Origin of the sequence: Tepidimonas ignava, assembly GCF_004342625.1 — a bacterium.
Lineage (GTDB): Bacteria > Pseudomonadota > Gammaproteobacteria > Burkholderiales > Burkholderiaceae_C > Tepidimonas > Tepidimonas ignava.
In genome coordinates this window covers 122,501-166,959 of record NZ_SMAH01000006.1, presented here as the reverse complement: position 1 = coordinate 166,959, position 44,459 = coordinate 122,501, and the positions used below count along the sequence as shown (strand labels likewise).

Annotated in this window: 38 protein-coding genes, 3 tRNA genes, 2 rRNA genes and 1 pseudogene (1 of these 44 cut by a window edge); 15 read left to right on the top strand and 29 right to left on the bottom strand. The window is 67.8% G+C overall.

The features are described from left to right. From EDC36_RS06505 to trpE, 10 genes are all read right to left on the bottom strand, one after another. Positions 1–94 (bottom strand): GTP-binding protein (locus EDC36_RS06505; RefSeq protein ID WP_018003793.1); only part of this gene is annotated, 94 nt, incomplete at its 3' end. 70 nt (positions 95–164) lie between these two features. Beyond that, a tRNA-Thr gene (locus tag EDC36_RS06500) sits at positions 165–239 on the bottom strand. A 63-nt stretch (positions 240–302) separates the two neighbouring features. Continuing rightward, positions 303–376: transfer RNA gene (locus EDC36_RS06495), tRNA-Gly, on the bottom strand. Between the two features lie 71 nt (positions 377–447). Beyond that, positions 448–533, bottom strand: a tRNA-Tyr gene (locus EDC36_RS06490). Between the two features lie 15 nt (positions 534–548). After that, entirely contained in the window at positions 549–1,130 is a 582-nt protein-coding gene (locus tag EDC36_RS06485; protein ID WP_132962425.1) for a hypothetical protein, read from the bottom strand. Continuing rightward, positions 1,127–1,930 (bottom strand): indole-3-glycerol phosphate synthase TrpC, encoded by an 804-nt coding sequence (trpC, locus tag EDC36_RS06480; RefSeq protein ID WP_132962424.1) that lies wholly within the window; start codon positions 1,928–1,930, stop codon positions 1,127–1,129. The genes EDC36_RS06485 and trpC overlap by 4 nt, the downstream gene beginning before the upstream one ends. Beyond that, positions 1,927–2,982, bottom strand: coding sequence for an anthranilate phosphoribosyltransferase (gene trpD, locus EDC36_RS06475; protein WP_132962423.1), 1,056 nt, complete (start codon positions 2,980–2,982; stop codon positions 1,927–1,929). The genes trpC and trpD overlap by 4 nt, the downstream gene beginning before the upstream one ends. A 24-nt stretch (positions 2,983–3,006) precedes the next feature. Continuing rightward, positions 3,007–3,582: an anthranilate synthase component II gene (locus EDC36_RS06470; protein ID WP_132962422.1), complete on the bottom strand. Its 576-nt coding sequence runs from the start codon at positions 3,580–3,582 to the stop codon at positions 3,007–3,009. Then, positions 3,579–3,920 (bottom strand): chorismate mutase, encoded by a 342-nt coding sequence (locus EDC36_RS06465; protein WP_132962421.1) that lies wholly within the window; start codon positions 3,918–3,920, stop codon positions 3,579–3,581. The genes EDC36_RS06470 and EDC36_RS06465 overlap by 4 nt, the downstream gene beginning before the upstream one ends. Next, complete coding sequence (gene trpE / locus EDC36_RS06460; protein WP_132962420.1) at positions 3,917–5,437, bottom strand: anthranilate synthase component I; 1,521 nt, start codon at positions 5,435–5,437, stop codon at positions 3,917–3,919. Before trpE ends, EDC36_RS06465 begins: the two co-directional genes overlap by 4 nt. Positions 5,438–5,761: 324 nt before the next feature. Here trpE and uvrA point away from each other — a divergent pair, with 324 nt between their 5' ends. After that, on the top strand, positions 5,762–8,617 hold the full coding sequence (gene uvrA, locus EDC36_RS06455) for an excinuclease ABC subunit UvrA (RefSeq protein ID WP_132962419.1): 2,856 nt from the start codon (positions 5,762–5,764) through the stop codon (positions 8,615–8,617). Between the two features lie 4 nt (positions 8,618–8,621). Here uvrA and EDC36_RS06450 read toward each other — a convergent pair whose 3' ends face one another. After that, positions 8,622–9,113 carry an RcnB family protein gene (locus EDC36_RS06450; RefSeq protein ID WP_132962418.1) on the bottom strand — a complete coding sequence of 164 codons (492 nt, stop codon included), beginning with the start codon at positions 9,111–9,113 and terminating at the stop codon, positions 8,622–8,624. Between the two features lie 103 nt (positions 9,114–9,216). Here EDC36_RS06450 and gorA point away from each other — a divergent pair, with 103 nt between their 5' ends. Continuing rightward, positions 9,217–10,611, top strand: coding sequence for a glutathione-disulfide reductase (gene gorA, locus EDC36_RS06445; protein WP_132962417.1), 1,395 nt, complete (start codon positions 9,217–9,219; stop codon positions 10,609–10,611). A gap of 10 nt (positions 10,612–10,621) precedes the next feature. After that, positions 10,622–12,142 carry an AMP nucleosidase gene (locus tag EDC36_RS06440; protein WP_132962416.1) on the top strand — a complete coding sequence of 507 codons (1,521 nt, stop codon included), beginning with the start codon at positions 10,622–10,624 and terminating at the stop codon, positions 12,140–12,142. Between the two features lie 24 nt (positions 12,143–12,166). Here the strand turns inward: EDC36_RS06440 and asd are convergent, their stop codons facing one another. The 3 genes and pseudogenes from asd to EDC36_RS06425 form a co-directional block, all read right to left on the bottom strand. Further along, on the bottom strand, positions 12,167–13,039 hold the full coding sequence (gene asd, locus EDC36_RS06435) for an archaetidylserine decarboxylase (RefSeq protein WP_132962415.1): 873 nt from the start codon (positions 13,037–13,039) through the stop codon (positions 12,167–12,169). 113 nt (positions 13,040–13,152) lie between these two features. Further along, positions 13,153–13,530 (bottom strand): annotated as a pseudogene (locus EDC36_RS06430) (PIN domain-containing protein); the annotation flags it as partial. An 18-nt stretch (positions 13,531–13,548) separates the two neighbouring features. Further along, the gene (locus tag EDC36_RS06425; RefSeq protein ID WP_132962437.1) at positions 13,549–13,782 is read right to left on the bottom strand and encodes an AbrB/MazE/SpoVT family DNA-binding domain-containing protein; all 234 of its coding nucleotides are present in this window, start codon (positions 13,780–13,782) and stop codon (positions 13,549–13,551) included. Between the two features lie 89 nt (positions 13,783–13,871). On the opposite strand from EDC36_RS06425, the gene EDC36_RS06420 reads away from it, so the two are divergent. From EDC36_RS06420 to EDC36_RS06410, 3 genes are all read left to right on the top strand, one after another. Beyond that, on the top strand, positions 13,872–14,804 hold the full coding sequence (locus EDC36_RS06420; RefSeq protein WP_132962413.1) for an ATP-binding cassette domain-containing protein: 933 nt from the start codon (positions 13,872–13,874) through the stop codon (positions 14,802–14,804). Between the two features lie 99 nt (positions 14,805–14,903). Next, complete coding sequence (locus EDC36_RS06415; protein WP_132962412.1) at positions 14,904–15,440, top strand: acyloxyacyl hydrolase; 537 nt, start codon at positions 14,904–14,906, stop codon at positions 15,438–15,440. Between the two features lie 9 nt (positions 15,441–15,449). Then, the gene (locus EDC36_RS06410) at positions 15,450–16,271 is read left to right on the top strand and encodes an ABC transporter permease (protein ID WP_132962411.1); all 822 of its coding nucleotides are present in this window, start codon (positions 15,450–15,452) and stop codon (positions 16,269–16,271) included. 60 nt (positions 16,272–16,331) lie between these two features. On the opposite strand, the gene EDC36_RS06405 is transcribed toward EDC36_RS06410, so the two are convergent. Genes EDC36_RS06405 through EDC36_RS06390 form a run of 4 tightly spaced genes read right to left on the bottom strand, consistent with a single transcriptional unit; the run spans position 16,332 to position 20,730 of the window. Then, the gene (locus EDC36_RS06405; RefSeq protein ID WP_132962410.1) at positions 16,332–17,492 is read right to left on the bottom strand and encodes a pyridoxal-phosphate-dependent aminotransferase family protein; all 1,161 of its coding nucleotides are present in this window, start codon (positions 17,490–17,492) and stop codon (positions 16,332–16,334) included. A gap of 37 nt (positions 17,493–17,529) precedes the next feature. Then, positions 17,530–18,660 carry a YbdK family carboxylate-amine ligase gene (locus tag EDC36_RS06400; protein WP_132962409.1) on the bottom strand — a complete coding sequence of 377 codons (1,131 nt, stop codon included), beginning with the start codon at positions 18,658–18,660 and terminating at the stop codon, positions 17,530–17,532. A 3-nt stretch (positions 18,661–18,663) separates the two neighbouring features. After that, positions 18,664–19,845 carry a cation:proton antiporter domain-containing protein gene (locus EDC36_RS06395; RefSeq protein WP_132962408.1) on the bottom strand — a complete coding sequence of 394 codons (1,182 nt, stop codon included), beginning with the start codon at positions 19,843–19,845 and terminating at the stop codon, positions 18,664–18,666. 6 nt (positions 19,846–19,851) lie between these two features. Then, complete coding sequence (locus tag EDC36_RS06390; RefSeq protein WP_243646497.1) at positions 19,852–20,730, bottom strand: class I SAM-dependent methyltransferase; 879 nt, start codon at positions 20,728–20,730, stop codon at positions 19,852–19,854. A gap of 116 nt (positions 20,731–20,846) precedes the next feature. Here EDC36_RS06390 and EDC36_RS06385 point away from each other — a divergent pair, with 116 nt between their 5' ends. Continuing rightward, positions 20,847–21,431: a hypothetical protein gene (locus EDC36_RS06385; protein WP_132962406.1), complete on the top strand. Its 585-nt coding sequence runs from the start codon at positions 20,847–20,849 to the stop codon at positions 21,429–21,431. A 7-nt stretch (positions 21,432–21,438) separates the two neighbouring features. Here EDC36_RS06385 and EDC36_RS06380 read toward each other — a convergent pair whose 3' ends face one another. The 4 genes from EDC36_RS06380 to EDC36_RS06365 form a co-directional block, all read right to left on the bottom strand. After that, positions 21,439–22,188, bottom strand: a complete 750-nt coding sequence (locus EDC36_RS06380; protein WP_243646496.1) for an MgtC/SapB family protein — start codon at positions 22,186–22,188, stop codon at positions 21,439–21,441. Between the two features lie 92 nt (positions 22,189–22,280). After that, a complete protein-coding gene (gene htpG / locus EDC36_RS06375) occupies positions 22,281–24,215 on the bottom strand; it encodes a molecular chaperone HtpG (protein WP_132962404.1) in 1,935 nt (644 codons plus the stop codon). 129 nt (positions 24,216–24,344) lie between these two features. Beyond that, entirely contained in the window at positions 24,345–25,808 is a 1,464-nt protein-coding gene (locus tag EDC36_RS06370) for a putative bifunctional diguanylate cyclase/phosphodiesterase (protein WP_132962403.1), read from the bottom strand. A gap of 80 nt (positions 25,809–25,888) precedes the next feature. Beyond that, positions 25,889–26,617: a Crp/Fnr family transcriptional regulator gene (locus EDC36_RS06365; protein WP_132962402.1), complete on the bottom strand. Its 729-nt coding sequence runs from the start codon at positions 26,615–26,617 to the stop codon at positions 25,889–25,891. A 189-nt stretch (positions 26,618–26,806) separates the two neighbouring features. Between EDC36_RS06365 and EDC36_RS06360 the strand changes: the two genes are divergently transcribed. The 8 genes from EDC36_RS06360 (at position 26,807) to EDC36_RS06325 (ending at position 36,367) form a co-directional block, all read left to right on the top strand. Next, on the top strand, positions 26,807–28,753 hold the full coding sequence (locus tag EDC36_RS06360) for an AMP-dependent synthetase/ligase (protein ID WP_132962401.1): 1,947 nt from the start codon (positions 26,807–26,809) through the stop codon (positions 28,751–28,753). Positions 28,754–28,786: 33 nt separating this feature from the next. Further along, complete coding sequence (locus EDC36_RS06355) at positions 28,787–29,572, top strand: ABC transporter ATP-binding protein (RefSeq protein WP_132962400.1); 786 nt, start codon at positions 28,787–28,789, stop codon at positions 29,570–29,572. Positions 29,573–29,595: 23 nt separating this feature from the next. Continuing rightward, positions 29,596–30,525, top strand: coding sequence for a branched-chain amino acid ABC transporter permease (locus tag EDC36_RS06350; protein WP_132962399.1), 930 nt, complete (start codon positions 29,596–29,598; stop codon positions 30,523–30,525). 40 nt (positions 30,526–30,565) lie between these two features. Further along, complete coding sequence (locus tag EDC36_RS06345) at positions 30,566–31,642, top strand: branched-chain amino acid ABC transporter permease (protein WP_132962398.1); 1,077 nt, start codon at positions 30,566–30,568, stop codon at positions 31,640–31,642. 45 nt (positions 31,643–31,687) lie between these two features. Then, complete coding sequence (locus tag EDC36_RS06340) at positions 31,688–33,028, top strand: ABC transporter substrate-binding protein (protein ID WP_132962397.1); 1,341 nt, start codon at positions 31,688–31,690, stop codon at positions 33,026–33,028. Positions 33,029–33,173: 145 nt separating this feature from the next. Next, positions 33,174–33,983 (top strand): ABC transporter ATP-binding protein, encoded by an 810-nt coding sequence (locus EDC36_RS06335; RefSeq protein WP_132962396.1) that lies wholly within the window; start codon positions 33,174–33,176, stop codon positions 33,981–33,983. 50 nt (positions 33,984–34,033) lie between these two features. Continuing rightward, positions 34,034–35,302 carry a phenylacetate--CoA ligase family protein gene (locus EDC36_RS06330; RefSeq protein WP_132962395.1) on the top strand — a complete coding sequence of 423 codons (1,269 nt, stop codon included), beginning with the start codon at positions 34,034–34,036 and terminating at the stop codon, positions 35,300–35,302. A 78-nt stretch (positions 35,303–35,380) separates the two neighbouring features. After that, the gene (locus EDC36_RS06325; protein ID WP_132962394.1) at positions 35,381–36,367 is read left to right on the top strand and encodes a tripartite tricarboxylate transporter substrate-binding protein; all 987 of its coding nucleotides are present in this window, start codon (positions 35,381–35,383) and stop codon (positions 36,365–36,367) included. Between the two features lie 27 nt (positions 36,368–36,394). Here EDC36_RS06325 and EDC36_RS06320 read toward each other — a convergent pair whose 3' ends face one another. The 7 genes from EDC36_RS06320 to EDC36_RS06290 form a co-directional block, all read right to left on the bottom strand. After that, positions 36,395–36,757, bottom strand: a complete 363-nt coding sequence (locus EDC36_RS06320; RefSeq protein WP_390616782.1) for a DUF1840 domain-containing protein — start codon at positions 36,755–36,757, stop codon at positions 36,395–36,397. Positions 36,758–36,841: 84 nt separating this feature from the next. Then, positions 36,842–38,455, bottom strand: a complete 1,614-nt coding sequence (locus tag EDC36_RS06315) for an HDOD domain-containing protein (RefSeq protein ID WP_132962393.1) — start codon at positions 38,453–38,455, stop codon at positions 36,842–36,844. Beyond that, positions 38,442–39,296, bottom strand: a complete 855-nt coding sequence (locus EDC36_RS06310) for a MinD/ParA family protein (RefSeq protein ID WP_132962392.1) — start codon at positions 39,294–39,296, stop codon at positions 38,442–38,444. Before EDC36_RS06310 ends, EDC36_RS06315 begins: the two co-directional genes overlap by 14 nt. Beyond that, on the bottom strand, positions 39,293–40,027 hold the full coding sequence (locus EDC36_RS06305; protein ID WP_243646495.1) for a GGDEF domain-containing protein: 735 nt from the start codon (positions 40,025–40,027) through the stop codon (positions 39,293–39,295). Before EDC36_RS06305 ends, EDC36_RS06310 begins: the two co-directional genes overlap by 4 nt. A gap of 122 nt (positions 40,028–40,149) precedes the next feature. Further along, entirely contained in the window at positions 40,150–41,211 is a 1,062-nt protein-coding gene (locus EDC36_RS06300) for a homocysteine S-methyltransferase family protein (protein ID WP_132962390.1), read from the bottom strand. A gap of 103 nt (positions 41,212–41,314) precedes the next feature. Next, positions 41,315–41,430, bottom strand: a 5S ribosomal RNA gene (gene rrf, locus EDC36_RS06295). Between the two features lie 154 nt (positions 41,431–41,584). After that, positions 41,585–44,459 (bottom strand): 23S ribosomal RNA (locus tag EDC36_RS06290); it runs 12 nt beyond the window's last position.

The window sequence follows — 44,459 nt, the reverse complement described above, 5'->3', positions numbered from 1 at the left end:
TGGCCGCCGTCAGCGTCGTCTTGCCGTGGTCCACGTGACCAATCGTGCCCACGTTGACGTGCGGCTTGGTCCGCTCGAATTTTTCCTTTGCCATGCTTGCAGCTCCGAATGGATGTTTGCCGAACTCACTCACACGCCCCGACGTGGGGCCAGGACAACAAGGGTGGTGCCCATGGGCAGGATCGAACTGCCGACCTCTCCCTTACCAAGGGAGTGCTCTACCACTGAGCCACATGGGCCTGCGGCCGCCTTGCGGCGACCACAATAAACGGTCCGCACAACCAACCCCCGGCGCGCAGCACTGGAGCGGGAGACGGGAATCGAACCCGCGTCATCAGCTTGGAAGGCTGAGGTTCTACCATTGAACTACTCCCGCGACACACCGCGTCGGACGCGAGCGCGGGCCAGCACAAGCCTTCTTCTCTTGCCTGACACGACCGGTATCGCTGGTGGAGGGGGTTGGATTCGAACCAACGTAGGCGTAAGCCAACAGATTTACAGTCTGCCCCCTTTAGCCACTCGGGCACCCCTCCGGCGAGAGCTCTGCATTATGCCATGTTTTCGTGCTCTTTTACAGCCGGGGCCGTAAATTGTTGCAGCACCGCGTCGCACCACAGCGCGATGCGCCCGGGCGTGTCGGACGCGCCAGGCAGGGTGTTGATGGCGCGCTGGCTGAGGTGGCGCGCGTACGCCACCTCTGCCGCCAGCCAGCCGCGCGCCAGCAGGGCACGCAGCGCTTCGTGCGCCTGCGCGCCGCAGGCCACCACCCAGCGCAAGCCGGTCAGCTCGGTCGCCAGGCGTTGCAGGTTGGCCTCGGTCAACACCTCCTCGACCGTGGGCACCGAGCGGCCGGTCAGCGCCGGGTACTCGACCTGCGGCCAGGCGTTGGTGACAACGTAGCCGTGCCGCTGCGGCTGCGGAAACCGCCGGGGGTCGCGTGCGTGCAGTTGCTGCAGCGCGCGCGCCAGGTTGGCGCCCGTGCCGGCAGCGCAAGGGTAGCCGCGCTGGGCTTCGAAGCGGCCCGGGCAGATGAACACAAAGCCGGTGCAGGCGCCGGGACAAGGCTGGTGGTGCACGCTCGGCCCGGCCGGACCGCCGGCTGCACCCAGGCCTGGCAGCCAGGCGTTCATGGCGCGCCAAAGAGGGCTTGCAGCGCCCCGCCGGGGTCGGGCGCACGCATGAAGGCCTCGCCCACCAAAAAGGCGTGCACCCCGGCGTCGCGCATGCGCTGCACGTCGGCCGGGGCCAGGATGCCGCTTTCCGTCACCAGCAGGCGGTCGGTCGGCACCTGCGGGCGCAGCGCCAGCGTCGTGTCCAACGACACCTCGAAGGTGCGCAGGTTGCGGTTGTTGATGCCCACCAGCGGCGTGCGCAGGCGCAGCGCGCGCTCCAACTCGGCGCTGTCGTGCACCTCGACCAGCACGGCCATGCCCAACTCGTGCGCGATCGCCTCGAAGTCGGCCATTTGCGCGTCGTCCAGGCACGCCGCGATCAGCAAGATGGCGTCCGCCCCCCAGGCGCGCGCCTGCCACACCTGGTACGCCTCGACGATGAAATCCTTGCGCAGCGCGGGCAGCGCGGCGGCGGCACGCGCCTGCCCCAGGTACGTCGGATGCCCCTGGAAGTACGGCTCGTCGGTCAGCACCGACAGGCACGCCGCGCCGGCGCGCGCGTAGCTCGCCGCGATGGCGGCCGGGTCGAAATCGGCGCGCAGCACGCCTTTGGAGGGGCTGGCCTTTTTGATTTCGGCGATGACAGCCGCGCGCCCGGCGGCGATGGCCGCGCGCAACGCGCCGACGAAGTCGCGCGGCGGGTCGGTGCGCACGCTGGCTTCGGCGCGCGCACGCAGCGCCGCCAACGGCTCGGCGCGCCGCGCCGCGGCCACTTCATCACGCTTGGTGGCGCAAATGCGCTGCAACACGTCGCTCATGCGGCCTCCGCGCCCAGCCGGTGGGTGGCGGTGATGAACTGCTCCAGCTTGGCCTTGGCCGCGCCGCTGGCCAGCGCCTGGCGGGCGCGCGCGATGCCAGCCTCGATGCTGGGCGCCACGTCGGCGGCGTACAGCGCCACACCGGCGTTGAACACCACGATGTCGGCCGCCGGCCCCGGCTCGCCGTCCAGCACGGCCAGCAGCTTGGCGCGCGAATCCTCGGGCGTGGCCACCTGCAGCGTGCGCTGGCCGGCCATCGCCAGTCCGTAGTCCTCCGGGTGGATGTCGTACTCCAGGATTTGGCCGTCCTTGAGCTCGCCGACCATCGTCGCCGCCCCCAGACTGACTTCGTCCATCCCATCCTTGCCCCACACCACCAGGGCGTGGCGCGCGCCCAGCCGCTGCAGCACACGCACCTGGATGCCGACCAGATCGGGGTGGAACACGCCCATCAGGATGTTGGGCGCGCCCGCCGGGTTGGTCAGCGGCCCCAGGATGTTGAAGATGGTTTTGACGCCCATCTCGCGCCGGATGGGGGCGACGTTTTTCATCGCCGGGTGGTGGTTGGGCGCGAACATGAAGCCCAACCCCACTTCGCGGATGCACTGGGCAATGGCCGCCGGCGGCAGGTTGATGTTGACGCCCAGGGCCTCCAGCACGTCGGCGCTGCCGGATTTGCTGCTGACGCTGCGCCCGCCGTGCTTGCTGACCTTGGCCCCCGCCGCGGCCGCCACGAACATCGCGCAGGTGGAGATGTTGAACGTGTGCGCGCCGTCGCCGCCGGTGCCGACGATGTCCACCAGGTGGGTGGTGTCGTCCACCGGCACCCGCGTGGCGAACTCGCGCATGACCTGCGCCGCGGCTGTGATCTCGCCGATGGTTTCCTTTTTGACGCGCAGCCCCGTGATGATGGCCGCCGTCATCAACGGGGACATGTCGCCGCGCATGATCAGGCGCATCAGGTGCAGCATCTCGTCGTGGAAGATCTCCCGGTGTTCGATGACGCGCTGCAGCGCTTCTTGCGGGGTGATGGTGTGCAGGGTGTGGGGCATCGGTGGTGTCTCCGCGTCGGTGGCTCAACCATGCTCGGGGTGCAAAAAGTTGTTCAGCAAGGTGTGGCCGTGCTCGCTCAGGATGCTTTCGGGGTGGAACTGCACACCCTCGATAGGCAGCGTACGGTGACGCACGCCCATGATCTCGCCGTCGTCGCACCAGGCGGTTACTTCCAGCTCGGGCGGCAGGCCGGCGCGCTCGATGGCCAGCGAGTGGTAGCGGTTGACCGTGAACTGCCGCGGCAGGCCGCGAAACACCCCCTGCTGCGTGGTGGTGATGACGCTGGTTTTGCCGTGCATCAGCTCGCGCGCGCGCACGATGCGCGCCCCGAACGCCGCGCCGATGCTCTGGTGCCCCAGGCACACGCCCAAAATCGGCACGCGCCCCGCGAAATGCTGGATCGCCGGCACCGAAATCCCTGCCTCCGCCGGCGAGCATGGCCCCGGGGAGACGACCAACCGGTCCGGCGCCCGCGCTTCGATGTCGTGCAGCGTGACTTCGTCGTTACGCACCACCTCGACGTCGGCACCCAGCTCCCCCAGGTACTGCACCAGGTTGTAGGTGAACGAGTCGTAGTTATCGATCACGAGCACATTCATCGCCCAACCTCCTGCTGCGCGCTTTTTTGGTCAAAGTGGCGCAATTCGTAGCCGATGCAGAACTCGATCAACTGGCTGTAGATTGCCTCGATGGCATCGACATCACTGGCATCGGCGCCAAGCTGACGGGCACGCCGCTTGACATGGTCAAGCACCGCCGCAACCCGTTGGTCATCCCGGACCTGGTCGCGTTTTGATTTGATCTGGGCGGCGGCACGCATGCATTGCAGACGCTGCAGCAGCAACGGCACCAGCTGTGCATCCAGGGTGTCCACTTGGTGACGCACATCCGTCATGGTGTGCAGCGTCACCGCCTTGAAGCCCTGCGGCCTTGTCATTGCAAACCCTCCTCTACCAGCTCACTGGCGCGCAACAGCGCACGTGCCTTGTGTTCGGTTTCGCGCCACTCCAGCTCCGGCACCGAATCGGCCACCACGCCGGCCGCGGCCTGCACGTACAGCGTGCCGTTGTGCACGACACCGGTGCGGATGGCAATGGCCAGGTCCATGTCGCCGGCCCAGCTCAGGTAGCCCACCGCCCCGCCGTAGATGCCGCGCTTGGTGGGCTCCAGCCGATCGATCAGCTCCATCGCGTGCACCTTGGGCGCACCGGTTAGGGTGCCGGCGGGGAAGGTGGCGCGCAGCACGTCCATGCTGGTCAGGCCCGAGCGCAGCAGCCCTTCGACGTTGCTGACAATGTGCATGACGTGGCTGTAGCGCTCGATGGCAAACGCTTCGGTCACCTTGACACTGCCGACCTGGGCGATGCGACCAATGTCGTTGCGCGCCAGGTCGATCAGCATCACATGCTCGGCGCGCTCTTTGGGGTCAGCCAGCAGCTCGCGCTCAGCGGCGACGTCCTGCTCGGGCGTGCTGCCACGCGGGCGGGTGCCGGCCAGCGGCCGGATCGTCACCTTGACGCCTTCGGCGCAGCGCTCCTGCCGCACCAGAATCTCGGGCGACGCCCCGATGACGTGCAGATCGCTGCCCGCGGCGTCGGCGCCCGCCAGGTTGTAGTAGTACATGTAGGGGCTGGGGTTGAGCGAGCGCAGCGCCCGGTACAGCGCCAGCGGGCTGTGGGGGTAGGTTTTGTGCAGCCGCTGGCCGATGACGATTTGCATGAAATCGCCCTGCTGGATGAGGCGTTTGGCCTCGTCCACGGCGGCCATGAAGTCGGCCTGGGTGCGCTCGTGCTGCACCGGGTACGCTTGCCCCGGCTGCACGCTGGGCGCGCTGACCGAGTAGCGCAGCAGCTCCTTGAGTTCGCGCAGCCGCCGCTTGGCGGCGCTGTACGCCTCGGGCTGCGCGGGATCGGCGTAGACGATCAGGTACAGCTTGCCCGACAGGTTGTCGATGACGGCCAGCTCCTCGGTCTGCAGCAACAAAATATCCGGCAGTTGCAGATCGTCTGGCGGACAGCTGTGCTGCAGCTTGCGCTCAATGTGGCGCACCGTGTCGTAACCGAAGTACCCCGCCAGCCCGCCACAGAAGCGCGGCAAGCCGGGCGGCAGCGCCACGCGCAGGCGCTGCTGGTACGCGGCGATGGCGTCCAGCGGGTTGCCGGGGATGGTCTCAACGACCTGGCCGTCGCGCACCACCTCGGTGCGGGCGGCGTCGCCAAAGCCGTAGGCGCGCAACCAGGTGCGCGCGGGCAGGCCGATGAAGCTGTAGCGGCCGAAGCGCTCGCCCCCCACCACCGACTCCAGCAAGAACGAATTGCGCCCGCCCTGGGTGGCGTGGGCCAGCTTGAGGTACAGCGACAGCGGCGTCTCGAGGTCGGCAAACGCCTCGGCGATCAACGGGATGCGGTGGTAGCCCTGCGCGGCAAGGCTGCGAAACTCCAATTCGGTGATCACGGCTTGGGAACTCCTGGCGGGCCGCGGCCAGCAGGCGGCGGCAACGGACGACATGGGGGTGGGTCGGGCGAGCTTGGCCCCGCTGGAGGGTCCCTGCGCCCGCCCGCCTACGGGCGATGGGAATCAGGCGCGCGTCGTCGGCTTGCGCCAGGGCCAAGCCTCCCGGCGGCCGGTCTTGAGCGCGGCCGCCAGGCGTTCGTCGAAGGTGCGGTGGCGCACGGGTAGCATGCCTGCAGTGTAACAAAGGTGCAGGGGATTGGCACGGCCGGCCCGGGGCGTGGGTGCGGTCTATCATCGTAGGTTTTTCAGCGTCATCGCGCTCCCATGCAACACGCCCCCTCCGAACCGAGCAGCGGCCGCTGGCTGCGCGTGCGTGGCGCGCGCACGCACAACCTGCGCGCCGTCGATCTGGACATCCCCAAGGACGCGCTGGTGGTCATCACCGGGGTGAGCGGCTCGGGCAAATCCAGCCTGGCGTTCGACACGCTCTACGCCGAGGGGCAGCGGCGCTACGTCGAGAGCCTGTCGGCCTACGCCAGGCAGTTTTTGCAGCGGCTCGACAAGCCCGACGTGGACCTGATCGAGGGCTTGAGCCCCGCGATCGCCATCGAGCAAAAAGCCGCCAGCCACAACCCGCGCTCCACGGTGGGCACGGTGACCGAAATCCACGACCACCTGCGGCTGCTGTTTGCGCGCGTGGGCGTGCCGCACTGCCCGGACCATGACGTGCCGCTGCTGGCGCAGACGGTGCCGCAGATGGTGGATGCGCTGCTGGCGCGGCCGGCCGACGCGCGTTTGCTGCTGCTGGCGCCGCTGCGCCCGGACGGTGACCCACAAGCCACCGTGCAAGCGTTGCAAGGGCGTGGGTTTGTGCGCTTTCGGCTCGACGGCGCGGTGCTGGACGTGGACGAGGCGCTGGCGCGCGCCGCCCAGGCGCAGCGGCTGGAGGTGGTGGTGGACCGCCTGCGGGTGCGGGCCGACGCGCGCCAGCGCTTGCACGACAGCCTGGAGGTGGCGCTGCAACTGGGCGAGGGCCACGCCGTGGCGCTGTGGCCTGACGACGAGCGCGCCGAGCCGCTGCACGCGCGCGCCACCTGCCCGCACTGTGGCTACACGGCCCCGGAGCTGGAGCCGCGGTTGTTTTCGTTCAACGCGCCGCAAGGCGCCTGCCCGAGCTGCAACGGGCTGGGCCACGTGGAGGTGTTCGACCCCGCGCGCGTGGTGGCGTTTCCCGAGCTGAGCTTGGCCGGCGGCGCCATCCAGGGCTGGGATCGGCGCAACCCGCAAACCTACGCCATCGTGCAGTCGTTGGCGCGGCACTACGGCTTTGACCCCGAGACGCCGTGGCACGACCTGCCCGAGCGCGTGCGCCAGGTGCTGCTGCACGGCAGTGGCGACGAGGCCATTGCCTTTGAGTACCTGGGTGACCGCGGGCGCCGGGTGACGCAGCACCACCCGTTTGAAGGCATCGTGCCCAACCTGCAGCGGCGCTGGCAGCGCAGCGACGCGCCCGCCGTGCGCGAAGCGTTGGCCCGCCTGCGCACGCGCCAGCCCTGCCCGGACTGTGGCGGCGCGCGCTTGCGGCGTGAAGCCTGCGCCGTGTACGTGGGCGAGGGGCCGCAGCGGCGCAACCTGCCCGCGCTGGAAGGTATGACGCTGGCCGACGCCCTGGCCTGGTTCGAGGCGCTGCAACTGCGCGGCGCGCGCGCCGACATCGGCCAGCGGCTGTTGGCCGAAATCCGGGCGCGGCTGCGCTTTCTCAACGACGTGGGCCTGCCCTACCTGACGCTGCAGCGCAGCGCCGAAACGCTGTCCGGCGGCGAGGCGCAGCGCATCCGCCTGGCCAGCCAGATCGGCTCGGGCTTAAGCGGCGTGATGTACGTGTTGGATGAGCCCAGCATCGGGTTGCACCAGCGCGACAACGACCGCCTGATCGCCACGCTGCAACGGCTGCGCGACCTGGGCAACACCGTCATCGTCGTCGAGCACGACGAGGACACGATGCGCGCGGCGGACCATCTGATCGACCTCGGCCCCGGCGCCGGCGAGCACGGCGGGCGCGTGATGGCGCAGGGGCATTGGACCGAGGTGGCGCGCCAGCCCGACTCCCTCACCGGCCAGTACCTGAGCGGCGCGCGGCGCATCGCGGTGCCGGCGCAACGCCGCCGCTGGCAGCCCGGGGCCGCGCTGCGCCTGCGGGGCGCCCGCGGTCACAACCTGTGCGCCATCGATGTGGACATCCCCGTGGGCCTGTTGACGTGCGTCACGGGGGTCAGCGGCTCGGGCAAGTCCACCCTCGTCAACGACACGCTGCTGCGCGCGGTCGCCCAGCACCTGCACGCGGGCGCGGCCGAGCCGCTGCCGTTGGAGGCCATCGAGGGGCTGGAGCACATCGACAAGGTGATCGCGGTGGACCAAAGCCCGATCGGCCGCACCCCGCGCTCCAACCCCGCCACCTACACCGGCATCTTCGCGCTGATACGCGAGCTGCTGGCCGAAACCCCCGCCGCGCGCGAACGCGGCTGGGGGCCAGGTCGCTTCAGCTTCAACGTGCCCGGCGGCCGCTGCGAGGCCTGCCAGGGCGACGGCGTGGTGCGGGTGGAAATGCACTTTCTGCCTGACGTGTACGTGCCGTGCGAGGTCTGCGGCGGGGCCCGCTACCACCGCGAAACGCTGGAGGTGCGCTACAAAGGGCTCAACGTGGCCGAGCTGCTGGCACTGACCGTGCAGCAGGCGCACGGGTTGTTTGCCAACGTGCCCGCCCTGCAGCGGCGGCTGCAAACGCTGCTGGACGTGGGGCTGGGCTACATCCGCCTGGGTCAAAGCGCCACCACCTTGTCGGGCGGCGAAGCGCAGCGCCTCAAGCTGGCGCAAGAGCTGGCCCGGCGCGACACCGGCCGCACGCTGTACATCCTGGACGAGCCCACCACCGGGCTGCACTTCGCTGATGTGGAACTGCTGCTGCAGGTGCTGCTGCGGCTGCGCGACGCGGGCAACACCATCGTCGTCATCGAGCACAACCTGGACGTGATCAAGTGCGCCGATTGGGTCATCGACCTCGGCCCCGAGGGCGGGGACGGCGGCGGTCGCGTGGTGGCCTGCGGCACCCCCGAGGACCTGGCCCGGCACCCCGACAGCCACACCGGCCGCTACCTGGCGCGGGTGCTGGGCGCGGGCTGAGACTTCACAGCAACCCGGCCAAGTCCTCAATGGCGTCCACGACCATCGCGGTGCCGACCGCGATCAACAAAATGTCCGCCCCCACGCGCACCAAGCGATAACCGGGCGGAGGCTCACCCAGGCGGCGCTGCAATTCGCGCGGAATCGGGTACACCGTGACCCCGGGCGGCAGCGGCTGCCCCAATGTCCAGCTTTTGGTCAACCCCGGCGGACGGCACCCGTTGTGCTTTTTGGCCAGCCCCGGCGGGCAGCGTCCTCCTTGCAGCTCGGTTGCGTAAACCGATCGCACCGCGTCGCGCTGAGGCGTCCCAAAATAGCCGCCGATCTTGATCTCCACGGCCACCCCGGGGCGGCGCTCGGCCTCCCGCTCGTGACCCTTGCCCTGGCCTGCCCACTCGGGCTTGCCGGCCCACCCCGGCAGCGCCAGCGACAGGGTGGTCAGCGCCACCACCGAGGCGCCGACGATGCGTCGGCTTGCGTTGATCCTGTCCGCCATGGCTCGCGCTCCTTTGCTGGCATGATAGAGGCGCGCCGCAGGGCTGCCAAGGCCCGCGGTTGCAACCGGCGCAACCTTCGGTAACAGCGTGGGCACAAACGGCATGGACTTCGACTTGTTGGTGATCGGTGGGGGCAGCGGCGGCGTGCGTGCGGCACGCATGGCCGCGCAGCGCGGCGTGCGCGTGGGGTTGGTCGAAGCGCTGGGGCGCCAGGGCTTGGGTGGCACCTGCGTCAACGTCGGCTGCATCCCCAAAAAGCTCTACCATTACGCGGCCCACTACGCCGAAGCCGCCGACGAGGCGCGTGGCTACGGCTGGCACGGTGCCCACGCCACGCTGGACTGGGGCGAACTCAAGCGCCGGCGCGCGGCGGAAATCGACCGCCTCAACGGCGTGTACGAACAACTGTTGCGCAACGCCGGCGTGACGCTGCTGCACGGCTGGGCACGCCTGACGGATGCGCACACCGTGCAGGTGGCCACCCTGAACGCCGACGGCAGCCCCACCCACCAGACCTGGCGCGCCGAGCGCATCCTCATCGCCACCGGCGGCACACCGTACGTGCCGCACTTTCGCGGCCGCGAGCACGTCATCACCTCCAACGAGGTGTTCGACCTCGACCCCCTGCCGGCACGCCTGGTGGTGGTGGGCGGCGGCTACATCGCCTGCGAGTTCGCTTCCATTTTCCACGGTCTGGGCGTGCAGGTGACCCAGTTGTACCGCGGCGAGCAAATCCTGCGCGGCTTCGACGACGAAGTGCGGCACTTTTTGGCCGACCAACTGCGCGCCAAGGGGCTGGACCTGCGCCTGCAAACCGGCGTGGTGGCCGTGCAGCGCGAGGACGACGGCCTGCACGTGCTGCTGGAGGACGGCAACCGTGTGGTGGCCGATGCGGTGCTGTACGCCACCGGCCGTGTGCCCAACGTGGCCGGGCTGGGGCTGGAGGAGGTGGGCGTGGCGCAAGGGGCCCAGGGGGCCATCATCGTCAATGAACATTTCCAAACCAACGTGCCCAGCATCTACGCGGTGGGCGATGTGGTGGCGCGCGCCCAGTTGACCCCGGTGGCGCTGGCCGAGGCCATGGCCGTGGTGGACCACCTGTACGGCGCGGCAGGTGCTGCGCCGCGCCAGGCCCGCTACGACCTCATCCCCACCGCCGTGTTCACCCTGCCCAGCGTCGGCGCCGTGGGCCTGACCGAGGCGCAGGCGCGCCAGCAGCGGGGTCGGCTGCGCATCTACCGCAGTGCGTTCAGGCCGCTGCGTCACACCCTCAGCGGCAGCCCCGAGCGCGCGCTGGTCAAGCTGGTGGTGGACGACTCGAGCGACCAGGTGGTCGGCCTGCACATGGTCGGCCCGGAAGCGGGCGAGATCGTGCAGGGCTTTGCCGTGGCCATGCGCTGCGGCGCCACCAAAGCCCAGTTCGACGCCACCCTGGGCATTCACCCCACGCTGGCCGAAGAGTTCGTGACGCTGCGCGAACCCGTGGCGCGCACCTGAGACGTTGCCCATGACGCCGGTCGACACCCCACCTTTCGTGGCCCCGCAGCGCTTCGACGACGCGCAAGCGGCCGTGGCGCACGTGCAGCGCCTGTACGACGACGCCGTGGCCCACCTGCGCCGCGCGTTGCACGACTACCTGCACAGCCCCCTGGCGCCGGAAACGCCCCTGACGCGCGTGCGCGCCTGCTACCCCTGCGTGCGCTTGCAGGTCCACCGTGGCCTGGACCCGTTGCGGCCGCGGGTGCGGTCCAGCTACGGGTTTGTCACCCACGCCGGGCGCTACGAGACGACCCTGACCCGCCCCGACCTGTTCGCCGACTACTGGCGCGAGCAGTTCGAGCTGCTGCTGCGCCACCACGGTGAGCCTCTGGAGGTGGCCATCAGCCACGAGCCGATCCCGCTGCACTTCGCGCTGGGGGACGATAGCCACTTCGAAGGCGAGCTCGACCCGCTGCGCCGCGCGCGCCTGGGCGAGGTGTTCGACCTGCCCGACCTGACGGCGATGGACGACGCCATCGCCAACGGGCTGCACGTGCCGCGCGCCGACGCGCCCGCGCCGCTGGCGCTGTTTCGCGGTGCACGCATCGACTACTCGCTGGCGCGGCTGCGCCACTACAGCGGCACCGCCCCGGCGTGGTTTCAAAACTTCGTGCTGTTCACCAACTACGGTTTTTATGTCGACGAATTTGTGCGCGTGGGGCTGGCCGAAATGGCCGACCCGGCCAGCCCTTACGTGGCCTTCGTCGAGCCGGGCAACGTCGTCACCTGGCGGGCGGGCCTCACCGACGCCGAGCGCACGGCGCTGGCGGGCCCTACGGGCACCGCCCCGCCGCGCATGCCGCAAATGCCCGCGTACCACCTGGTGCGTGCGGACCGCAGCGGTATCACGTTGGTCAACATTGGCGTTGGCCCCAGCAACGCCAAAACGGCCACCGACCACATCGCCGTGCTGCGCCCGCACGCCTGGCTGATGCTGGGGCATTGCGCGGGGCTGCGCCACAGCCAGCAACTGGGTGACTACGTGCTGGCGCACGCCTACGTGCGCGAAGACCACGTGCTGGACGAGGAGCTGCCGCTGTGGGTGCCGATTCCCGCGCTGGCGGAGGTGCAGCAAGCGCTCGAGGGCGCGGTGGCCGACATCACGGGGCTGAGCGGCGCCGCGCTCAAGCGCGTGCTGCGCACCGGCACCGTGGCCAGCACCGACAACCGCAACTGGGAGCTGCTGCCCGGCCACGTGGCGCAACGGCGGCTGTCGCTGTCGCGCGCCATCGCGCTGGACATGGAATCGGCCACCATCGCGGCCAACGGCTTTCGCTTCCGGGTGCCTTACGGCACGCTGCTGTGCGTCAGCGACAAGCCGCTGCACGGGGCGATCAAACTGCCCGGCATGGCCGACCGCTTTTACCGCGAGCGCGTCGACCAACACCTGCGCATCGGCCTGCGCGCCATCGAGCGGCTGCGCCAAGCCGGCGTGGACCAACTGCACAGCCGCAAGCTGCGCAGCTTTGATGAAGTGGCGTTCCAATAGCGGCCGTTGGTGCGGCGCCGCGCGTCACAGCCAGTCGGCCATCGCCTGGCCCATGCGCACCGGCTGGCCCGGCGCCCAATCCGGCCGCAGCCTGACCACCCCTGGCGGCAGCAGCAGCACCACCGTCGAGCCGAGCAAAAAGCGCCCCATCTCGGCGCCACGCGCCAGCCGCACGTCACGCCCGGTGTAGTCCCAACTGCGCACCGTGCCTGGCCGCGGCGGGTTGACCACGCCGTGCCATGCGGTGGCCATGCTGCCCACGATGGTGGCCCCCACCAGCACCAGCGCCCACGGGAATGCCCGCCCGCTGGGGTGTTGCCCCTCGAACACGCACACCACGCGCTCGTTGCGCGCAAACAGCCCCGGCACCCCCCGCGCGGTGGCAGGATTGACCGAAAACAGCGTGCCCGGCACGTGCACCATGCGCTGCAGCACCCCGTCACACGGCATGTGGATGCGGTGGTAGTCGCGCGGGCTCAAGTACAGCGTGGCAAACACGCCATCGGCCATGACGGCGGCCAGCGCCGCATCGCCGCCCAGCAGCGCCTGCGCCGTGTAGCCATGCCCTTTGGCCTGCACGATGCGCCCGCCCTCGATCGGACCACACTGGCTGATCGCGCCGTCCACTGGGCACACCCAGGCCGCCTCGGCCAACGGCCGCGCCCCGGGCCTGAGGGCACGGGTGAAAAAATCGTTGAACGTGGCATACGCCAACGGGTTGGGCTCGGCCGCTTCGGCCATGTCGACCTGGTAGCGGTCGATGAAGCGGCGAATCGCCGCCTGCGTCACGGCCCCCAGGGGCCGGCGCGCCAAGGCGCCGGCCAGCTCGGTCAGCAGCCGCTTGGGCAGCAGGTATTGCAGCGCCACGGCGGCGCGGTCGGGTAAGGATGGCAGCATGCGGCAGGATGCTAGCACCACAACCAAGCCTAGCACCTGGCTGCAAGCCCAACCTGTCCACCACGACACCCGATGGGCCGCCGCCAAGCGGTCGGCACCAACAAGTCCCCGCTTCAGCTCGCAAAAGGATGGATGACGGACAGCCTGCGGTCGATCACCAGCCCATGCTGCAAGCCTTCCGTGTACAACAACGCCGCGCCAGCACCCAACGCTGCGGCGATGATCAGCGCGTCGTACAACGACAGCGCGTAGCGCTCACCCAACCGCAGCGCCTCGTCGTGGTCGGCCAACGTCACCGGCACCACCCGGCAGGCGGCGCGCACAGCGCCGAGCCACCAGCGGATCTCATGCAGCGGCATACCCAGCTTGCGTCGGGCCACGGCCGCGGCGTCGTTGAGCACCTGCACGGACACCACGCCACCGGCCGACACCCACCCCTCGGCCACCTCCGCCTTGCGGATGTCGGCCGACAGCAGGTACAGCACAACGTGGGTGTCAAAAAAAAGACGTCAGCCACGCTCGTGGGCTTGCTCGCGCTCAAAGTGGAAGTCGGCCGGCAAGCGCCCCCTCAACCGGCGCACCGCACGCAAGGCCTCGACCGGCGCGCTGGCAGGGCGCACAGCCCAGCGCTGGCGCTCCAGCGCCACGATTTCAATTTCATCGCCTTCCCGCAACTGCAGCTCACGCACGACCGCGGCAGGCAACCGTACCGCCAAACTGTTTCCCCAGCGTGCCACCTGCATCGCATCACCCACAAAGATATACATCCGGCTTTTAGCTTTTAGCATATCCATGGCAGACGCCGATGGCGCGCCCCAGGCACAATGCCACCATGGACGCCGCGCTGTTTCACGTGGAGGGGTTGGTCAAGCGTTACCAGGGTCGGCCGGTGGTGGACAACCTGTCGTTCACCATCGCGCCCGGTGAATGCGTGGGCTTGCTCGGCCCCAACGGGGCGGGCAAAACGACGACGCTGCGCATGGCGCTGGGGCAGGTCGAGCCGGACGCCGGCTCGGTGCGCATCTTTGGCTTGCCGATGCCCGAGCAGGCCCACGCCATCAAGGCCCGGCTGGGGGTGGTGGCGCAGTTCGACACGTTGGACCCCGACTTCACCTGCGCCGAAAACCTGCTGGTGTACGGTCGCTACTTTGGCCTGCGGGCCGCGGCGCTGCGGCCGCGCATCGCCCAGTTGCTGGACTTTGCCGCGCTGGCGCACAAGGCCGACGCACGGCCGGGCGAACTCTCCGGCGGTATGCGCCGCCGTCTGAGCCTGGCGCGCGCCCTGGTCAACGACCCGGCTTTGCTGCTGTTGGACGAACCCACCACGGGCCTGGACCCGCAGGCACGCCACCTGATGTGGGAGCGCCTGCAGCGGCTGCTGCAGCAAGGCAAGAGCATCCTGCTGACGACGCACTTCATGGACGAGGCCGAGCGGTTGTGCCACCGGCTGGTCATCGTCGACCACGGCCGCAAAATCGCCGAGGGGCGCCCGCGCGAACTGATCGCCCAGCACCTGGAGCCGGAGGTGGTGGAAATCTACGGCGAGCAGGGGGTGCCGCAGGTGCACGCGCTGCTGGGCGATGCTCAGCCCCTGGCCAGCCGCGTCGAAACCAGCGGCGAGACGGTGTTTTTGTACACCCACGACGCCCGCCCGCTGCTGGCCCACCTGGGGCAACGGCCGCGGCTGCGCATGCTGCATCGCCCGGCCAACCTGGAAGATCTGTTTCTCAAGCTCACCGGACGGCAAATCCGCGCCGAGGGCTAAACTCGGTGTGGGTTGCCGTAAGCCTCGCGCTAAGGTCATGCGGCACCCGTTGACAGCATCGCCAACAACAACGCAGGTCGGATACAGGGGAATGCCTTGATGAACCACCGAACCTTGATGCGCAACGTGATCGTGACTGCCTTGCTGGGCGTGGCCACCACGGCGGCGCTCGCACAGCCGCAACCCGCGCGGTGGTCGGCCGCCCTGCGCATGGGCAGCGGTGGCAGCACGGACCACGGCGCGCTGGAATGGCGCCGTCCGATGGACGTCGACATGGCCTGGGGCGCGTGGCGTGCGCGCTCCAGCCTGCAACTGGAACTGGGACGTTGGATGCCGGCCAACGGGCCGACGGCCCAGCACGTGGGCGCGGCCTGGCACGTTCGGCTGGCCCCGTCCGGGATGGGGTGGCGGCCCTACGTGGAGGGCGCCTTTGGCGTGGCGCTGTTCGACCGCACCCGTATCGGGGGGCGCAACATCGCGTCGGCGCTGCAGTTCACCGAGCAGGTGGGCGCGGGCGTGTCACTGGGCGAGCGCTTGCGACTGGGCTGGCGCTACACACACTACTCCAACGCCGGGCTGGCCATGCCCAACGACGGGGTGGACAAGCACAACCTGATCGTCGAGTGGTCGTACTGACCGGGCGCCATGACCGCGCACCACCGCTCACCTTGGACCCTCCCACAGCCGACGCGCCGCTGGGTGGCCGTGTGGTTGCGCAACCTGCTGGTGTGGCGCAAGTTGGCGGTGCCCAGCCTCGTGGGCAACATCGCCGAGCCGCTCATCTGGCTGGTGGCGTTTGGCTACGGCATGGGGGCGCTGGTGGGCAGCGTGGGGGTGACGCTGCCGGACGGCGCCACGCAACCGGTGCCGTACCTGGTGTTTTTGGCCAGCGGCAGCATTTGCATGAGCGCGATGAACGCGGCCACCTTCGAGGCGCTGTACTCGGCCTTTTCGCGCATGCATGTGCAAAAGACGTGGGACGGCATCCTCAACGCGCCGGTGACGCTGGACGACATCGTGCTGGCCGAGATGCTGTGGGCGGCGTTCAAGGCGCTGTTCACCGCCACCGCCATCCTGGGGATGATGCTGGCGCTGGGCATCAGCCACAGCCCCAAGTTGGCGCTGGCGTGGCTGGTGCTGGGCTTGACCGGCGTCACCTTCGCCAGCCTGGCCCTGATCTTCAACGCGCTGGCCAAGGGTTACGACTTTTTCACCTACTACTTCACGCTGTGGCTGACGCCGATGATGTTTGTGTCGGGGGTGTTTTTCCCGCGCGAGCAACTGCCCGGCTGGGTGCAGACCATCGGCGAGGTGCTGCCGCTGACGCATGCGGTGCACCTGGTGCGCCCGTTGTTCCTGGACCGCTGGCCTGACCAGGCTGCGTTGCACCTGGCGGCGCTGGCCGGCTACGCGCTGGTCGGGTTCTGGGTGGCGCTGGCGCTGACGCGGCGGCGTTTTGCGCGCTGACGCGCCGCTGGCGGCCGTGGGCTCGCGCAGCCGGGGGCGCTGCACGCGGCCGCGGCGGCTTCAGGCCACGGCGGGTTGCGCCGCCACGTGCGGCAAACCCAGCGCATCCAGCGCTTGCGCCAGGTGCCCCACGGTGCGCTCGATGTGCAACAACTTCTCGAGCCCAAACAGGCCGACGCGGAAGGTGCGAAAGTCGGCCGGCTCGCCGCACATCAGCGGCACGCCCGCCGCGGTTTGCAAGCCCACAGCCGCAAACTTTTTGCCGTTGGCGATGTCGGGATCGTCGGTGTAGCTGACCACCACACCCGGCGCCTGGTAGCCCGGCGCCGCCACGCTGCGCAGGCCCCGGGACTCGAACAAGGCGCGCACCCGCCGCCCCAGCTCGACCTGCGCCGCTTGCAGCGCGGCCCAGCCATGGGCGCGGGTTTCGTGCATCGTGTCGCGCAAGCGCACCAGCGCGTCGGTGGGCATCGTCGTGTGGTACACGTGCCCGCCCTGCTCGTACGTCTCCATGACCTGCAGCCATTTTTTCAGGTCGCAGGCAAAACTGGTGCTCGTCGTGCCATCGAGGACTTCGCGCGCGCGCTCGGACAGCATCACCATCGCACACGCGGGCGAACTGCTCCAACCCTTTTGCGGCGCCGAAATCAACACATCGACGCCGGTCGCACGCATGTCCACCCACATCGCGCCCGAGGCGATGCAGTCCAGCACAAACAGCCCCCCTACGGCGTGCACAGCGTCGGCCACGGCGCGCAGGTCGTCGTCGGGCAGCATCATGCCGGCGGCCGTCTCCACGTGCGGGGCGAACACCACCGCGGGGCGCACGGTCTGGATCGTGCGCACCACCTCGCCCAGCGGCGCCGGCACCCACGGCGCCTGCGGTGCCTCGGCCACGCGGCGCGCGGTCAGCACATGGGCTTCGGACGGGATGGCGCCCATGTCGAAAATCTGGGTCCAACGGTAGCTGAACCAGCCGTTGCGCAGCACCAACACGCGCTGGCCGGTGGCGAATTGCCGCGCCACCGCCTCCATGCCAAAGGTACCGCTGCCGGGCACCAGCGCCACCGCGTGCGCACCGTAGACTTCGCGCAGCGTGGCGCTGATGTCGGTCATGACGCGCTGAAAGCGCCGCGACATGTGGTTGAGCGCACGGTCGGTGTAAACGACCGAAAACTCGAGCAATCCGTCGGGGTCGACGTGGGGCAGCAAGCCAGGCATGGGGTGGGTCTCCTCGGCACCTTGTAAGTGGCGTGACTCAGCATAGCACGCCATGACGCCAGGCGTCGGCCGCGGCCCGCACCACCCCCTGGATGTTGCCGGTGCGCGCATGCACCGCGCGCAGGTGGCTGGCGTGGTTGCCCAGCGTTGCGGCAACCTGTTCGATGTCGGCCAACGCCGCCTCGCTGCCCAGCGCCTGGGCATGCGGCGCCAGCCGGCGTACCGTGGTCAAAATGTCCTCACGGATCGACAACGCCTCGCGCGTGCGGGGGTGCACCATCGTGCCGTCCAACCCAAACCGGCAGGCCTGAAAGCGGTTGTAGGTGTAGACGAGGTAGTCATCCTCCTCGGGCGCCGGGTCACCGCCTTCCAGCAGGTGGCGGCACAGGGCCTGCAGGTAGGCCGCCAGCGCCGCCGCGCGCTCCACCGTCAGCGGGGTGTCGCACACGCGCAGCTCAATCGTGCCGTACTCGGGCTTGGGGCGGATGTCCCAGTAAAAGTCCTTCATCGACTTGACCACGCCGGTCGCCTCCATCTTGCGGAAGTAACCCTGCTCGAAGTCGTCCCAGCGCAACACAAACGGCGCGCGCCCGCTCAGCGGAAAGGCAAACACGGCGTTGAGGCGCGCCGAGTCGAACAGCGTGTCCACGCCCTGGAAAAACGGCGACGATGCCGACAACGCGATGAAGTGCGGCACGTAGCGGTTGAGGGCGTGCAGCAAAAACAGCGCCTCGTCGGCCGAGCGGCAGCCGATGTGCACGTGCTGCCCAAACACCGTGAACTGCTTGGCCAGGTAGCCGTACAGGCCCGACAGTTGCTGAAAGCGCGGCTTGTCGAAAATGCGTTGCTCGAACCAGCGCTGAAACGGATGGGTGCCGCCGCCGGCCAGCTCGACGTTGAGGCGGTCGGCCGCCGCCACCAGCGTGTCGCGCACGGCGCGCAACTGCGCCAGCAGCTCCTCGTGGCGGGTGTGCACGCCGGTGGCGATTTCGATCATGCTTTGCGTCATCTCCGGCGTGACGCTGCCGGGGAAGGGGGCGCGCCGCAGCAACGCCAGCAAATCGTCCGCGCCCGGCGTCAGGTCCAGGTCGTACGGGTTGACGATTTGCAACTCCAACTCCACCCCCATCGTGAGGGGCTCCGAGTGCTTGAACGGCTCCAACGGCATCGGTCACTCCCGGCGGGTGGGGCTGCTGTGCGCCGTCTCACGCGCCCAGCGCAAGGCCCATTGCGTCAGCACCGGCCCCAGCAGTTCGGCCAGCAGCAGCGCCGCCGCCAGCTGCTGCAGCACGGCCGCGGCCGGCACCACGCCCAGCGCCACGCTGCGCTCCAGCAACAACAGGGTCAACACCGACATCGGCCACAACGCCACGCCCACCAAGGCCCCCTTGCGCACGGTGGTGCCGCTGGGCCAGGCCACGGCCATGTTGCACGCCACCGGCACCAGCAGGCGCACCCCCAGCACCAGCGCCGCGACCCACCACACCTCGGCCTGCGCCAACGCCGGCCACGCGGTGCGCGACCCCACGTAGACGAACACGAACACCCCCAGCACCCAGCCCAGCACGCCAAAGTCGCGCTGCACCGGCGGCATCACCGTCAGCCGTGCGCGCAACACCACCCCCAGGCTGAGCGCCGCCAGCAGCGGCGACAGCTTGAGCGCGTCGGCCACCACCGTCAGCCACAGCAGCGCCAGCGCGTACCCCGCCGTGCTGGCGGCCGCGCCCACGCCATGCACACCGCGCATCAGCGGCCCCAGCAACACCGCCAGCGCCACGCCCAGCCCCACCGAGGCCACCAGCGCGTAACCACTGGCCAACAACGCCTGCAGCCCGTCGCCGGCGCTGACGAACCAATAGGCGGTGACGGCCTTGACCAGCACGACGGCCAGCGCCGACTGAATGGCCGCTTGGTGCAGCGCGCGCTCGGTCACCTGCCCACCGGCGCGCACGTCGCTGACCACGCGCAGCAAACTGGCTGGCGCCGCGGCCACCGCCACCGCCGCCAGCAACCAGCGTTGCGCGGGCGGCCAGCCCAACCACGCGCCCAACGCCGCTACCGCCCCCCACATGGCCAGCCCCTGCACCACGGCCGCCGCCGCCACCCACGGGTTGGCACGCAGCCAGGCCAGGCGAATACGCCCCCCCAGCTCGAACAGCACCAACGCCAGCGCCAACTGCGCCAGCAACGCCAGCACCGTGCCATCCACCCACGCCGGGGACGGCGCCACCACGCTGGCCAGCAAGCCCACGGCGACGTACACGCTCACCCGCGGCAGCCCCCAGGCTTGCGCACGCTCGCCCAGCCACCACGCCAGCCACAGCAAAGCGGGCCATGTCAACAACACCTGCACCGCGCGTCATCCTCCATCGTCAGGGGTGGTCATGGTTGGTGGGATGGCAAAGCGCCCGCCGAGTTCCGCCAACCCCAAGTCGTCCAAGATGCGTTGCAGCCGCAACGCCGCGCTGCGCTTGCCACGCCCCGTGCGGCGCGCCAGGATCAGCTCGTTTTTGAGTGAGTGCTCCCAACCCACCAACTCCGTCACCGTGACGTCGTAGCCCGCCGCCTCCAGCCGCAGGCAACGCAGCACGTTGGTGACTTGGCTGCCGAACTCGCGCGTGTGCAGCGGATGTCGCCACAGCTCGGCCAGCGGCGTGCGCGCCAGCTGCAGCGCCTTGCTGCGCCGCAGCGTCGCGGCCACCTCGGCCTGGCAGCACGGCACCACGACGATGGCGCGAGCACGCCGCTGCAGCGCAAAGTCCAGCGCGTCGTCGGTGGCGGTGTCGCAGGCGTGCAACGCGGTCACCACGTCCACCTGCGCCGGCAACGCCTGCATGGCTTGGCGCACCGTGGCCGCCACGAAGTGCATGCGCGCAAACCCCAGCTGCGTCGCCAGCGCTTGCGCACGCTGCACCAGCTCGGCACGCGCCTCCACCCCCCACACGGCGCCCACGCCACGCGCGGCCAGCAGCCGGTCGTACAGCATGAAGCCAAGGTAAGACTTGCCCGCACCGTGGTCCACCACCGTGACGTCGCCGCGCGCGGCCAGCGCCTCCTCCAGCAGCGGCTCAATGAAATGCAGCAGGTGGTTGACCTGTTTGAGCTTGCGCCGGGTGTCCTGGTTGAGGCGTCCGTCGCGCGTCAGGATGTGCAGCGCCTTGAGCAGCTCGATCGATTGGCCTGGCCGCAGCTCGGCCAACACGTCCGGCGGCAGGGCCGGGGGTGGGGCTTGTTTCATGCCGGCATCGTAGCCCATCGCGTCGCCGACGCTGCAACCGCCCCCTTGCGGGCCGGGCGCGACCGGTGCATCATCGTGCGCAAGCCCCCCCTGGGGGCCTCCGATGGAGCCCAAGCATGAGCACCCGCGTCGTTTACGTGGACCCGACCGAGACGCGCATGCGTCGCTACCCCACCAAGGTGATCAACATCCTGGGCGGGCCGGGTTGTGACAAGTCGCTGTACTCCTCCGCCGTCGTGCTCAAGATGCACCTGCGCCACAAGACGGTGGAGCTGGTGCCCGAGGTGGCCAAGATGCACGTGTGGGCCGGCGACGTCGAAGCGCTGCGCAACCAGTATGGCCTGGCGCAACAGCAGTACCGCATGCTGCTGGCGCTGGACGGACAGGTGCAGTACCTGGTGACCGAAGGGGGCTTGCCGCAGCTGCTGTACTACAACGAAAAATACCCCGACAACATCTGCGACGTGGCCAAGACCAAGGCCCAGATCCTGGCCTGGATGAAGCGTTTCGAGCACATCAACGTCTTTGCCCAGCGCGACCCGGACAAGCCCTACATACAGGCTGGCCGGCTGCAGGACGAGCTGCGCGCGCGCGAGATGGACAACGACATGCGCAACTTTTACAGCGCCGCCGGTGTGCACTACACCCTGCTGGCGCCCGACCACCGCGCCATCATCGAGTGGGCGGGCACGCTGCCCTGACCGTGCGTCAGTTGCGCGCGTGCGCCACCGTCAGGGCTTGCACGCCTTCGAGCGCGCGCAGTCGGCGCACGACGTCGGGGATCGACACCTCGGTGCCCAGGCGGCGCGCCACCATCACGAAGTGCCACTGGCTGGCGTCGGGCCCTTCCTCCACGCGCAAGGTGCCAACCGCCATCTGAAAACCCCATTCCTCCAGCGCGGCGCGCAGCTCGTCGCCCGAGGGGTGCTCGCGCGGCGCGAAGCGCAGCGTCACCGCCAACGCCGACAGCGCCGGCAAGCGCGCCTCCATCCAACCGCCCCACATCATCAGCGCCGCGGTCAGCAACGCGAGCAAAATCGCGGTGGCGTAAAACCCCACGCCCACCAGCACCCCAATGCCCGCGGTGGCCCAAATCGACGCCGCGGTCGACAGGCCGCTGATGTTGAAGCCGTCGCGCATGATGACGCCGGCGCCCAGGAAACCGATGCCGGTCACGATGCCCTGCACGACGCGCGTGGGGTCCACCGGCGCCATCGGCACCGTGTGCGCCAGCCCCCACCAGTAGTCCGGGTAGGCCACAAACGCCGTCAGCGCGGCCGAGGCCATGCACACGATGCCGTAGGTGCGCATGCCCGCCGCGCGGCTGTGGTACGCGCGCTCGTAGCCGACCAGCAACCCCAGCAGCAGCGCCCCCAGCAGATTGGCGAACAACAGCAGGTTGGCCTGCAGCACCGGCAAGGACCAATAGCGGTCCCACAACGACAAGGTGGTGTCCACGCGCGCCCTCGCAAGCGTTATCCAATGGCGTCCGTGCGCCATCTTACGCCCGCGCGGCGCGGGCGGCGACGAACCACCACCTGCCCACGCCGTCAGGCCAGCAGCGCACTGACGCGCTTGACGTAGCCGGCCGGGTCCTCGGGCATGCCGCCTTCGGCGAGCAACGCCTGGTCGAACAGCACCTGGGCCAGGTCGTCGAAGCGCGCGTGGCCGTCGAGCTTGCGCACCAACGGGTGCTCGGGGTTGATCTCTAGGATTGGCTTGACGTCCGGCACCTTCTGGCCGGCAGCCTTCAGCAGCCGCGCCAGCTGCATCGAGTACTCGCCGTCTTCAACCACCAGGCACGCCGGCGAATCGACCAGCCGCGCCGACACCCGCACGTCCTTGGCTTTGTCCTTGAGCGTGTCGCGCAGGCGCTGCAGCAACGGTTTGAGCGCTTCGGCCGCGTGCTCGGTCTTTTTCTTCTCGTCTTCGTCTTGCAGCTTGCCCAGGTCCACCGCGCCTTTGGCCACACTGCGCAGCGGCGTGCCGTCGAAGTCGTGCAGGAACTGCAGCATCCACTCGTCGACGCGGTCGGTCATGAACAGCACTTCGATGCCCTTTTGGCGGAACACCTCCAGCTGCGGGCTGTTCTTGGCCGCGGCCAGCGACTCGGCCGTCAGGTAGTAGATGGCCTCCTGCCCCTCCTTCATGCGCGCCTTGTAGTCGGCCAGCCCGACACTGGGCGTATCGCTGTGGGTGGAGGCAAAGCGCAGCAGCTTGGCCAAGCGCTCGCGGTGGGTGAAATCCTCGCCCAGCCCCTCCTTGAGCACGCTGCCAAACTCGGCCCAAAAGCGGCTGTACTTGCCGGCGTCGGCTTCGGCCTGCTTTTTCTCGTCGTCGCTCAGGCGCTCCCAGTCCTCGCCGGTGGGCAGGCGGTCCTTGGCGGCCAGGTCTTCCAACATGCTGAGCACGCGGCGCGTGTTGCCCTCGCGGATGGCACGCACGTCGCGGCTCTCTTGCAGCAGCTCGCGGCTGACGTTGAGCGGCAGGTCGGCCGAATCCACCACCCCCTTGACCCAACGCAGGTACACCGGCATCAGCGCCTCGGCGTCGTCCATGATGAACACGCGCCGCACGTACAGCTTGACGCCGCCGCGCTTGTCGCGGTTCCACAGGTCCACCGGCGCCTTGGCCGGGATGTACAGCAGCTGCGTGTACTCGGTGCTGCCCTCGACGCGGTGGTGCGCCCACGCCAATGGGGGCTCGTCGTCGTAAGCGAGGTTTTTGTAAAACTCGATGTACTGCTCGTCGGTGATGTCCTTCTTGGCGCGCGTCCACAGGGCGCTGGCGGTGTTGACCTGCTCCCACTCGTCCAACAGCACGTACTCGCCCTTGTCCTTGTCCCACTGCTCCTTGGGCATCAGAATCGGCAGGCTGATGTGGTCGGAGTATTTGCTGATGATGGACTTGAGCTTCCAGCGGCTCAGGTACTCGCTGGCGTCGTCGCGCAGGTGCAGGATGACGCTGGTGCCGCGCGCCGCGCGCGTGATGGCTTCGGTGGTGAATTGGCCGGTGCCGTCGCTGGTCCAGCGCACGCCCTGCTCGGGCGGCAAGCCGGCGCGACGGCTTTCCACCGTGATGCGGTCGGCCACGATGAACCCGGAGTAAAAGCCGACCCCGAACTGGCCGATCAGTTGCGCGTCCTTTTTCTGGTCGCCGGAGAGGCGCTGCAAAAACTCGCGCGTGCCGCTTTTGGCGATGGTGCCCAGGTGCTCAATGGCCTCGGCCTCGCTCATGCCGATGCCGTTGTCGGTGATGGTGATGGTCTTGGCGGCTTTGTCGAAGGTGACGCGGATCTCCAGGTTGGGCACATCCTCGTACAGCGAGGCGTCGGCCAGCGCCTCGAAGCGCAGCTTGTCGCACGCGTCCGACGCGTTGGAGACCAGCTCGCGCAAAAAGATGTCCTTGTTCGAGTACAGCGAGTGCGTCACGAGGTGCAGCAGCTGCGCCACCTCGGCTTGGAAGGCATGGGTGTGTTGGGTCATGGTCGTCGACAACGATCGTTGGGCGGATTGCGCATCGGGTCACCGCGGCGCGCTGCCCGCGCGCCGCGCCACCCGCCGGGCCGCAGGTGGGGACGGCGCCGCTCTTTTCAAGGCCACCCGACGCGGGGTTCAGCGCCCCGCCGTGCGCAGCCAGCTCGCGCACTCGTCCGGCGGCATCGGACGCGCATAGGCGTACCCTTGCGCGAGTTGGCAACCGCGCGCCAGCAACAGCGCGCCCTGGGTAGGGTTCTCAACCCCCTCGGCCACCGTTTGCAGGCCCAGCCGCTGCGCCAGCGCGGCGATCAGGTCCACGATGGCTTCGGCATCGCCGTCGCGCCCCACGTCCGCGACGAAACTGCGATCGATTTTGAGCCGCTGCACCGCGAAGCGCCGCAGGTACGCCAGCGACGAGTACCCGGTACCGAAGTCGTCGATCGCCAGCGGCACGCCCAACGCGCGCAGCGCCTCGGTGGTGGCCAGCGCCGCTTCGGCGTCGTGCGCCAGCACACTTTCGGTCAGCTCCAGCTCCAGCGCGTGGGCCGGCGCCCCGGTTCGCCGCAGCGCCGCCTGCACCCGGTGGGGAAAGTCGCCCTGCCGGAACTGGGCCACCGACACGTTGACCGCCACACGCGCGCACGGCACGCCCTGATCGTGCCACTGCACCCACTGGCGCAGGGCTTGCTCCAGCACCCAATCGCCCAGCGGAATGATGAGCCCGCTGTCTTCGGCCACGCCAATGAATTCCGCCGGGGGCACGACACCCAGCCTGGGGTGGTGCCAGCGCAGCAACGCCTCGACACCCAGCGGGGCGCCGTCGGTCAACCGCACCTGCGGCTGGTAGTGCAGCGACAGCTCGCCGCGCTGCACCGCCTGGCTCAGCGCTCGGTGCAAGGCGTGCACACGCTCGCTGCGCGATTGCAACGCCGGGTTGTACACGCGCCAGCTGCGGCGGCCAGCGGCCTTGGCCTCGTTGAGCGCCATGTCCGCGGCGGCCACCAGCGCCTCGAAATCGTGGCCATGCTCGCCCAACCACGCCACACCGGCGGACAACGGCACGACCACCTCATGCCCGAGCACCACAATGGGCTCCTGGGCCCGCTGCACCAAGCGCTGCGCCCACTGCGTCGCGCACGCGGCGTCGCAGTCGGGCAACACCGCCACAAAGCGGTCGCCGCTCATACGCGCCCACACCCCGGGCGGGGCAATGCGCTGCTGGCCCATGTGCGCCACGGTTTGCAACACCGCGTCGCCCACCGCGTGGCCCAGCGCATCGTTGATGTTGCGAAACAGGTCCAGATCCGCGCACACCACCGCCAACGCCGTGCCCTCCGCGCGGGCTTGCGCCACCAGGCGGCGCCCTTGCTCCAGCGCCTGGGTCCAGTTCGGCCCGCCGGTCAATGGATCCTGGTACGCCAGCCGGCGCAACTCCGCCTCGGCACGCTCACGCCGCCACACCTCCTCGCGCAGCCGCTCCACCGTGCGCTGCAGCTGGCGCGTTTGCTCGCGCTGGGTGCGGGCCACGTGGTCGTACAGCTCGCGCAACGCTGCCTGCAGGGCCGGCGACGGCATCGAAGGCCGGGGCATGGTCTCCATGGTCGCACGCTTGTCGCTGAATGGTCGTGGCCATCGTACCGCAGCCCGACCACACTGCCAAGGTTGGGCATGCGCCCCGGTCACGCCGGCCCGTCGCTGCCGGCTCGGCGCAGCGCGGCCAGGTCGAGCACACGCAACCCCCCGTACTCGACCGCGATGGCCCCCTGCCGCTCCCAATGCGCCAGCGCCTGGTTGACACGCTGGCGCGACAGCCCCACCAGGTAGGCCAGTTCCTGCTGCGTGATACGCAGCACCTGCCCCACCCCGGGAAACAGCCCCGGGTGGAACAGGTTGGCCAGGCTGCGCGCCACGCGCACGTCGGGGTCGCTGATGCGGTCGATCTCGCGCGCGGCGATGAATTGCCCCAGCCGCTCGTTGAGCTGGTGCATCACAAAGCGGTTGAAGGCGATCGAGTTGTCCAGCAGCCAGTGGAATGTGTCGATCGGCAAGCCCGCCACACGGCTGCGCCGCAGCGCCTGCACGTTGTAGCGGTACGCCTCGCGCTTGAGCGCAGTGCCCTCGCCAAACCACCCGCCCGGCGCCAGCCCGGTGAACGTCATGATGGGGCCGCGGCTGTCGTCGTTGCTCATCTTGAGCAGCCCGTCGATCAACCCCAGCCAGTACGTCGCCGGCCGCCCGACGCGGCAAATGTAGTCGCCCGGCTCGGCCTCGCTGACCATCAGGGCCTCACGGGCGCGGTTGCGGGCGTCCGCTTCCAACCCATGCAGCCAGGGAATCGAGGCCAGCTCGGCGTCGGTCAGCGGGCGCGCGCGTTGGCGCAAACGGTTGGCGGTGGGGCTCACGGACATCGTTCTCCGGCCACCAATCTTGGCGCGCCCTCGCCAGCGCCGCGCCCGCGACCTAGGGTAAATCCCAATCAGGGTGAACCCTAGATTGTCCACACAAGGACAAAAAAACGTCAAATGTCGGCGTACAGTGGATCGCAAGACGGCCACACGGCCCCATCAGCGGGCCCAGCCGCGCCCCAAGGAGACCCCATGCGCACGACGTTTCCGCGCTTGTTGATCCGCCACGCCCAGGCGCGCCCCGACGCGCCGGCGATGCGCGAAAAGGAGTACGGCATTTGGCAAGTCACCACCTGGCGCCAGATGCTGCAGCGCGTGCAGCACATCGCCGCCGGCCTGCACCAGTTGGGCTTGCGCCGCGGCGAACACCTGGTCGTGATCGGCAACAACCGCCCCAGCCTGTACGCCGCCATGCTGGCCACGCAGGCGCTGGGCGGCATCCCTGTGCCGCTGTACCAAGACGCCGTGGCAGCCGAGTGCGTGTTTCCCATCAACAACGCCGAGGTGCGCTTCGCCGTCGTCGAAGATCAGGAGCAGGTGGACAAGCTGCTCGAAATACGGCCGCAGTGTCCGCAGCTCGAACACATCCTGTTTGACGACCCGCGCGGGCTGCGCCACTACGACCACCCGGGGCTGGCCGGGTTGGCCGAGGTCGAAGCGGCCGGCGCGGTGTTTTGCCGCGAGCACCCCGAGTTTTTCGACGAGCAAGTCGAGCTCGGTCAACCCGACGATGTGGCCGCGATGTTTTTCACCTCCGGCACCACCGGCAACCCCAAGGGCGTGGTGCACACCCACCACACGCTGCTCAACCGCGCGGAGGTCGGCGCCCAATTCGACCGCCTGACCGAGCGCGAAGAGGTGCTGGCCTACCTGCCATTGGCGTGGATCGGCCAAAACATCTTCAGTTACGCGCAGTGGCTGGCCTGCGGCTACGTGGTCAACTGCCCGGAGTCGTCGTCGACCGTGATGATCGACCTCAAGGAAATCGGGCCGACCTACTACTTCGCCCCGCCGCGCATCTTCGAGGGCATGCTCACCAACGTCATGATCCGCATGGAGGACGCTGGGCGGCTCAAGCGCGCGATGTTCCACACCTTCATGGACGTGGCGCGGCGCATCGGCCCCCGGCTGATGGACGGCCAACCGGTCGGGCTGGGCCAGCGGCTGCTGTACGCGCTGGGCAACGTGCTGGTGTACGGGCCGCTGCGCAACAACCTGGGCTTTTCGCGCGTGCGGGTGGCGTACACGGCCGGCGAGGCCATCGGCCCGGACCTGTTCACCTTCTACCGCTCAATCGGCATCAACCTCAAGCAGCTCTACGGCTCGACCGAAACCGCGGTGTTCGTGTGCCTGCAGCCCGACCACGAGGTCAAGGCCGACACCGTGGGGGTGCCGTGCGAGGGGGTCGAGATCAAGCTGTCCGACAGCGGCGAAATCCTGGTGCGCTCGCCCGGGCTGCTCAAGGAGTACTACAAAAACCCCAAGGCCACCGCCGAAGTGCTGGACGCCGACGGCTGGTACCACACCAGCGACGCCGGCTTCATCGACGCCAGCGGCCACCTCAAGATCATCGACCGCGTCAAGGACGTGGGCCGGCTGCGCGGTGGCGCGCACGACGGCGCCATGTTCGCGCCCAAGTACGTCGAAAACAAGCTCAAGTTTTTCTCGTACATCAAGGAGGCGGTGGCGTTCGGCGACGGGCGCGACAAGGTGTGCGCGATGATCAACATCGACTTCGAGGCGGTGGGCAACTGGGCCGAAAAGCGCGGCCTGCCCTACGCCGGCTACACCGACCTGGCCGGCAAGCCCGAGGTGTACGCGCTGATCCAGGAGTGCGTCGAAAAGGTCAACGCCGACCTCAGCCGCGACCAGATGCTGTCGGGCAGCCAGATTCACCGCTTCCTGATCCTGCACAAAGAGCTCGACGCCGACGATGGCGAACTCACCCGCACCAACAAGGTGCGTCGCGGCTTCATCGGCGAAAAGTACGCCGTGCTGGTCGATGCGCTGTACGGCGGCAAGACCGAGCAGTTCATCGAAACGCAGGTCAAGTTCGAAGACGGTCGCACCGGCTCCATCAGCGCCACGCTGCGCATCGCCGACGCCAAGACCTTCGCGCCGCTGCAGCAGGCGGCCTGACGCCACGGCACCGCAGTCCCGAGGAACCAACCCATGGCCCAACGCAAGATCGGTGACGTCATCCTGGATGTGCGCAACATCAGCCTGCGCTTTGGCGGCGTCAAGGCGCTGACCGACATCTCGTTCGATGTGCGCGAGCACGAAATCCGCGCCATCATCGGCCCCAACGGCGCGGGCAAGTCGTCGATGCTCAACTGCATCAACGGCGTGTACACCCCGCAGGAGGGCTCGATCACCTTCCGCGGCCAGACGTTTGCGCACATGAACAGCCGCCAGGTGGCCGAAATGGGCATCGCGCGTACCTTCCAGAACCTGGCGCTGTTCAAAGGCATGAGTGTGCTGGACAACATCATGACCGGGCGCAACCTGCGCATCAAGAGCAACCTGTTCTTGCAGGCGCTGCGCGTCGGGCCGGCCGAGCGTGAGGAGATCGAGCACCGCGAAAAGGTCGAGCGCATCATCGACTTCCTCGAAATCCAGGCCTACCGCAAAACCCCGGTGGGCCAGTTGCCCTACGGCTTGCAAAAGCGCGTGGACCTGGGCCGTGCGCTGGCGATGGAGCCGCAGGTGCTGCTGCTCGACGAGCCGATGGCCGGCATGAACGTCGAGGAAAAGCAGGACATGTGCCGCTTCATCCTCGACGTCAACGACGAGTTTGGCACCACGATCGTGCTGATCGAGCACGACATGGGGGTGGTGATGGACATCTCGGACCGCGTGGTGGTGCTGGACTACGGCAAGAAGATCGGTGACGGCACCCCCGACGAGGTGCGCAACAACGAAGACGTGATCCGGGCCTACCTGGGCACGAGCCACTAACGCCTGACAGGGGAGCTGCAACGATGGCTTTTTTCCTCGAAACCGTGTTCGGTGGCCTGATGGCCGGCATGCTGTACGCGCTGGTGGCGCTGGGCTTTGTGCTGATTTTCAAAGCCTCGGGCGTGTTCAATTTCGCGCAGGGCGCGATGGTGCTGTTCGCCGCGTTGGCCATGGCCCGCTTTGCCGAGTGGTACCCCCAGTGGCTGGGCATCGACAGCCTGTGGCTGGCCAACGTGCTGGCGTTCATCACGGCGGCGGCCATCATGTTCGCCGTCGCGTGGCTGATCGAGGCGCTGGTGCTGCGCCACCTGGTCAACCAGGAGGGCGCCACGCTGTTGATGGCCACGCTGGGCATCACCTACTTCCTGGACGGCTTGGGGCAAACGATCTTCGGCAGCGACATCTACCAAATCAACATCGGCATGCCCAAGGACCCGATTTTTGTGCTGGACAACGTGTTCGAAGGCGGCATTTTGCTCAACCAGGAAGACCTGATCGCCGCCGGCATCGCCGCCACGCTGGTGGCGGGTCTGAGCCTGTTTTTCCAGAAAACCGGCACCGGGCGCGCGCTGCGCGCGGTGGCCGACGACCACCAGGCCGCGCAATCGATCGGCATCCCGCTCAACCGCATCTGGGTCATCGTGTGGTGCGTGGCCGGCATCGTGGCGCTGGTGGCCGGCATGATCTGGGGCTCCAAGCTCGGCGTGCAGTTCTCGCTGACCACGGTGGCGCTGCGCGCGCTGCCGGTCATCATCCTGGGCGGCTTGACGTCGGTGCCGGGCGCCATCGTCGGCGGGCTGATCATAGGCGTGGGCGAAAAGCTGTCCGAGGTGTACCTGGGCCCCTACGTCGGTGGCGGCATCGAAATCTGGTTTGCCTACGTGTTGGCGCTGGTGTTCCTGCTGTTTCGCCCGCAGGGCCTCTTTGGCGAAAAGATCATCGACCGTGTCTGAGCTCCACGCCGCGCTTGCCCCCACGCACTGAGGACGACCCATGTTCTACCGCGAAAACGGCCAATTCAAAACCAGCTACCGGGCGGATCAGGCCATTTTTCCGATCGCCCAGGACCGTTGGGCCATCTTGGCCTTGGTGGCGTTCGCGTTCGTCGGCGTGCCGCTGCTGGCCGACGAGTACCTGTTCCGCGCCATCCTGATCCCGTTTTTGATCCTGTCGCTGGCCGCCATCGGGGTCAACATCCTGGTGGGCTACTGCGGCCAGATCTCGCTGGGCTCGGGCGCGTTCATGGCGGCGGGCGCCTACATGGCCTACAACGCGTTCGTGCGCATCGAGGGCATGCCGCTGATCGTGGCGCTGCTGATCGGCGGTGTGTGCGCCACGCTGATGGGCATCGTCTTTGGCATCCCCAGCCTGCGCGTCAAAGGGCTGTACCTGGCCGTGGCCACGCTGGCGGCGCAGTTTTTTGCCGACTGGGCGTTTTTGCGCATCGGCTGGTTCACCAACCACAACCCGTCGGGGTCGGTGTCGGTGTCGAACCTGAGCGTGCTGGGCTGGCGCATCGACACCCCGGTGGAAAAGTACTTGTTTTGCCTGGGGTTCGTGGTGGTGTTCGCGCTGCTGGCCAAAAACCTGGTGCGCTCGGCCATCGGGCGCGAGTGGATGGCCATCCGTGACATGGACGTGGCCGCCGCCGTCATCGGCATCCGCCCGGTGTACGCCAAGCTGTCGGCGTTTGCGGTGAGCTCGTTCATCGTCGGTGTGGCGGGCGCGCTGTGGGGCTTTGTGCACCTCGGGTCGTGGGAGCCGGCGGCGTTTTCGATCGACCGCTCGTTCCAGTTGCTGTTCATGGTCATCATCGGCGGCCTGGGCTCGATCATGGGCAGCTTTTTCGGCGCCGCCTTCATCGTCGTGCTGCCGATCTTCCTCAACCAGTTCCTGCCTTGGCTGGGCGGCTTGTTCGGGCTGGAGATTTCCACCGCCGCGGTCAGCCACACCGAGTACATGATTTTTGGCGCGCTGATCGTGTGGTTCCTCATCGTCGAGCCGCACGGCCTGGCCAAACTGTGGTCCACGGCCAAACACAAGCTGCGCATCTGGCCGTTCCCGCACTGACGACACCCTTTCCCCACCCGTGCTTCAACCCGAAGGAGACACACCATGAAGCTGCGATCCACCGTCCTGGCCGCCGCCGCGGCGGCCGCCACCGTCGCCACCGCGCTGGTGGGCACGCCGGCCCAGGCCCAGCAGGCCAAGGAGCAGTTCTTCCCGGTGCTGGTGTACCGCACCGGCGCCTACGCGCCCAACGGCGTGCCGTGGGCCAACGGCTTTATCGACTACCTCAAGCTGACCAACGCGCGCGGTGGCATCAACGGCGTCAAGATCAGCTTCGAGGAGTGCGAGACCGGCTACGCCACCGACCGTGGCGTCGAGTGCTACGAACGCCTCAAGGGCAAAAACGGCGGCGCCACGATGTTCCAGCCGCTGTCCACCGGCATCACCTTCGCGCTGACCGAAAAAGCGCCGGTGGACAAGATCCCGCTGATCACCGCCGGCTACGGCCGCAGCGAATCGCAGGACGGTGGCGTGTTCAAGTGGAACTTCCCGCTGGCAGGCACCTATTGGGTCGCGGCCGACGTGCTGATCCAGCACATCGGTAAAAAAGAGGGCGGCCTGGCCAACCTCAAGGGCAAGAAGATCGCGCTGGTCTACCACGACAGCCCCTTCGGCAAGGAGCCGATCCCGCTGCTGCAAGAGCGCGCCGCGATGCACGGCTTCCAGCTCAGCCTGCTGCCCGTGGCGCATCCGGGTGTCGAGCAAAAATCCACTTGGCTGCAGATCCGCCAGCAGCGCCCCGACTACATCCTGCTGTGGGGTTGGGGTGTGATGAACTCCACCGCCCTCAAAGAGGCGCAGGCGGTGGGCTACCCGCGTGAGAAGATGTACGGCGTGTGGTGGGCCGGCGCCGAGCCGGACGTCAAAGACGTCGGCATGGGCGCCAAGGGCTACAACGCCGTCACGATGCAGCACGGGGCCGAGCCCAACGCCCCGTTCATCAAGGAAATCCTCGACAAGGTGCATGCCAAGGGCCAAGGCACCGGCCCGCGCGAGGAGGTGGGCAGCGTGCTGTACGTGCGCGGCGCGATGAGCGCGATGCTGGCCGTGGAGGGCGTGCGCCGGGCGCAGGAGCGCTTTGGCAAGGGCAAGGTCATGACCGGCGAGCAGGTGCGCTGGGGCTTGGAAAACCTGGACCTGACCCAGGCCAAGCTCGACGCGCTGGGCTTCAAGGGCGTCTTGCGCCCCATCTCCACCAGCTGTCAGGACCACATGGGCGCGGCCTGGGCCCGCATCCACACCTGGGACGGCACCAAGTGGGTGTTCACCAGCGACTGGTACCAGGGTGACGAGCAGATCATCAAGCCGATGGTGCGCGCCGCGGCCGACAAGTACGCGGCCGAGAAAAAGATCCAGCGTCGCACGCCGCAGGATTGCCAGTCCTGATGGGCGCCGGCCCGTGCGCCGTGCCTGCGGCGCACGGGCGCTGCCCCCGTGGAATCGGGGCGCAGCGCCCCAGCCGGCAGCCCCCACCCCACACGGGGGCTGCCGAGTGGGGTGTTTCACCCACGACACAGCCGAGGTTGCTTCCATGACGACTCCCGCCCCCGTCCTCACCGTCAACGGCATCGAGGTCATCTACAACCACGTCATCCTGGTGCTCAAAGGCGTTTCGCTGCAGTTGGGCGAAGGGCAAATCGCCGCCATCCTGGGCGGCAACGGCGCCGGCAAGACCACCACGCTGCGCGCGATTTCCAACCTGCTCAAGGGCGAACGCGGCGAAGTCACCAAAGGCTCGATCGAGCTGCGCGGCGAGCGCATCGAAAACCTCACCCCGGCCGACCTGGTCAAGCGCGGCGTCGTCCAAGTCATGGAAGGTCGGCACTGCTTTGCCCACCTGACCATCGAAGAAAACCTGCTCACCGGGGCCTACACGCGCAAGGACAAGGGCGAAATCGCCGCCAACCTCGACAAGGTTTACACCTACTTCCCACGCCTCAAAACCCGCCGCACCAGCCAGGCCGCCTACACCTCCGGCGGTGAACAGCAGATGTGCGCCATCGGCCGCGCGCTGATGGCCAACCCCAGCGTGGTGCTGCTGGACGAACCTTCGATGGGCCTGGCCCCGCAGATCGTCGAAGAGGTGTTCGAGATCGTCAAAGACCTCAACCAAAAAGAAAAAGTCAGCTTCCTCATCGCCGAGCAAAACACCAACATGGCGCTGCGCTACGCCAACTACGGCTACATCATGGAGTCTGGCCGCATCGTCATGGACGGCGCGGCCGACGACCTGCGCAACAACGAGGATGTCAAGGAGTTTTACCTTGGCATGGGTGGCGGCCAGCGCAAGAGTTTCCGCGACGTCAAGAGCTACAAGCGCCGCAAGCGCTGGCTGGCTTGACCGTCTCGACGCTTTCCCCTCCTTCCCCACCATCCCCTGGCGCCGCGCCCATGCCCACGCACCACGACGACCTCGAAACCCGGCCCGCCGACGCGCGCGAGGCCGACCTGATGAGCCGCCTGCCCGCACTGGTTGCGCACGCGCAACGCGCGGGCGGTTTTTGGGCTGAGCACCTGGTGGGCGTCGACCCGGCCCAGGTCACCAGCCGCGCCGCGCTGGCTCGGCTGCCCGTGTTGCGCAAGCACGAGCTGCTGCAGCGCCAGCAGGCCAGCCGTGCGTCGGGGGGCGACCCGTTCGGTGGGTTGGCCACGATCGGCTGGCGCGGGCTGCTGCACGCGCGCGGCGCGCGCCGCGTTTACCAGTCGCCCGGCCCCATCTACGAACCCGAAGGTGAAGCGCCGGACTATTGGCGCAGCGCCCGCGCGCTCACCGCGGCCGGCTTCGAAGCCGGTGACCTCATCCACAACGCGTTCAGCTACCACCTCACGCCGGGCGCTTGGATCATGGAAGCGGGCGCGCACGCCATCGGCTGCACCGTCTTCCCCGGGGGTGTGGGCAACACCGAGCAGCAGCTGGCCGCCATCCTGGACTTGCGCCCGGTGGGGTACTGCGGCACGCCCAGTTTTTTGCGCATCCTGGTGGACAAGGCCGAGGCGGCCGGTGTCGCGCTGCCGATACACAAAGCCCTGGTCTCCGGCGAGGCCTTCCCGCCCAGCCTGCGCGACTGGTTGGCGCAGCGGGGCATCACCGCCTACCAGGCGTACGCCACCGCCGACGCCGGCCTCATCGCCTACGAAACCCAGGCCCGCGAGGGCCTGGTGCTGGATGAGGGCGTGCTGCTCGAAATCGTGCGGCCCGGCACCGGCGATCCGGTGCCCGACGGCGAGGTCGGCGAGGTCGTGGTGACCGTGTTCAACCCGGCCTACCCGTTGATCCGCTTTGGCACCGGCGACCTGTCGGCCGTGCTGCCGGGGACGTGCCCCACCGGCCGCACCAACACCCGCATCCGCGGCTGGCTCGGGCGCGCCGACCAAACCACCAAGATCAAGGGAATGTTCGTGCACCCGTCGCAGGTGGCCGAGGTGCTGCGGCGCCACCCGCAAGCGCTGCGCGCGCGCCTGGTGGTCAGCGGACGCATGGCCGACGACCGCATGACCCTGCGCGTGGAAACAACCCTCACCGATGACCACGCGCTGCGCCAAACCCTGGCCCACACCCTGCGCGAGGTGACCAAACTGCGGGGCGACGTCGAGCTGGTCGCGCCGGGCAGCCTGCCCAACGACGGCAAGGTGATCGAAGACGCGCGCAGCTACGACTGAGTTGGGGTTTGCGCGGGTTGCGCGCCGTGGGGGTGGGCCTATCATCGGGCCTACGCTTACCTTTGCTGGAGACCATCGATGAACAAGACGTTGTTGTCGTTTGCCTTGGCCGTGTCGGTCAGTGCGGCCGCCCAGGCGTTTCCCACCAAGCCCATCACGTTCGTCGTGCCGTTTGCCGCCGGCGGCCCCACCGATACGGTGGCGCGCCAGCTCGCCGAGGCCATGCGCAAGCACCTCGACAACGCCACCATCGTCGTGGACAACGCGGCCGGCGCTGGCGGCACCATCGGCGCCAACAAGGTGGCCCGCGCCGCCCCCGACGGCCACACCTTGCTGGTGTGGCACATCGGCATGGCCGCCACGCCGGCGCTGTACCGCAAGTTGCCCTACAAGCCACTGGAGGACTTCGAATACCTGGGCATCATCAACGACGTGCCGATGACGCTGGTGGGCAAACCGCAGCTGCCGGCCAACACCTACCGCGATTTCGAAAACTACATCCGCGCCAACCAGGGCAAGCTCAACCTGGGGCATGCGGGCCTGGGGTCAGCGTCGCACATCTGCGGCGTCATGTGGCAGTACGCGGTCAAGCTGGACAAGTCGATGGCCACCATCGCCTACCGCGGCACCGCGCCGGCGATGAACGACCTCATCGCCGGCACCATCGACGTGATGTGTGACCAGACCACCAACACCACGCAGCAAATCGAAGCTGGCCGCATCAAGGCGTTTGCCGTCACCACCGCCAAACCGCTGGCGGACCACCCCTTGCTCAAGCACTACCCGACGCTGCAGGAGATGGGGCTGAAGGATTTCAATCTCACCATCTGGCACGGGCTGTACGCGCCCAAGGGCACCCCCGCGCCGGTGCTGCAAAAACTCAACCAGGCGCTGCGCGCCGCGCTGCAGGATCCAGACTTCAAGAAAAAGCAGGCTGACTTGGGGGCCATCGTGGCCGGCCCGCGTGACCCGCGCGTCACGCCCGAGGGCCACAAGGCGTTTGTGGCCGCCGAAATCAGCAAGCTCAAAACCGTCATCGACGCCGCCGGCCAGTACGCCGACTGACGCCCCGGGGCACTGGGTGGGGCGTTCTCACACGCCCCACACCACCTCGCAGCCTTCGCGCTGGCAGTGCTGCAGCATCTCGATGAAGGGCGCGACGCGCACCCGCAACGGCACGCGCTCCTCCAGCGGCTCGGTCGGCTCGTCGCCTCGCGCCTGAGCCTCCTCTCGGCGACGCGCCTGTTCAGCCTCCTCGGCCGCCACGGCGGCGCGCAGCGCCTCGATCGCCGCCGCCATCTGCTCAGGCAGGATGATGCCCGGCCCGTCGGGGTCTTTGCCCAGGATGTGCAGCACCTGGCGTCCATTGGGCTCCAGCATGACCACATCACCGGTGGCTTTGGATTTGAAGCGGTACAGCATCGCTTGGTGACCTCGTGTTGAGCGGTTGAGCATCGGAACCCATGGTAAGGGCGGGCTGTCAGCCTGACAAGGGGCTGCCGCCGGCAACCCATGCCCGCGCTGGGCGGCCGGGCAGAATCAGTTGCCCGCCGTCCGCTCGCTCACCAGCGCCAGCCCAGCCAAGTTGCGCAGCGCACGCACCAAATGGTGCTCCACACCGCCCAGCTCGGGCAACACGATGCCTGAACCGTCCAGGTGCAACCAGCCCAGCCAACGCTCGCCACGCCACAGTGGCAGCACGATCATCGAGGTGCCGGGGGTGCACGCGGCACGGTACCACGCGGGCAGCCGCGCGGCGATTTTGGGCGCGGTCACGTCCTGCAACCAGCTGTCGCGCGTCATTCGCCCGAGCGTCACCAACAAGTCCACCGCCTCAGCGCCAGCCGCAGGCCGGCTGGCCAGCCGGTACTGGGCGGCCAGCGTCTCCGCCTGGGGCCCCAGGCACGCCAAGGGCGCAGCCTGCTCGACGCCAGGCTGCGGCGCCACCACCCAGGCACGCCGCGCCCGCAACGCCCGCAGCATGATCTCCAGCGTCAGCTCCAGCCGGGCGTGCGTCGGCAACCCGTCCAAGCACGCCGCCGTGGCGTCAAACAGCCCCTGGGCCAACACCAGCGCCGGCGCAGCGTCAGGGGGCACGTCCGCGGGCACCGTCGACGGTGATTGCGCCGCACCCGATCGGTCACCCCCCGCGGCAGGTGGCAGGGCCACGGGTGCCCCTGACGCGGCAGCGGGTTCGGCGCGCCATGCGGCCCCCTTCCACCGCAGCCCGACCGCCTTGGCCAAGGTGCCCATGCGCTCGTGCGCCTGCTGGGCCGCCTGCACGACCTGCTCCGGCGTCTTGTCCACCAAGTGGGCGTACCGGTTGGCCAGCCGCTCAAGGGCCGAAGCGTGGCCGTCCCGTGCGCCCAGCAACCAAGCGTCCGCGAGATCGGACCCCGCCGCGGCCACCCAACGTTGCCACTCCACCCGATCGGTGGGAGGCCGCGCCGGCACCGGGCCGCGCGGGCGCTCCATCGTCCGTTGCAGCTCGGCCGGAAAGCCCCACATGCGCGCCACCGCCAACGCAAGCTCGTCGTAGCTGACCCCAAGGTGCCGCAGCGCCGCGGCAGCTTCACGTGCCCCATCCCCTTGCGCTTCGGCCTCAATGCGCTGCGCCAACTCGGGCAGGAAGCGCACGGTCAGCATCCGTCCCAGCCCCTGGAACAGGGCCGCGAGAAAAACACTTTCCCGCTCGACACCTGTGCCCAGCAGCTCAGCGGCCATGTGCGCGGCCAGCAACGACCGCGCAAACACGTCTTGCATGCGCCCGGCCTGTTCGCGGTCGCCCCAGTGCTCAAGCATCATCAGGCTGGCCGCGATCCCCTTGACGGTGCCCATCCCCAGCAAACTGATGGCCCGCGACACGGTCGCCACGCCGCCGCGATGGGCGACGTACGGCGCGGCGTTGACCCAGCGCAGCAGTTTTTGCGTCAACGCCACATCCTGCAGGATTTCATCGGCCAAGCGGTGCAGGTTTTCCTCTTCGCGCTCCGACAGCATCTGCACCCGCCGCACCTGCTGCGACAGCGCGGGGAAATCGGCATCCGTGCCAATGCGCTGCAGCAACGCGGCCAGGCGCTGCGAGCGCTCCGTCGCCACCGCCGCATCAGGCAGGCCCGCCGCGCCGGACCGCGTCGCCTCACGCGGTGTCATGGGTACGCAGCACCGTATCGACCAGCCGCCCGGCGATCTGACCCACCGCCAGCGCCGCGGGGCAGCCCGGCGTGTGCACCAACAGCAACTGGCGTCGCATCACCGCCTCCTTGACCGCCGGGTCCACGGGGATGTCGCCGACGTGCACCAAACGCACCGCGCCCCCCTGGCCACCGCCGACAAAACGGTTGAGCACCGTTTGCAGCTGCTGCGTGATCGCGCGTCCATCACCGGGACGCGCCGCCTGGTTGACCACCAGCCGAATCAGCTGACGCCGCTGCTGCGTGGCCAACACCTTGATCGTCGCGTAGGCGTCGGTCAGCGAGGTCGGCTCGGGCGTGGCCACGAGCAGCACTTCAGTGGCCAGCGACAGCGCGAACAGCACCACGTCCGAAATCCCCGCGCCGGTGTCCAGCAGCAACACGTCGTAGCGCGGCACCACCTCGCCCATCAGGCGCAGGAAATCCTCCCGCACCTCCGGCGTCAGGCGCGAATACTCGACCATGCCCGAGCCGGCCAGCAACACGTTGAAGCCCCCCGGCGCTTTGACGATGGCCTCGTCCAGCGTGCAGCGGCCCGTGAACACGTCGTGCAGTGTCAACTTGGGGTACAGGTTGAGCACGACGTCGAGGTTGGCCAAGCCCAGGTCGGCGTCCAGCACCAGCACGCGCAACCCGCGCCGCGTCAGGGCCGCAGCCAGGTTGGCCGACAAAAATGTCTTGCCCACGCCGCCCTTGCCGCTGGTGATGGCGATCACCTTGCCCTTGGACGGATGCAGCACGACGCCACCCACCGCGGTGGCGGGCGTCGGCTCGGAATGGGAGGTCGCGTTGGTGGTCATGTCACGTCGGGCTCGGCCTGTTCGGCCCCTGCGATGATAGGCGCTGGGCCGCCCAGCAATCCGTAGAGCATATCCTTTTCTTCGGCGCTGACTTCGTCATGGCGCAGCGGTTCGATCATCACCCGGTTGCGCCCGGCGCGCTTGGCCTCGTAGAGCTGCCGGTCGGCCCGCTCCAGCCAGTGGGCCAACGTCGTGCGCACCCACGGAGGGGCAAACGCCCCCCCGACACTGGCGCTGACCGCCACCGAGCGCCCATCGGGCACCGTCACCGTGCGCTGTAGCGCGGCGCGCAACCGCTCGGCCAACGCCTGCGCGCGCGCCGGGGTGACGTTGGGCAACAGGACGACGAACTCCTCGCCCCCCAAGCGGGCCACGGTGTCCATCGGGCGCACCGTGCTGCGCAACGTGTCGGCCGCCGCCCGCAACACCGCATCACCGGCCGGATGCCCATGCTCGTCGTTGATACGCTTGAAGTGGTCCAAATCGACCATCAGCAACAGCGGCGTCTCCCCCGCGCGGCTGGCACGGTCGAGCTCTTGCGCCGCCCGTGCCTCGAAGGCACGCCGGTTGGGCAGCCCGGTCAGCGCATCGTGCTCGCTGAGCTCGCACAAAGCGTCCAGCACCGCTTGCACGTCGTGCGCCGTGGGCGGCTGCTGGGGCGGCGGCAGCACCACCCCCGCCTGGCGCAGCAACGCCCGGGCATGGTCCAAACGGAGTGAGCTCCAATCCATCGCGGCATCCTGACCCGGGTGCAGCCGGGCCTGCGTGGCCATTGTATTCGGCCCCCTCGCCCACGCATGCACGCCGCGTCATGCGGTGTTGTGCGCACGCCGCAGCACCACCGCCGACTGCTTCAGCCGGCGGCCAGCAGGCCGCTGAACAGCCGGCGGGGGGCACACGCCTTCGCCGCCTGCCCAATCGCCGCGATATGTTCCGGTGTCGTGCCACAGCATCCGCCGACGATGTTGACCAAGCCCTCCGCCGCAAACGTGTGCAACAGCCGCGCCGTGTCCTGCGGCGCTTCGTCAAAGCCGGTTTCACTCATCGGGTTGGGCAAGCCCGCGTTGGGGTAGCAACTGATGTACGTGTCGGGGGCCACCCGCGCCAATTCCTGGATGTAGGGCTTCATCAGCGCCGCCCCCAGCGCACAATTCAACCCCACCGCCAACGGCTGCGCGTGGCGCACGCTGGCCCAAAACGCCGCCACCGTCTGCCCACTCAGCAGCCGCCCGGAAGCGTCGGTGACGGTGCCACTGACGATGATTGGCAAACACTCGCCGGTGGCGTCGAACGCCCGCTCGATCGCAAACAAGGCCGCCTTGGCGTTGAGCGTGTCGAACACCGTCTCCACCAGCAGCACATCGACCCCACCCTCGATCAACGCCAGCGCCTGCTCATGGTAGGCCGCGTCCAGTTCATCGAACGTCACGTTGCGTGCGCCGGGGTCGTTGACGTCCGGGCTGATGCTGGCCGTGCGCGGCGTCGGCCCCAGCGCCCCGGCCACCCAACGCGGCCGTTGCGGGGTGCTGTAGCGGTCCACCGCCGCGCGCGCCAGCGCCGCCGACGCCAGGTTCATCTCACGCGCCCAGGCCTGCAACCCGTAGTCCGCTTGCGCGATCGAGGTCGCGCCGAACGTGTTGGTCTCGATGATGTCCGCCCCTGCCGCCAGGTAGCCCTCGTGGATCTGGGCGATCACGTCCGGACGCGTCAGGCTCAGCAACTCGTTGTTACCCTTGAGGTCACCGGGGTGTTGCGCCCAGCGGGGATCGACGCCGCGCGGGCCGCCCGCGCCGCGGTACTGCTGTTCGTCCAGCTTGAAACGCTGGATCATCGTGCCCATCGCGCCGTCGATGATGACGATGCGTTGCCGCAACGCCTCCACCAAGCCGTGGCCCCGCGTGTACGTTCGCTGCATGGTTGCTCCTGCCATGGCGCCCGTGGCCGCGGCGCCGTTCGCTTGCCCCAAAAGGAAAACCCCGGAATTCTTGCAGAACTCCGGGGTCGCCTTGGTAATAACACCCTGACGATGACCTACTTTCACGCGCTCAAGGGGCGCACTATCATCGGCGCGAAGGTGTTTCACGGCCCTGTTCGGGATGGGAAGGGGTGGGACCACCTTGCTATGGTCGTCAGGCATAACCGGTTGGCCTGGCCGCTGGGTGTTGCGCGGCCAGGCGCTGCATAGAGTCGAGCACGTTTGGGGCGAAGTCATGACGTCGTCGCTTGGAGCTGCCCAAGACGGCGTCGTGGTTGGTGCGGTCGCGCCGCACCTTGGCTAGCAAAGCTATAGGGTCAAGCCTCACGGGCCATTAGTACTGGTTAGCTCAAGGCCTTGCAGCCCTTACACACCCAGCCTATCAACGTCGTGGTCTACGACGACCCTTCAGGGGGGTCAAGCCCCCAGGCAGATCTCATCTTGGGACGAGTTTCCCGCTTAGATGCTTTCAGCGGTTATCTCTTCCGCACATAGCTACCCGGCGATGCCACTGGCGTGACAACCGGTACACCAGAGGTGCGTCCACTCCGGTCCTCTCGTACTAGGAGCAGGCTCCCTCAAATCTGCAGCGCCCACGGAAGATAGGGACCAAACTGTCTCACGACGTTTTAAACCCAGCTCACGTACCTCTTTAAATGGCGAACAGCCATACCCTTGGGACCGGCTACAGCCCCAGGATGAGATGAGCCGACATCGAGGTGCCAAACACCGCCGTCGATATGAACTCTTGGGCGGTATCAGCCTGTTATCCCCAGAGTACCTTTTATCCGTTGAGCGATGGCCCTTCCATACAGAACCACCGGATCACTTAGACCTGCTTTCGCACCTGCTCGACCTGTCAGTCTCGCAGTCAAGCACGCTTAGAGCCTATGCACTAACAGCACGATGTCCGACCGTGCCTAGCGTACCTTCGTGCTCCTCCGTTACGCTTTAGGAGGAGACCGCCCCAGTCAAACTGCCCACCATGCACTGTCCCCACCCCCGCTTCAGGGGGCCAGGTTAGAACCTCAAACGCACCAGGGTGGTATTTCAACGTCGGCTCCACGGCACCTGGCGGCACCGCTTCTCAGCCTCCCACCTATCCTACACAGATCCGTTCAAAGTCCAATACAAAGCTGCAGTAAAGGTTCATGGGGTCTTTCCGTCTTTCCGCGGGGAGATTGCATCATCACAAACACTTCAACTTCGCTGAGTCTCGGCAGGAGACAGTGTGGCCATCGTTACGCCATTCGTGCAGGTCGGAACTTACCCGACAAGGAATTTCGCTACCTTAGGACCGTTATAGTTACGGCCGCCGTTTACCGGGACTTCGATCAAGAGCTTGCACCCCATCACTTAATCTTCCGGCACCGGGCAGGCGTCACACCCTATACGTCCACTTACCGTGTTCGCAGAGTGCTGTGTTTTTAGTAAACAGTCGCAGCCACCTATTTTTTGCAACCCATTCACGCTTCGATGCTCTCTACACGCTACTAGGGCACACCTTATCCCGAAGTTACGGTGTCAATTTGCCGAGTTCCTTCTGCCGAGTTCTCTCAAGCGCCTGAGAATACTCATCTCGCGCACCAGTGTCGGTTTGCGGTACGGTCAACTGCAAGCTGTAAGCTTAGTGGCTTTTCCTGGGACCCCATTCGGTTGCTTCGCGGGACATGCCCACTCGGGCGACGGCCTCGGTATGTGTGCGCCGGATTTGCCTAACGCACGCCTACTTCCGCCTCCACCGGCACTTCCAACCGCCGGCTCAACCTAGCTTGATCCGTCCCCACATCGCACTTGCAGTCGGTGCAGGAATGTTGACCTGCTTCCCATCAGCTACGCCTTTCAGCCTCGCCTTAGGGGCCGACTCACCCTACGCCGATGAACGTTGCGTAGGAAACCTTGCGCTTACGGCGAGCAGGCTTTTCACCCGCTTTAACGCTACTCATGTCAGCATTCGCACTTCCGATACCTCCAGCAGGGTTCTCACCCCACCTTCAGCGGCCTACGGAACGCTCTCCTACCATGCGTGTTGCCACGCATCCGCAGCTTCGGTGCCCGGCTTGAGCCCCGTTACATCTTCCGCGCAGGACGACTCGATCAGTGAGCTATTACGCTTTCTTTAAATGATGGCTGCTTCTAAGCCAACATCCTGACTGTCTTAGCCTTCCCACCTCGTTTCCCACTTAGCCGGTCTTAGGGACCTTAGCTGGCGGTCTGGGTTGTTTCCCTCTCGTGTCCGGACGTTAGCACCCGGTGCACTGTCTCCCGTGCTCACACTCTTCGGTATTCGGAGTTTGCCTTGGTTTGGTAAGTCGCCATGACCCCCTAGCCAAAACAGTGCTCTACCCCCGAAGGTGACCACACGAGGCACTACCTAAATAGTTTTCGGAGAGAACCAGCTATTTCCAGGTTTGTTTAGCCTTTCACCCCTATCCACAGCTCATCCCCTACTTTTGCAACAGCAGTGGGTTCGGCCCTCCAGTACCTGTTACGGCACCTTCAGCCTGGCCATGGATAGATCACCTGGTTTCGGGTCTACGCCCAGCGACTCCATGCGCCCTGTTCGGACTCGGTTTCCCTGCGCCTTCCCTACTCGGTTAAGCTTGCCACTGAACGTAAGTCGCTGACCCATTATACAAAAGGTACGCCGTCACCCCAAAGGGCTCCGACTTTTTGTAAGCATGCGGTTTCAGGTTCTATTTCACTCCCCTCCCGGGGTTCTTTTCGCCTTTCCCTCACGGTACTGGTTCACTATCGGTCGATGACGAGTATTTAGCCTTGGAGGATGGTCCCCCCATCTTCAGACAGGATTTCACGTGTCCCGCCCTACTTGTCGCACGCCTAGTTCCACCATCAATCTTTTCCATACGGGGCTGTCACCCTCTGTGGCCGGACTTTCCAGACCGTTCTGATAGATCAATGGCTACATCGTGCAGGCTGCTCCGGTTTCGCTCGCCACTACTGCCGGAATCTCGGTTGATGTCTTTTCCTGCGGGTACTGAGATGTTTCAGTTCCCCGCGTTCGCCTCGTCGACCTATGGATTCAGTCGACGATACCCCTCATCGGGGTGGGTTGCCCCATTCGGAAACCCCCGGATCAATGCTTGCTTGCCAGCTCCCCGAGGCTTATCGCAGGCTGCCACGTCCTTCTTCGCCTGTCATCGCCAAGGCATCCACCACATGCTCTT

Coding starts and splice junctions, on each gene's coding strand:
- EDC36_RS06485 (WP_132962425.1), bottom strand. CDS start 1,130: ATGAACGCCTGGCTGCCAGGCCTGGGTGCAGCCGGCGGTCCGGCCGGG.
- trpC (WP_132962424.1), bottom strand. CDS start 1,930: ATGAGCGACGTGTTGCAGCGCATTTGCGCCACCAAGCGTGATGAAGTG.
- trpD (WP_132962423.1), bottom strand. CDS start 2,982: ATGCCCCACACCCTGCACACCATCACCCCGCAAGAAGCGCTGCAGCGC.
- EDC36_RS06470 (WP_132962422.1), bottom strand. CDS start 3,582: ATGAATGTGCTCGTGATCGATAACTACGACTCGTTCACCTACAACCTG.
- EDC36_RS06465 (WP_132962421.1), bottom strand. CDS start 3,920: ATGACAAGGCCGCAGGGCTTCAAGGCGGTGACGCTGCACACCATGACG.
- uvrA (WP_132962419.1), top strand. CDS start 5,762: ATGCAACACGCCCCCTCCGAACCGAGCAGCGGCCGCTGGCTGCGCGTG.
- EDC36_RS06450 (WP_132962418.1), bottom strand. CDS start 9,113: ATGGCGGACAGGATCAACGCAAGCCGACGCATCGTCGGCGCCTCGGTG.
- gorA (WP_132962417.1), top strand. CDS start 9,217: ATGGACTTCGACTTGTTGGTGATCGGTGGGGGCAGCGGCGGCGTGCGT.
- EDC36_RS06440 (WP_132962416.1), top strand. CDS start 10,622: ATGACGCCGGTCGACACCCCACCTTTCGTGGCCCCGCAGCGCTTCGAC.
- asd (WP_132962415.1), bottom strand. CDS start 13,039: ATGCTGCCATCCTTACCCGACCGCGCCGCCGTGGCGCTGCAATACCTG.
- EDC36_RS06425 (WP_132962437.1), bottom strand. CDS start 13,782: ATGCAGGTGGCACGCTGGGGAAACAGTTTGGCGGTACGGTTGCCTGCC.
- EDC36_RS06420 (WP_132962413.1), top strand. CDS start 13,872: ATGGACGCCGCGCTGTTTCACGTGGAGGGGTTGGTCAAGCGTTACCAG.
- EDC36_RS06415 (WP_132962412.1), top strand. CDS start 14,904: ATGAACCACCGAACCTTGATGCGCAACGTGATCGTGACTGCCTTGCTG.
- EDC36_RS06410 (WP_132962411.1), top strand. CDS start 15,450: ATGACCGCGCACCACCGCTCACCTTGGACCCTCCCACAGCCGACGCGC.
- EDC36_RS06405 (WP_132962410.1), bottom strand. CDS start 17,492: ATGCCTGGCTTGCTGCCCCACGTCGACCCCGACGGATTGCTCGAGTTT.
- EDC36_RS06400 (WP_132962409.1), bottom strand. CDS start 18,660: ATGCCGTTGGAGCCGTTCAAGCACTCGGAGCCCCTCACGATGGGGGTG.
- EDC36_RS06390 (WP_243646497.1), bottom strand. CDS start 20,730: ATGAAACAAGCCCCACCCCCGGCCCTGCCGCCGGACGTGTTGGCCGAG.
- EDC36_RS06385 (WP_132962406.1), top strand. CDS start 20,847: ATGAGCACCCGCGTCGTTTACGTGGACCCGACCGAGACGCGCATGCGT.
- htpG (WP_132962404.1), bottom strand. CDS start 24,215: ATGACCCAACACACCCATGCCTTCCAAGCCGAGGTGGCGCAGCTGCTG.
- EDC36_RS06370 (WP_132962403.1), bottom strand. CDS start 25,808: ATGGAGACCATGCCCCGGCCTTCGATGCCGTCGCCGGCCCTGCAGGCA.
- EDC36_RS06365 (WP_132962402.1), bottom strand. CDS start 26,617: ATGTCCGTGAGCCCCACCGCCAACCGTTTGCGCCAACGCGCGCGCCCG.
- EDC36_RS06360 (WP_132962401.1), top strand. CDS start 26,807: ATGCGCACGACGTTTCCGCGCTTGTTGATCCGCCACGCCCAGGCGCGC.
- EDC36_RS06355 (WP_132962400.1), top strand. CDS start 28,787: ATGGCCCAACGCAAGATCGGTGACGTCATCCTGGATGTGCGCAACATC.
- EDC36_RS06350 (WP_132962399.1), top strand. CDS start 29,596: ATGGCTTTTTTCCTCGAAACCGTGTTCGGTGGCCTGATGGCCGGCATG.
- EDC36_RS06345 (WP_132962398.1), top strand. CDS start 30,566: ATGTTCTACCGCGAAAACGGCCAATTCAAAACCAGCTACCGGGCGGAT.
- EDC36_RS06340 (WP_132962397.1), top strand. CDS start 31,688: ATGAAGCTGCGATCCACCGTCCTGGCCGCCGCCGCGGCGGCCGCCACC.
- EDC36_RS06335 (WP_132962396.1), top strand. CDS start 33,174: ATGACGACTCCCGCCCCCGTCCTCACCGTCAACGGCATCGAGGTCATC.
- EDC36_RS06330 (WP_132962395.1), top strand. CDS start 34,034: ATGCCCACGCACCACGACGACCTCGAAACCCGGCCCGCCGACGCGCGC.
- EDC36_RS06325 (WP_132962394.1), top strand. CDS start 35,381: ATGAACAAGACGTTGTTGTCGTTTGCCTTGGCCGTGTCGGTCAGTGCG.
- EDC36_RS06320 (WP_390616782.1), bottom strand. CDS start 36,757: ATGCTCAACCGCTCAACACGAGGTCACCAAGCGATGCTGTACCGCTTC.
- EDC36_RS06315 (WP_132962393.1), bottom strand. CDS start 38,455: ATGACACCGCGTGAGGCGACGCGGTCCGGCGCGGCGGGCCTGCCTGAT.
- EDC36_RS06310 (WP_132962392.1), bottom strand. CDS start 39,296: ATGACCACCAACGCGACCTCCCATTCCGAGCCGACGCCCGCCACCGCG.
- EDC36_RS06305 (WP_243646495.1), bottom strand. CDS start 40,027: ATGGATTGGAGCTCACTCCGTTTGGACCATGCCCGGGCGTTGCTGCGC.
- EDC36_RS06300 (WP_132962390.1), bottom strand. CDS start 41,211: ATGCAGCGAACGTACACGCGGGGCCACGGCTTGGTGGAGGCGTTGCGG.